General features: G+C 45.8%; 53 protein-coding genes and 4 pseudogenes (1 of these 57 running past the window's edge). 21 read left to right on the top strand and 36 right to left on the bottom strand.

Annotation, left to right across the window (positions count from 1 at the left end):
* Nucleotides 1-142 precede the first annotated feature (142 nt).
* Both C400_RS0101210 and C400_RS0101215 read left to right on the top strand, forming a co-directional pair.
* Nucleotides 143-622: a GAF domain-containing protein gene (locus tag C400_RS0101210; protein ID WP_016819371.1), complete on the top strand. Its 480-nt coding sequence runs from the start codon at nucleotides 143-145 to the stop codon at nucleotides 620-622.
* 90 nt (nucleotides 623-712) lie between these two features.
* Nucleotides 713-1,189, top strand: coding sequence for a hypothetical protein (locus C400_RS0101215; RefSeq protein WP_017425717.1), 477 nt, complete (start codon nucleotides 713-715; stop codon nucleotides 1,187-1,189).
* A 95-nt stretch (nucleotides 1,190-1,284) separates the two neighbouring features.
* Here the strand turns inward: C400_RS0101215 and C400_RS0101220 are convergent, their stop codons facing one another.
* From C400_RS0101220 to C400_RS0101230, 3 genes are all read right to left on the bottom strand, one after another.
* The gene (locus C400_RS0101220) at nucleotides 1,285-2,049 is read right to left on the bottom strand and encodes a MerR family transcriptional regulator (protein ID WP_017425718.1); all 765 of its coding nucleotides are present in this window, start codon (nucleotides 2,047-2,049) and stop codon (nucleotides 1,285-1,287) included.
* Nucleotides 2,050-2,288: 239 nt separating this feature from the next.
* Entirely contained in the window at nucleotides 2,289-2,660 is a 372-nt protein-coding gene (locus C400_RS0101225) for a MerR family transcriptional regulator (protein ID WP_013369358.1), read from the bottom strand.
* A gap of 114 nt (nucleotides 2,661-2,774) precedes the next feature.
* A complete protein-coding gene (locus C400_RS0101230) occupies nucleotides 2,775-3,647 on the bottom strand; it encodes a hypothetical protein (RefSeq protein ID WP_017425719.1) in 873 nt (290 codons plus the stop codon).
* A 249-nt stretch (nucleotides 3,648-3,896) separates the two neighbouring features.
* Between C400_RS0101230 and C400_RS0101235 the strand changes: the two genes are divergently transcribed.
* Nucleotides 3,897-4,361 carry an AbrB/MazE/SpoVT family DNA-binding domain-containing protein gene (locus C400_RS0101235; protein WP_016819375.1) on the top strand — a complete coding sequence of 155 codons (465 nt, stop codon included), beginning with the start codon at nucleotides 3,897-3,899 and terminating at the stop codon, nucleotides 4,359-4,361.
* A 501-nt stretch (nucleotides 4,362-4,862) separates the two neighbouring features.
* Here the strand turns inward: C400_RS0101235 and C400_RS0101240 are convergent.
* Nucleotides 4,863-5,423 carry an NAD(P)H-dependent oxidoreductase gene (locus C400_RS0101240; protein ID WP_017425720.1) on the bottom strand — a complete coding sequence of 187 codons (561 nt, stop codon included), beginning with the start codon at nucleotides 5,421-5,423 and terminating at the stop codon, nucleotides 4,863-4,865.
* 417 nt (nucleotides 5,424-5,840) lie between these two features.
* Between C400_RS0101240 and C400_RS0101245 the strand changes: the two genes are divergently transcribed.
* From C400_RS0101245 to C400_RS0101260, 4 genes are all read left to right on the top strand, one after another.
* On the top strand, nucleotides 5,841-6,752 hold the full coding sequence (locus tag C400_RS0101245; protein WP_017425721.1) for a helix-turn-helix transcriptional regulator: 912 nt from the start codon (nucleotides 5,841-5,843) through the stop codon (nucleotides 6,750-6,752).
* A gap of 88 nt (nucleotides 6,753-6,840) precedes the next feature.
* A complete protein-coding gene (locus C400_RS26080; protein WP_017425722.1) occupies nucleotides 6,841-7,029 on the top strand; it encodes a hypothetical protein in 189 nt (62 codons plus the stop codon).
* A 32-nt stretch (nucleotides 7,030-7,061) separates the two neighbouring features.
* A complete protein-coding gene (locus C400_RS0101255) occupies nucleotides 7,062-7,349 on the top strand; it encodes a DUF1330 domain-containing protein (protein ID WP_017425723.1) in 288 nt (95 codons plus the stop codon).
* Nucleotides 7,350-7,433: 84 nt separating this feature from the next.
* Nucleotides 7,434-8,228: an SDR family oxidoreductase gene (locus tag C400_RS0101260; RefSeq protein ID WP_017425724.1), complete on the top strand. Its 795-nt coding sequence runs from the start codon at nucleotides 7,434-7,436 to the stop codon at nucleotides 8,226-8,228.
* A 159-nt stretch (nucleotides 8,229-8,387) separates the two neighbouring features.
* Here C400_RS0101260 and C400_RS0101265 read toward each other — a convergent pair whose 3' ends face one another.
* The 8 genes from C400_RS0101265 to C400_RS0101305 all read right to left on the bottom strand — a co-directional run bounded on the left by C400_RS0101265 (nucleotide 8,388) and on the right by C400_RS0101305 (nucleotide 14,028).
* Nucleotides 8,388-9,806, bottom strand: a complete 1,419-nt coding sequence (locus tag C400_RS0101265) for an aldehyde dehydrogenase family protein (RefSeq protein ID WP_017425725.1) — start codon at nucleotides 9,804-9,806, stop codon at nucleotides 8,388-8,390.
* A gap of 42 nt (nucleotides 9,807-9,848) precedes the next feature.
* Nucleotides 9,849-10,277: a universal stress protein gene (locus C400_RS0101270; protein WP_016819378.1), complete on the bottom strand. Its 429-nt coding sequence runs from the start codon at nucleotides 10,275-10,277 to the stop codon at nucleotides 9,849-9,851.
* Between the two features lie 27 nt (nucleotides 10,278-10,304).
* Nucleotides 10,305-11,516 (bottom strand): MFS transporter, encoded by a 1,212-nt coding sequence (locus tag C400_RS0101275; RefSeq protein WP_016819379.1) that lies wholly within the window; start codon nucleotides 11,514-11,516, stop codon nucleotides 10,305-10,307.
* 40 nt (nucleotides 11,517-11,556) lie between these two features.
* Nucleotides 11,557-12,012: a MerR family transcriptional regulator gene (locus C400_RS0101280; protein WP_017425726.1), complete on the bottom strand. Its 456-nt coding sequence runs from the start codon at nucleotides 12,010-12,012 to the stop codon at nucleotides 11,557-11,559.
* 168 nt (nucleotides 12,013-12,180) lie between these two features.
* Nucleotides 12,181-12,303: a hypothetical protein gene (locus C400_RS28375; RefSeq protein WP_016819381.1), complete on the bottom strand. Its 123-nt coding sequence runs from the start codon at nucleotides 12,301-12,303 to the stop codon at nucleotides 12,181-12,183.
* Between the two features lie 65 nt (nucleotides 12,304-12,368).
* Entirely contained in the window at nucleotides 12,369-12,470 is a 102-nt protein-coding gene (locus tag C400_RS27265; RefSeq protein ID WP_014599460.1) for a hypothetical protein, read from the bottom strand.
* Between the two features lie 106 nt (nucleotides 12,471-12,576).
* Nucleotides 12,577-13,161, bottom strand: a complete 585-nt coding sequence (locus C400_RS0101295; RefSeq protein ID WP_017425727.1) for a TetR/AcrR family transcriptional regulator — start codon at nucleotides 13,159-13,161, stop codon at nucleotides 12,577-12,579.
* Between the two features lie 255 nt (nucleotides 13,162-13,416).
* On the bottom strand, nucleotides 13,417-14,028 hold the full coding sequence (locus C400_RS0101305) for a pyridoxamine 5'-phosphate oxidase family protein (protein WP_017425729.1): 612 nt from the start codon (nucleotides 14,026-14,028) through the stop codon (nucleotides 13,417-13,419).
* A 115-nt stretch (nucleotides 14,029-14,143) separates the two neighbouring features.
* On the opposite strand from C400_RS0101305, the gene pdxR reads away from it, so the two are divergent.
* Nucleotides 14,144-15,682: a MocR-like pyridoxine biosynthesis transcription factor PdxR gene (gene pdxR / locus C400_RS0101310; RefSeq protein WP_017425730.1), complete on the top strand. Its 1,539-nt coding sequence runs from the start codon at nucleotides 14,144-14,146 to the stop codon at nucleotides 15,680-15,682.
* A gap of 122 nt (nucleotides 15,683-15,804) precedes the next feature.
* Nucleotides 15,805-16,233: a DUF1259 domain-containing protein gene (locus tag C400_RS0101315; RefSeq protein WP_016819386.1), complete on the top strand. Its 429-nt coding sequence runs from the start codon at nucleotides 15,805-15,807 to the stop codon at nucleotides 16,231-16,233.
* Between the two features lie 72 nt (nucleotides 16,234-16,305).
* Here C400_RS0101315 and C400_RS0101320 read toward each other — a convergent pair whose 3' ends face one another.
* Nucleotides 16,306-16,944 carry a pentapeptide repeat-containing protein gene (locus tag C400_RS0101320; RefSeq protein WP_017425731.1) on the bottom strand — a complete coding sequence of 213 codons (639 nt, stop codon included), beginning with the start codon at nucleotides 16,942-16,944 and terminating at the stop codon, nucleotides 16,306-16,308.
* 150 nt (nucleotides 16,945-17,094) lie between these two features.
* Between C400_RS0101320 and C400_RS0101325 the strand changes: the two genes are divergently transcribed.
* Nucleotides 17,095-20,394 carry a DUF5695 domain-containing protein gene (locus C400_RS0101325; protein WP_017425732.1) on the top strand — a complete coding sequence of 1,100 codons (3,300 nt, stop codon included), beginning with the start codon at nucleotides 17,095-17,097 and terminating at the stop codon, nucleotides 20,392-20,394.
* A gap of 299 nt (nucleotides 20,395-20,693) precedes the next feature.
* On the opposite strand, the pseudogene C400_RS0101330 reads toward C400_RS0101325, so the two are convergent.
* Nucleotides 20,694-21,739: pseudogene (locus C400_RS0101330) on the bottom strand (hypothetical protein).
* Nucleotides 21,740-21,956: 217 nt separating this feature from the next.
* On the opposite strand from C400_RS0101330, the gene C400_RS0101335 reads away from it, so the two are divergent.
* Nucleotides 21,957-22,229 carry a hypothetical protein gene (locus tag C400_RS0101335; RefSeq protein WP_017425734.1) on the top strand — a complete coding sequence of 91 codons (273 nt, stop codon included), beginning with the start codon at nucleotides 21,957-21,959 and terminating at the stop codon, nucleotides 22,227-22,229.
* A 717-nt stretch (nucleotides 22,230-22,946) separates the two neighbouring features.
* Nucleotides 22,947-23,897, top strand: a complete 951-nt coding sequence (locus tag C400_RS0101340; protein ID WP_017425735.1) for a glycoside hydrolase family 26 protein — start codon at nucleotides 22,947-22,949, stop codon at nucleotides 23,895-23,897.
* A gap of 271 nt (nucleotides 23,898-24,168) precedes the next feature.
* Here C400_RS0101340 and C400_RS0101345 read toward each other — a convergent pair whose 3' ends face one another.
* The 7 genes and pseudogenes from C400_RS0101345 to C400_RS0101375 form a co-directional block, all read right to left on the bottom strand.
* Nucleotides 24,169-24,996, bottom strand: coding sequence for a carbohydrate ABC transporter permease (locus C400_RS0101345; RefSeq protein ID WP_017425736.1), 828 nt, complete (start codon nucleotides 24,994-24,996; stop codon nucleotides 24,169-24,171).
* Nucleotides 24,993-25,877: a carbohydrate ABC transporter permease gene (locus C400_RS0101350; protein WP_016819393.1), complete on the bottom strand. Its 885-nt coding sequence runs from the start codon at nucleotides 25,875-25,877 to the stop codon at nucleotides 24,993-24,995. The genes C400_RS0101345 and C400_RS0101350 overlap by 4 nt, the downstream gene beginning before the upstream one ends.
* Before the next feature lie 38 nt (nucleotides 25,878-25,915).
* Nucleotides 25,916-27,196, bottom strand: a complete 1,281-nt coding sequence (locus C400_RS0101355) for an ABC transporter substrate-binding protein (RefSeq protein WP_017425737.1) — start codon at nucleotides 27,194-27,196, stop codon at nucleotides 25,916-25,918.
* A 110-nt stretch (nucleotides 27,197-27,306) separates the two neighbouring features.
* Nucleotides 27,307-28,375, bottom strand: a pseudogene (locus tag C400_RS0101360) (response regulator transcription factor).
* Nucleotides 28,372-30,171: a sensor histidine kinase gene (locus C400_RS0101365; protein ID WP_017425738.1), complete on the bottom strand. Its 1,800-nt coding sequence runs from the start codon at nucleotides 30,169-30,171 to the stop codon at nucleotides 28,372-28,374. Before C400_RS0101365 ends, C400_RS0101360 begins: the two are co-directional and overlap by 4 nt.
* A gap of 132 nt (nucleotides 30,172-30,303) precedes the next feature.
* On the bottom strand, nucleotides 30,304-32,310 hold the full coding sequence (locus C400_RS0101370) for a beta-galactosidase (RefSeq protein ID WP_017425739.1): 2,007 nt from the start codon (nucleotides 32,308-32,310) through the stop codon (nucleotides 30,304-30,306).
* 99 nt (nucleotides 32,311-32,409) lie between these two features.
* Nucleotides 32,410-33,804, bottom strand: coding sequence for an MFS transporter (locus tag C400_RS0101375; protein ID WP_017425740.1), 1,395 nt, complete (start codon nucleotides 33,802-33,804; stop codon nucleotides 32,410-32,412).
* 173 nt (nucleotides 33,805-33,977) lie between these two features.
* Between C400_RS0101375 and C400_RS0101380 the strand changes: the two genes are divergently transcribed.
* Entirely contained in the window at nucleotides 33,978-34,892 is a 915-nt protein-coding gene (locus C400_RS0101380) for an AraC family transcriptional regulator (protein WP_017425741.1), read from the top strand.
* A gap of 153 nt (nucleotides 34,893-35,045) precedes the next feature.
* Here C400_RS0101380 and C400_RS0101385 read toward each other — a convergent pair whose 3' ends face one another.
* Nucleotides 35,046-36,134 carry a site-2 protease family protein gene (locus C400_RS0101385; RefSeq protein WP_017425742.1) on the bottom strand — a complete coding sequence of 363 codons (1,089 nt, stop codon included), beginning with the start codon at nucleotides 36,132-36,134 and terminating at the stop codon, nucleotides 35,046-35,048.
* A gap of 333 nt (nucleotides 36,135-36,467) precedes the next feature.
* Here C400_RS0101385 and C400_RS0101390 point away from each other — a divergent pair, with 333 nt between their 5' ends.
* Nucleotides 36,468-37,418, top strand: coding sequence for a macrolide 2'-phosphotransferase (locus tag C400_RS0101390; RefSeq protein WP_017425743.1), 951 nt, complete (start codon nucleotides 36,468-36,470; stop codon nucleotides 37,416-37,418).
* A 165-nt stretch (nucleotides 37,419-37,583) separates the two neighbouring features.
* Nucleotides 37,584-40,949 carry a DEAD/DEAH box helicase gene (locus C400_RS0101395; RefSeq protein ID WP_017425744.1) on the top strand — a complete coding sequence of 1,122 codons (3,366 nt, stop codon included), beginning with the start codon at nucleotides 37,584-37,586 and terminating at the stop codon, nucleotides 40,947-40,949.
* 114 nt (nucleotides 40,950-41,063) lie between these two features.
* Here the strand turns inward: C400_RS0101395 and C400_RS0101400 are convergent, their stop codons facing one another.
* The 3 genes from C400_RS0101400 to C400_RS0101410 form a co-directional block, all read right to left on the bottom strand.
* Complete coding sequence (locus C400_RS0101400; RefSeq protein WP_017425745.1) at nucleotides 41,064-42,023, bottom strand: ring-cleaving dioxygenase; 960 nt, start codon at nucleotides 42,021-42,023, stop codon at nucleotides 41,064-41,066.
* 38 nt (nucleotides 42,024-42,061) lie between these two features.
* Nucleotides 42,062-42,688, bottom strand: coding sequence for a nitroreductase family protein (locus tag C400_RS0101405; RefSeq protein WP_017425746.1), 627 nt, complete (start codon nucleotides 42,686-42,688; stop codon nucleotides 42,062-42,064).
* 119 nt (nucleotides 42,689-42,807) lie between these two features.
* A complete protein-coding gene (locus C400_RS0101410; RefSeq protein WP_016819405.1) occupies nucleotides 42,808-43,179 on the bottom strand; it encodes an MmcQ/YjbR family DNA-binding protein in 372 nt (123 codons plus the stop codon).
* Between the two features lie 477 nt (nucleotides 43,180-43,656).
* Between C400_RS0101410 and C400_RS0101415 the strand changes: the two genes are divergently transcribed.
* A complete protein-coding gene (locus C400_RS0101415) occupies nucleotides 43,657-44,586 on the top strand; it encodes a ketopantoate reductase family protein (protein WP_017425747.1) in 930 nt (309 codons plus the stop codon).
* A 191-nt stretch (nucleotides 44,587-44,777) separates the two neighbouring features.
* On the opposite strand, the pseudogene C400_RS28615 reads toward C400_RS0101415, so the two are convergent.
* A pseudogene (locus tag C400_RS28615) lies at nucleotides 44,778-44,879 on the bottom strand (flavoprotein); the annotation flags it as partial.
* 139 nt (nucleotides 44,880-45,018) lie between these two features.
* Between C400_RS28615 and C400_RS0101425 the strand changes: the two are divergent.
* Nucleotides 45,019-45,555 carry a VOC family protein gene (locus tag C400_RS0101425; RefSeq protein ID WP_017425749.1) on the top strand — a complete coding sequence of 179 codons (537 nt, stop codon included), beginning with the start codon at nucleotides 45,019-45,021 and terminating at the stop codon, nucleotides 45,553-45,555.
* Nucleotides 45,556-45,685: 130 nt separating this feature from the next.
* On the opposite strand, the gene C400_RS0101430 is transcribed toward C400_RS0101425, so the two are convergent.
* From C400_RS0101430 to C400_RS0101455, 6 genes are all read right to left on the bottom strand, one after another.
* On the bottom strand, nucleotides 45,686-46,693 hold the full coding sequence (locus tag C400_RS0101430; protein WP_013369319.1) for an AI-2E family transporter: 1,008 nt from the start codon (nucleotides 46,691-46,693) through the stop codon (nucleotides 45,686-45,688).
* A gap of 55 nt (nucleotides 46,694-46,748) precedes the next feature.
* Nucleotides 46,749-47,165: a phosphate-starvation-inducible protein PsiE gene (gene psiE / locus C400_RS0101435; protein WP_016819410.1), complete on the bottom strand. Its 417-nt coding sequence runs from the start codon at nucleotides 47,163-47,165 to the stop codon at nucleotides 46,749-46,751.
* An 88-nt stretch (nucleotides 47,166-47,253) separates the two neighbouring features.
* Nucleotides 47,254-47,748, bottom strand: a complete 495-nt coding sequence (locus C400_RS0101440) for a DedA family protein (RefSeq protein ID WP_016819411.1) — start codon at nucleotides 47,746-47,748, stop codon at nucleotides 47,254-47,256.
* Nucleotides 47,749-47,770: 22 nt separating this feature from the next.
* Nucleotides 47,771-48,280: a CDP-diacylglycerol--serine O-phosphatidyltransferase gene (pssA, locus tag C400_RS0101445; protein ID WP_025363970.1), complete on the bottom strand. Its 510-nt coding sequence runs from the start codon at nucleotides 48,278-48,280 to the stop codon at nucleotides 47,771-47,773.
* A 24-nt stretch (nucleotides 48,281-48,304) separates the two neighbouring features.
* The gene (locus tag C400_RS0101450) at nucleotides 48,305-50,074 is read right to left on the bottom strand and encodes a sensor histidine kinase (RefSeq protein ID WP_017425751.1); all 1,770 of its coding nucleotides are present in this window, start codon (nucleotides 50,072-50,074) and stop codon (nucleotides 48,305-48,307) included.
* Nucleotides 50,071-50,751 carry a response regulator transcription factor gene (locus tag C400_RS0101455; RefSeq protein ID WP_016819414.1) on the bottom strand — a complete coding sequence of 227 codons (681 nt, stop codon included), beginning with the start codon at nucleotides 50,749-50,751 and terminating at the stop codon, nucleotides 50,071-50,073. Before C400_RS0101455 ends, C400_RS0101450 begins: the two co-directional genes overlap by 4 nt.
* A gap of 213 nt (nucleotides 50,752-50,964) precedes the next feature.
* Here C400_RS0101455 and C400_RS0101460 point away from each other — a divergent pair, with 213 nt between their 5' ends.
* From C400_RS0101460 to C400_RS0101470, 3 genes are all read left to right on the top strand, one after another.
* Entirely contained in the window at nucleotides 50,965-52,308 is a 1,344-nt protein-coding gene (locus C400_RS0101460) for a glycoside hydrolase family 30 protein (protein ID WP_017425752.1), read from the top strand.
* A 163-nt stretch (nucleotides 52,309-52,471) separates the two neighbouring features.
* Nucleotides 52,472-52,867: a winged helix-turn-helix transcriptional regulator gene (locus C400_RS0101465; protein ID WP_016819416.1), complete on the top strand. Its 396-nt coding sequence runs from the start codon at nucleotides 52,472-52,474 to the stop codon at nucleotides 52,865-52,867.
* 270 nt (nucleotides 52,868-53,137) lie between these two features.
* Nucleotides 53,138-53,584, top strand: coding sequence for a hypothetical protein (locus C400_RS0101470; protein WP_017425753.1), 447 nt, complete (start codon nucleotides 53,138-53,140; stop codon nucleotides 53,582-53,584).
* Nucleotides 53,585-53,692: 108 nt separating this feature from the next.
* On the opposite strand, the gene C400_RS0101475 is transcribed toward C400_RS0101470, so the two are convergent.
* Entirely contained in the window at nucleotides 53,693-54,184 is a 492-nt protein-coding gene (locus C400_RS0101475) for a phenolic acid decarboxylase (protein ID WP_016819418.1), read from the bottom strand.
* A 161-nt stretch (nucleotides 54,185-54,345) separates the two neighbouring features.
* Here C400_RS0101475 and C400_RS0101480 point away from each other — a divergent pair, with 161 nt between their 5' ends.
* On the top strand, nucleotides 54,346-54,894 hold the full coding sequence (locus tag C400_RS0101480) for a PadR family transcriptional regulator (RefSeq protein WP_016819419.1): 549 nt from the start codon (nucleotides 54,346-54,348) through the stop codon (nucleotides 54,892-54,894).
* 75 nt (nucleotides 54,895-54,969) lie between these two features.
* On the opposite strand, the gene C400_RS0101485 is transcribed toward C400_RS0101480, so the two are convergent.
* The 3 genes and pseudogenes from C400_RS0101485 to C400_RS0101495 form a co-directional block, all read right to left on the bottom strand.
* Entirely contained in the window at nucleotides 54,970-56,169 is a 1,200-nt protein-coding gene (locus C400_RS0101485) for a Ger(x)C family spore germination protein (RefSeq protein WP_017425754.1), read from the bottom strand.
* Complete coding sequence (locus C400_RS0101490) at nucleotides 56,166-57,260, bottom strand: GerAB/ArcD/ProY family transporter (protein WP_017425755.1); 1,095 nt, start codon at nucleotides 57,258-57,260, stop codon at nucleotides 56,166-56,168. The genes C400_RS0101485 and C400_RS0101490 overlap by 4 nt, the downstream gene beginning before the upstream one ends.
* Before the next feature lie 22 nt (nucleotides 57,261-57,282).
* Nucleotides 57,283-57,671, bottom strand: a pseudogene (locus C400_RS0101495) (spore germination protein) (it continues 1,313 nt past the right edge of the window).

The following is a 57,671-nucleotide window of genomic DNA, read 5'->3' on the forward strand; positions in this document are numbered from 1 at the left end:
ATTTTCTACTTGACTGAATATGTACAATCGTTATATCTTAAATTAATTAACCAATGGTAAAAGTGATTGTCACAATTACCTATTTTTGGTGATATATACAACAGTTAATATGAAAATTTAATGTTAGGAGCGTGGACTCTACATGTTTCAAACTATCCCTTACGAAGGAACACGTCAGGAACAATTCGAATCCGTTCTCGGACAACTCCGGGCACTTGTTCACGATGAATCCAATAGGATTGCCAATTTAGCAAACGCTTCAGCTTTACTGGGTCACTTTCTTCCAGATGTGAACTGGAGTGGCTTCTATCTTTATGATGGGACTGAGCTTGTACTAGGACCTTTCCAGGGTTTACCCGCATGTATACGGATTCCACTGGGACGTGGTGTTTGCGGTACCGCAGCAGCTGAACGGCGAACACTTGTCATAGACGATGTACATGCATTTCCAGGACATATCGCCTGTGACGCTGCTTCCAATAGCGAAATCGTTATCCCTCTAATCAAAAACGATGAGCTGATTGGAGTGCTGGACATTGACAGCCCGCTAAAAAGCCGATTTGATCAGGAAGATCGTGTATTCCTAGAGGAATTTACGGCTATTCTGGTATCCAGCCTGTAACCAAAAATTGTGCATATATATAGTCTTCCTTCGCCACAATATATGAGGGTCCTAAAACCTAAACTATCCGGCGAAGGAGATTGATGATCAATGTTCAACAACATGGCTCCACAACAACAACTTCATCAATGTGAACAAATTATGCAGCAATTGGTACAACAAACACAGCAAGGAACTGCTATGTATCAGCAATTGCTGCAACAAGAGCAACAAAACGCATCTAGCCTTGAAAGCCTAGTGCAACGCGAACGTAGCGCAGCTCAAATGATTCAAACCGCAATTCAGCATCACCAGCAAGCGATGCAGCAATACCAGCAAGTCATTCAACTGTGTAGCCAATTGGAAAACTCCATCCGCTCAAGCAGCCAAATGACTCAACCTGGATTTGGCGATAACTATGCTTCTCGCAGTATGCAACCATCCACCTTTAGTGCAGGAAGCCACATGAACCACAGCTTTCCGCAACACATGGGGACGACCGGGCAGCATTTTGCAAGCAGCGGTAGCATGCAGCAGTACGGAAACAGCAGTCAGCAAAGCATGAGAACAGCACCAAGCAGCATGTAAGCTGCTTTATACAAAAAAGGGTGAACAGCAGGCCGTCGATGGGGTTGTTGTTCACCCTTTTTCATATTACTTATAACCCTTTTCATCAGCTGTTGCTAGGTTAATTCCCGCTTGGCCAGCTCCTTCATTCCGTCTCGCAAATACTCAGCCAGCCCAGGGTGATAGCCTTCATACATTTTACTGAAATCCTCATGTTCTACATACAAGTCTCCCAGCCCGCTATAAATTTCTGCTGTAGGGGTATAAAATCGGCTTACCCATTGAAGATGACGGCGGATCAGCGCCTGTACTTCTGCACTGTTATGCTTCAAGCCCTTATTCATGGCTTCAGCCAACTCCCGATGAATCTGATCTGCCTCTGCCTGCGAATCCAAATAATCCTCTTTGCTCCAGTTCGTCGTCGCAGTCTTACTCTCCTGAACCTTCTCTTCGACCTGTGAACCATAACGTTCCGTCAGATCACGTTCATACATTTCTTGTTTTTCCGGGTTAAACCCTTGGTACATTTGCCCTGGTTCCATCGTTTGTTCTCCTTTCAAATGAGCCACCGTTTCGTCGATGGTCTGAAGGAGAGTATGCAAGCGGAAGACCTTGGCCTCAATATTGGCTCGATGCACCTGCAAAACCTCAGCCTTTTGTTCCTTGGTTTGCTCCAGCACATTGCCAATTTCGGATAAAGGCAAATCCAGTTCCCTGTACACCATGATTTGCTGAAGCCTCAACAGTTGTTCCTGTTCGTAATAGCGATATCCATTATTTCCGGTATGATGTGGTTTCAGCAATCCAATTTCATCATAATAATGCAAAGTTCGAACGCTGATTCCCGACAGATTAGATACTTCCTTAACCGTATAAGCCATTCCGCTTCACCTCCCTTGCTTTCACAGTCTACAGCCTCACGTGGCGTGAGAGTCAATACCCCCACTTCCCCACCTTGGTACTACACTTTTACCCTGTAAGCACATTGTGAACCGCTAATTGCCAACGATTTTTCATACTTGCGACCTACAGCAGGTATCTTTAGATATCTATGCAAAAAAAGCCCTACAGCGTATTTCAAATAGGCTGGGGGCTTCATATATTCAATTCGATCTGGCGACTAAGAGAAGCTTTTTCCCATGACCACATGATCGTAGTAAGCTATCTTTTGAATAATTTTCTCCAAATTGTGTTGCGTTTGTGCCATATGTTCTTCCACTTTCTTTTTGTGGGCAACCAGGAAATCTCTTCGCTCTTGGATCGTGGCTTCTCCTTTTACATTTAGCTCAAGGTATGCCTTAATTTCTTCAATGGTCATTCCTGTATCTTTCATAGCCATAAGGAACCTGATCCAATCCATTTGTTTCTCGGTATATACCCTTCTCCCACCCTCATCTCGACCAACATCAGGTAGAATGCCCTCTTTTTCATAATAACGAAGGGTAGATGCGGGCAATCCACTCCTGATTTCAACTTCTTTAATGGAGTACATGGTTGATCCCCTCCTGATTCTTTTATTTTCGCTTCAAGCCAGCTGTAACGATAAGTATAAGTTTTCATAGAAAAGAGTGCAAAATTAACATTTCTCTATTCACCAACTGAACAGTTAGCTCTCTCCCTGTCCTTCCCCTCGTAATCTCCCAATATAACTCCTTACATTCTCCTCTGGATGGCTCACTTCCCATTGATCTAACCGCCGATTGACCTCCTCATCCTGAGAATTCAACTGGTAATAGAATATGGCCGCTCGTAATTGGTGCTGCTCTTCGACAGGTTCATCACCAGGCCAGTGGTACTCTTGCTTGCCGTTCTCATCGGTAGTCCCTATCGCTCCATCCAGTAACGGGGAGCGGCCTTCTAGGCCTTCACCGCGGGCAATGGCTTTGAGAAAATCGGCATGTCTCCTAGCAACATCAGGCGAACAACGGTATAAATTCTCAAAAATATCAAAGGCATCAATCGGATCGTATTCCAAATTCTCAAGGAAATGCCTTTGCAGCAGCGCGGCAACCTTCTTATTGCCCGTCAGTCCCGACAGAAAATAAAATGTAGGCATTTGTGCCTCATAACGAAAATCGTCGACATGGCTGATAATATCGTCCACAATCTGCTCGGTCTGAACACCTTCACGGGCTAACCGAGTTAGTATCCTCACTGCCTTATACTGCGTCCAATCGTACACCCCGAACGCCACCTCATACAGCATGGGAATCGCTTTTTCCCTGTAATTGTAGATAATCTCAAAAATCGCGTCCTGTTGAATATGCAGCCAGTCGCCCAACCCTTCGTACTTTCCTGCCAAACTCTCAGGCTTCTGCAACTCAGTTCCAAAAAAATAACGCGGGAATAGAGGCAATGCCTCTTCTCCCAGCATAGCAGCAGCCTTCTTCGCCTCGGCGGTGAATTGCTCGGGCTGATCTACTAATCCGCCGACCTTTATAATGACTGCAGGAATAGCAGTGTCCAAATCGATTGCCATATGTAATTCACAGCTCCTTATCGTATATTACTAAAAATTCCTTCACCAACTAGAATATTCATTCTGAATATATATCGGTAATCCCCTATAATTTCTCAACACGTTTTCCACGATTAAAAAAACATATTTTGGGAATTACTTGTATACTTTTCAACAGTTTACTTAATATATGCGATTGCTTCTCTAAGCCTATTCTTTTTTACTATAATTATTTAGTATTATAAGGATATAAAAAAAGGAGGTTATCATTTGAAAAGTACAGGTATGACACGTCCCCTAGATGCGTTAGGCCGTATCGTCATTCCCAAAGAAATGCGAATTTCTATGGATTTTAATGTGGGTGACCCCGTTGAGATTTTCGCAGATGAGGAAACCGGTATTCTCGCCTTTCGAAAATATACCGGGGTGACGTGTAAAATGTGTGGTTCAGCAGAACAATTGACTTATTTTAGAGATAGTTTTATTTGTAAAGAATGTATTGAAAGTTTAAAGAAGGGGTTAAATTTTAGCCCTGTCCTAAGACCAGCCAAATCGGCTTTAGCCAACGGACAACGGTCGATTAAAGAGTCCAAACGTCTACGGAGATCGACACAGCAGATGATTGAAAGCCTCAAAGAATTAATGCAAAAGCAACCCAATGCAGCACAGCACGAATATGCCAAAATGCTTGAGGTTTCCCAAGCCCGTATATCCCAGCTCAAAAAAATGCTATAACTACAGCTTGCTATCCTACATAGGTATACACCAGAGATTTCATCATGTACAGCTAATTTTGAACCGTGATACGCAGCATCATAGCTAACCGACAAAAAGCAGGAAACACATTTGCGAAATCCTCGAACTAGGTACAAAGAACTACTAGATGACTTGCAAGCGACAACGCCTTATTAATAAGACTATGCCAATTAATAGTAACGCCTAAATTAAACGAAATGACCTTCTCTACGTAAAGAAGGTCATTTCGTTTATTTATTCATTTTAATGTTGTTTCAACTCATCCAAAATACTTTTACCTGTAAAGATGTGCATTTTTGGGGACAGTGAGTTTCAAAAAATATCTTATAGGAACTTGCCCATTCCAACAAGTACGTTTTCTAATCGTTCGATGGGATCGCCACAACCACACTTCGCAACCACTAATGAAGTAAGTAATTTGGTTTATTACGGTACACAGTCTTATATTGATGTTACTCAAATCAGCCAGGCTCAAGGCCCTTATCCAAGTATGCCTGCAATCTGGCGAAGCCATTCTTTACGTGTATCTTCATCGGATTGGGGTACCGACTCGAAAAATATATGATACATAACGTCAAGTCCGCAATATTCAAATACGCCTTTGTCGGACGTCAAGTGAAGTGCTTGATCCATGCCATTGCTGGCATATTCCGCATGTGATTTCCCTTGGGTGTTGAGGATGATGACTTTCTTCCCCTTGAGCAGCCCCATCTGCACCCCGTTTACATATTTGTAAGCAAACCCGTAAGAGAATACGCGGTCAATATACCCTTTCATTATGGCTGGCATCCCCGTCCACCATATCGGATAAATAAAGGTGACCACCTCTGCCCATTGCAAAAACTTCTGTTCCCGCACAATATCTTCTCCGATTCCTCCAATAATCTCGCTACTGCTGACTACAGGTTGAAAGCCGATATCATATAGATCACGAACCACCACATCATGCCCTTTTTGCTTTAGCCCCTTCAATGCTGTGGTCAAAATTGCATGGTTAAAGCTTTCTTGTGATGGATGCGCGTAAATAATAAGATGTTTCATTTTCTTCTCCTCCATTTACTAATAAAATGAGTGATTGATCAATTACTTAGCTTCATACATCTTCATCTAACTGAATCTGCATCAATTCATAGTTCCAATAAAGATACGTTCAGTCAACTTGAAGCGTATGCTGCTCATAAATGTCACCTACGTTGATTGTTAATCAATTAGTAATTGATCAATCACTAATTGATTGGTCTCAGTATAGTTTATTCCTTTTTATTTCGCAAGTGCTTGTGGTTCAACTTTATATAAAGAATTGTAAAAAGATCTGATCCAAGGCAGTGTTATTATCGCTGTCCAAAGAAAATAAAGTCCCCCAGTTGATGCCCATTAGAGTGTGATGTAGAGCAATCACTTAATATGACTTTATAATGTCATGTTATAAGATGTATGCTACCGAGTGAGGTGAAGCTTATGCCGTTAAGCAGACATTTTGAAATCGTTTATATGTTACTCCATAAGAAAAAAGTGACTGCTGATGAATTGGCAGCGCATTTTGAGGTTTCCACACGAACGATTTATCGGGACATAGATGCCTTAAGCGCAGCTGGGATTCCCATCTACAGCAGTAGAGGCAAGGGTGGCGGAATATCATTGATGGAGGGTTATGTCTTTAACACCTCTTTACTGTCCGAGCAGGAACAAGATGATATCTTAATGGCCCTTCAGAGTGTGGCTACAGCTACCATTCCACAGGTAGAAGAAGTGCTAAGCAAGTTGAGTAGGCTTTTTAAAAAAGAAATGGGAAACTGGATCGAAGTAGATTTTTCGCCATGGGGAAGCCAAAACAGCCAGAGACAGCTATTCACTCTTATACGCAACGCGATAATCACAAACCGTGTTATAAAGTTCCGCTATTATAACGTCGCCGGGGAACAGAGTTATCGTAGCATCGAACCTGCCAAGCTCTTGTTTAAAGATAAATCCTGGTATGTGGAGGGTTACTGTTTAAATACCGAAAGTTATCGTGTATTTAAGATTAGCCGAATGAAAGAGATTGTAGTTACGGAAATTAGTTATGAGCCAAGAACAGTCGTAGCAGCTACAGATACAAAGGTGAACGACTTGCTTCATACCATTGAAGTAACTCTTCACATTTCTGCTCAAGGAGCTTACCGCGTATACGATGAATTTGCCGAGAAAACAATTACTCAGAGGGAAGACGGCTCTTATACCGTCACGGCACAATTTCCTGTAGGCAATTGGTTGGACAGTTATCTGCTGTCCTTTGGTCCCCTCCTTATAGAGGTTAGCCCCGAACAAGTACGTACAAGAATATTGTCTCATTTAGAAACGATGAAAAGAAATTTAAATGTTCCTCTATAATATGACATTATGTAGTCATATTATTACTGCTATGATGAGTTTGAAGTTATCGCTCACAACATACTCACCATAGGAGGTTGAAGAATCAATGAATCCACATAGATCCCTGCCACCAGTAGTAGAAACTTACTTTACATCAGCGAACAAATCCCGGCTTGAAGCATTTACTTCTGCTTTCGATAAAGATGCGTTGATCTTGGATAACCATCGCGAAATCAAAGGTATGGAAGCCATTAAAATCAATAAAATTAAAGAACTGATTATTACACTTCCATAAAGAAATTAAAAAATAAGAAAGGGAAAACGTATATGCCCGCTTATGTTGTTTTTATACGTGAACAGAGTACCGATCAAACTGAACTCCAACTCTATTCTCAATTGGCACCGGCAGGTTTGGCGGGACATTCCGTCAACCCCCTAGCAATGTATGGCGCATACCAGGTCCTGGAAGGACCCAATATTGAAGGGCTGGCCATCTTGGAATTCCCCACTTTTGAGGAAGCACAAGCTTGGTACTTTAGTCCAGCCTATCAAAAAGCCCTAAAGCATCGACTGCGGGGAGGGCGTTACCGGGGTATCATTGTCGATAGTGTGTAAGGTTCGCAAAACAAGTGAACTCGGAGTGAAGATACCTAGAGGTAGTTCTCAACCACATTGTCAAAATTAGGAGGAATTATTCACATGAGTTTTCAATTAGAAAGCATTTTAAGTGAGTTTAAAGGCAAAAGGGCCTTGGTCACAGGCGGTACCAAAGGAATGGGAGAGGCTATTGCTAAGAGACTTACAGCTGCAGGTGCTACTGTAATAACTACGGCTCGAACTACTCCAGTTAATTTAGAAAATCCGGATCTATTTATTCCAGCCGATATTAGTACGCCTGAAGGTGTAGATAAAGTGGTAACCAGCGTTCTTGAGCGCCTAGGCGGTGTAGATATTCTTGTCAACAATGTTGGAGGCTCGTCAGCTCCATCCGGGGGAGCTCTTGTCTTGACGGACGAGCATTGGCAGCAAACTTTTAACGCTAATCTGTTTACTGCCGTCCGTTTAGACCGTGGACTGCTGCCGGCTATGGTGGAAAAGGGTTCAGGTGTTATTATTCATATTTCATCCATTCAACGTCGCTTGCCTTTATATGATGCAACATTGGCTTATGCTGCGGCCAAAGCAGCTTTAACTACTTACAGCAAAGGATTATCCAAGCAGTTTTCGCCTCAAGGCATTCGTATTAATACAGTTGCGCCAGGCTTTATCGAAACGAAGGCAGCACAAAGTTTGATTGATCGGATTGCTGAGACGACAGGCGACCGAAAAAGTGCATTAAAGCAACTAATGGACTCGTTGGGAGGAATTCCAATTGGTCGTCCAGGACTACCAGAAGAAGTCGCTGAGCTTGTTGCTTTTCTGGTATCCGACCGGGCCGCTTCTATTACAGGAAGTGAATATAATATTGACGGTGGAACAGTTCCAACGGTCTAAAACTCAAGCTAAATACGCTTTATCCAAATATTTTTCAGTCTAACACTTTATTTTCATCTGACATTCGCGCAAATAATGAGAAAAAAAAAGCCCATCTAATGAGCAGATATACGTAAAACGTATTATCCATGTCCATCAGACAGGCTTTTATACAGCTATTTACCGTTTAATAACGATCAGCTTGGTTTCCAACATTTCTTCCATAGCGTACTTTACACCTTCGCGTCCAGTGCCACTTTGCTTCACACCGCCATACGGCATATGGTCAACACGGAAGCTTGGTATGTCATTGATCATCACGCTCCCTACCTCAAGCTTGTCCGCTGCATCCAGCGCGGTCGTGATATTACGTGTGTAAATTCCTGCCTGTAAGCCATAAATTGAATCATTCACATGGCTCACAGCCTCATCTACAGAGCTAACGGAATGAATCAGCACAAGTGGGGCAAACACTTCGCGACAAGACACCTTGGAAGTCGGGTCCACATTGAGCAATACGGTCGGCTCCAGAATCCCACCTTCGGCATGACCACCCAGAGCGATTCTCGCACCTGCTTGGACCGCTTCCTCCAGCCACTCACGAACACGCTCGACATCCTTGGCTGAGATGAGCGCCGATACGTCCGTGTCCGGGTCTAGCGGATCTCCGATTTTTAAACGTTGAGTCGCTTCTATAAATCGGGATACGAACGTATCATACAGCTCACCGACAACGTAAATACGTTGAACCGAGATACATACCTGCCCCTGATTGGCAAAGGCTCCACTCACACAACGGTCGATGATCGCGTCCACATCTGTATCACGGTCAATAATAACAGCCGCATTGGAACCCAGCTCCAGCGTGACTCGCTTCAAGCCAGCCTTGGAGCGAATTTCTGTACCGACTGCCGGGCTACCGGTGAAGGTGATATAGCTGACACGTGGATCAGTGACAAGTACGTCGCCAATGGTTTTGCCATCGCCGCTGATCACGTTAAGAGCGCCCGCAGGCAACCCGGCCTGCTCCAACAGCTCCGCGATCAAGTAAGCCGACAGTGGTGTCTGCTCCGCAGGCTTCAATACGACCGTATTGCCTGCTGCCAGCGCAGGGCCCACTTTATGAGCGACCAAGTTCATTGGGAAGTTAAATGGTGTAATAGCTCCTACTACCCCGACGGGTTCTTTGAGCGTGTAGGCCATACGGCCCTCGCCGCCTGGTGCAGCATCCAGCGGAATGGTCTCTCCGTGAATGCGCTTGGCTTCTTCGGCTGCAAACTTGTAGGTTTGTACCGTCCGATCAACTTCCGCAAGCGCAGCCTTCCATGGCTTGGACGCTTCGCGTGCAATGATACGCGCTGCATCCTCACGCCGCTCTTCCAGCAGGTCAGCCAGCTTCTCCAAAATAGCTGACCGCTGGTGGGCTGGCATGACCCGCATCTCTGCACGTGCATCAGAAGCCGCCTGAATAGCGGTCTTGGCATCCTCAGCAGTGGCCTCTGCTACCTCGGCAATGACTTCCCCGGAATACGGTGATTTCAGCGTCGTATATGATGAAGCTGCTTTCCATTCACCGCCAATAAATAAGTGCTGCTGCATGCTTTTTTCCTCCTTTGCTCTATATCAATGTCTCATTTAATACTATTTCACTGTCAGCACTGGACAAGGTGCATGCTGAATCACATGATGGCTCACGCTACCCAGTATCAGCTCCGAAACAAGTCCCTGTCCCCGTGTTCCCATAATGATCAAATCTACCTTTTCCTGATCTGCAATTTTACAAATGAAACTCGCCGGATCACCATGACCTGCCAGCATACGGTACGAAATGCCCTCGTCCTTCAAATAGTCGGCTGCAGGCTCCAGAATATGGCGACCTTCCTCTTCGATCCGCTCATCCACATCAATCCCAACCGGGGGCTCATTCATGGATAAAGTCGGATTTACATGCAATACGGTCAGATGCAGGTTTCCCTGAAGCTGCTTGGATAACGTTTTGGCTGTCTCCAATGCCTTCATAGCGTGTTCCGAACCATCAATCGCGACCAGAATCTGTTTGAATTCGCTCATACTCTTTTCCTCCCCAGAAGTTCAATGTTAGTGTGCATCTACCTGAATATCCTGCATATGTCGGCGACGTACGATCAGCACAGCTACGCCAATCAGTACCATCAATGCTCCAAAATAAAACGGAGTTTCTGCTGCATACCACTCTGACAGCTTCCCTGCAAGCCATGGTGAGATGGCCCCGCCCAAAAAACGCATAAAGCTGTAAGCCGCAGATGCTGTGGAGCGCTCCACTGGAGCAGCCTGCATAACAGCGGTTGTAATCAATGTATTGTTAATCCCCAGAAAAATACCAGCCACAATGACCGCTACAATGACAGTCGTTGGCGAACCAGCTAAAGTCCCAATCGCCATAACACCTAAATCAATGGCAAACAACGTCAGCATGATACTAATGGAAGATACCACGCTCAAGCGTGCTTGAATCTTTGGAGCTACAAACACCGAGGTAAAGGCCAGCATAATTCCCCAACCAAAAAACACGTAACCCAAACCATGCTCGTCTAAATGCATGACATATGGAGAATACGCCATCAACGTAAAGAATCCAAAGTTATATAACAATGCTACAATGCCGAGCGTGAACAAGGCAGGATAACTTAACGCTTTGAATGGGTCCGCAATGGAACCGCGTTTTTTCGGCTTTGGAATTGAAGGCAGCATAAACGTAATGAACAAAAAGCCAATAACCATCAATCCAGCTACACCGAAAAATGGACCGCGCCAGGAAATGGAACCTAACTCACCGCCTAGCAGCGGGCCGACTGAAATCCCAAGCCCCAAGGCCGCTTCATACAAAATAATCGCTTTAGCTGTTCCAGAAGTGGACAGACCTACAATCGCAGACAACGCTGTTGCGATAAACAAAGCGTTTCCCAGGCCCCAGCCTGCCCGGTAGCCCACAATTCCGCCAACTGTACTAGCCGTGCCGCCCAGTCCGGCAAACACAATAATAAATAATATGCCGGTTAATAACGTCCATTTGACACCCAATCGACTAGATACAACGCCCGTAATCAGCATCGCAACGCCCGTCACCAGATTATAGCTGGTGAACAGCAGCGACACTTGGCTTTTCGTAGCATGAAGCTGATCGGCAATGGCCGGCAGGATCGGATCGACCAATCCCAGGCCCATAAATGAAATAACACAGGCAAAGGCGACCGCCCATACCGCTTTAGGTTGAGACAGCAAGCCTGAGCGTTCTTTTAACTCTTCAGGTAATGCATGTTGTGAACTCATAATAGGATGTTACCTCCACATCTGAATGTAAATGTTCTTGTTATGATGGGTCGCGCTCAAGTTCCTCATCCAGAAGAACCTTACGTTCACGCACCCTAACCCGCAGCTCCTCCAGCTCTGTCTGGAGCATACGGATACTGTTGATCTTTCCCTCCATTAAGTCCAACTGTTCGTTCAGCGTACGTTCCATATCCTCCAACATGGTCCGTCGCTCGATTGGCTGCAAATGCTCTGTGCGCTCGCGATATTCCTCCCGCTGCCCCTTGAGCATTTCTGCTGCGGACATGTACCGCTGAAGTTCTTGCAAAGAAAAGCCAAGCACTTCCTTGGCACTCACTATTTTTTTTAGTAAATCCACATCCTCCTGCGTATACAGCCGCATATTTCCTTCACTGCGCTGCGGGGAGGGCAATAAGCCGATTTCCTCATAATAACGAATGGTTCGCTTGGTTAAACCGCTTTGTTTGGCGACCTCATCAATTTTATACGTAACCATGACACCCACCTTATGAAAAAGATTATATATAAATACTACGCCTATATAACGTTAACGTCAACGTAAACTTTCAAACACAAAGAAACCGCCTCTGTTAGAGACGGTTCCTATTTGGGATTGCATAGTCATAGACCCGAAGCATCGGCGCTCAAGCCCATGAATATCACTTTAGATGAAGAAAGTACGTGTGATGATAACCAGCAAAATAAAGAGTACCAAAATGACACCAGTGGAAGTCCACATGCCGTAGCCGCCACCGCCACAGCCACAGCTTCTATCTACTTCACCCATCTCAAATTCCTCCTCCCTCTGTCGATTACAACAAATCGCCCGAAATCAAATTCTTCAACTGAGAATTAGATAACGAATGCTTTGGAAATAATAACGAGCAGAATGAAAAGTACCAGAATCGCTCCTGTAGATGTAAAAGCTCCATAACCAGCGCCTACTCCAGACATGGTGATTCCTCCCTTCATGGTTTACAAAAGCATCTTATGCTTATGCCACCGTCCATGATAGGGACAAATGCCGCGCCTGCTGCCCAAATATGGGTTTGGGGTCCAGTTATTCTTCGGATGCGAGCATTCCGTGATACAGGAGATTTCTTGCCTGCTTGGCAAGTACAGACGGGCTTTCACGTCCAGGCAGCAATTTCGTTAACGTCAGCCGTTCTATCAAACCGATCACACATTCTGCTGTCAGTTCAGGGTCAAGTTCCTCACGGCAGGAACCCCATCGTTGTGCCGCCAGCAGATGCTTCTTGATGTGCTCCGCCATTTCCGCCTTGATGTGTACCGAGTCTGCCGCCTGGTAAAAACCGACACGAGTGATCGCCGGATTATTAGACAACATGCGAAAAATAGCTTCCAGAAAAGCTTGTCCCCGTCTCAAAACTTCAGCTTCGCTTAGGTCCGGGCCAATCTTCATACTTTGTACCGTCTCATTCACCAAAGTACGGAAGCTCTCCACAAGCTCCTCATACATTTGTTCTTTGCTTTCAAAATGAATATAAAAATCCGGCTGCGTCAATCCTGCACGTGCCGCAATCGAACTTACCTTAGTTTGGTAAAACCCCGTCTGAGCGAACTCTTCAGCCCCCGCTTCCAGTAACAACCGCCGACTTTCCCGACTTCTGACTCCTGCTCTCATCACGGTTTTGCCCCCTTACACCACAAATCTATCGTATTATAAAGTTCCTTTGCAGTAAGAACAACGGGCTTGAGGATGATATATACCTTTCCTTCAAAAGTCCTAATATAGAAGGACTGAATGTTATGGAAAATCAAGGGTATCCCCCTTCAAGGTATAATTAACCAGTTAGATGGATGAGCGAGCAGGAATTATTACGCCGAATTTAAATATTTATACTTAAGAATTTTGTGAAATCCTGACTTTCGATATATATCAGCGATGAAGACCATATTTGCGCATCATTTCAATCGTTATCAGATCATCATCCAGTCCCCGTTGTTGCAAGCCGTCGATAATTTGCTGACGCTCCTGATCTTTAACATTTTGTCCGAATTTAAACTTGGCGGTCCATTCCTCGGGTACAATTTTGATCAGAGCGACCCCTTTCAAACGTGAGGCATACCGAGAATCGCTGGCATCAATCGTGTCATATCCGCCTTCCGGTTGCAGCTTACTCATAAAAATGGAAAATGCTGATGCTTTTTCTTCCAAATCCACTACAGGCTCCGCATGACCACGCACGGTAATACTTTTAAAAAATGAGGTCGCAGGACATGCCATATGTTCATCCGTGAAATAAGATGGAATGAGCGCATATTCTTTGGCGGCTGAAAAAGTAACCCGATTATCCTCTTTCATCCGTTCCATCTTTTCTCCAGCACGACTGCCATGAATATAAAAAACGCCATTTCCATAAGCGAAATTCAAGGGAACCACACGCGGAAAACCATCCTCGCTGTTCATGCCTAAAAATCCGAAACTGACCTCGCTTAGAAACTGCTCTATTTCCTCTAGTTCTTCTACCGTAAATTCCTTTCTTCTCATAGGGGACTCTCCTTCCATCTATTGACCAATGATACATTTCAGATTATGTTGAAAATGGATTATTAAAAAGATCCAATATGAACGGAAATGACTGGTCCAATATAAGGAGAAAAGTATGGACATTACGATTGCTTATCAGCGCGCAATTCAAAAATATCATTTGAAATACTTGGCATTGTATCACGCTCTTCGAGAGGGAATTCTCACTGGCTCCCTTGCCAGCGGTACGCGCCTGCCTTCCAGTCGTGATCTGGCTGTGATGTATGGCATTTCGCGCGGAAGTGTTAAAGAAGCATACGATATGCTGTTGGCAGAAGGATATGTGAATTCGGTAGTAGGCAGAGGAACCTTTGTTATGGAACAGACTGCAATGTTGCCAGACGAATCTCTAATCGATCAGCAGAACCAAACCCCGCCTATTGCAAAACAAAAAGCCCCTGCTCTGTCAGCATGGGGACAACGAATAATGCAGCTCGAAAGAGAACGAGCCTTATACTCGGCTCCTGTGTCTGCTACGGGTAGAGACGGTGCACAGCAGCCTTTGATTTCTTTTCAAGCAGAAGAAGATGTATTGGAGGGCAGCTCACAGATCGCATGGAAAAGTGCATTGGCTGCCGCTGGCAAGGACCTGCAAAAGCCTTCGGATGACTCGACGCCTGCACCAGTGAACGGTGATAAAGGGCTGCGTGAAGCGATTTGCCATCATGTTGGCAGAACACGCGGAATTACGGCTACCCCGGATCAAGTCGTATTATGCAGTGGTTCCATGGAAGTGATCACGTTATTAAGTCAGCTGCTTATTCATGAACAAGATAACATTGTACTGGAGAATCCCTGTTATTCCGGCATCTACCGTGCAGTTACTGCCTCAGGCGGACAGATACACGCTGCTGAGCTGGATCAGCATGGAATTATTCCACAGGATTGGGATGCCAAGCTCCTGTTTGTTACGCCTGGACGACAGTTTCCAACCGGTGCTGTATTGCCATTAACGCGCCGTCAACATATTTTGCAATGGGCAGCATCCAAGGGGGCGTGGATCATTGAAGATGATTATGACAGTGAATTCCGCTGGGCAGGACGCCCCATTGAACCATTAAAAGCACTGGACCGCGCGGAATGTGTCATCTATGTCGGTTCCTTTTCCAAAAGCATGTTCAGCAGCCTTCGACTCGGGTTTGCCATCCTGCCTGTGGCATTGGCTCAAGCGCTGACTGCTGCCAAACGACTATACGATCCCCTGCCGCCTGCCCGCTTGGAACAGCGTGCACTGGCACGTTTTATGATGCGCGGAGACTACATTCGTCATTTGCGGCGGATGACTCGAATATACAGATCACGCTACGACGTATTCCAGCATGAAATACAGCCGTTGAGTGAGCTGTTTCACTGGCAGCAGAACGATTGCGGTCTACACGCCTATGCCATCTGGAAGCATGGACCTGCCCCGTATCATCATTTGATGCAGACAGCACGATTTTATGGAGTCACATGGCGTGATGCTGCTGATTACCAACTGACACCGGGACCTCCTTCAGCCTGCTTTAACTTTGCTCACTTAACGGAGCAGCAGATTATCGAAGGTATTACGCGTCTGCGCCAAGCCTGGGACAGTATCAAACATCAGTATCACGGAGCAACGCTAAGGCATTAAAAGGGTACTCCATTCGTACTTTGTATATAGCAAATTAGACTAACGATAAAGAAGACTTGCCCTTTCCATTCCCTCACTCTTTCATATGATGCTAGTAACTTAAAAGAATTGGAGTGAGAGAAATGGCAGTTAGTCCACTTTGTAAACGGTTTGCCGATATATTAAAAGCAACACCTCAAATCATTAACGGAGTTTGTACTGCATCTACAGTCAGAAATAACATCAAGCCGATCATTTTGGGGAAAAGGGCCAGATCCTTTCTTGCCATCCCCCAAGCTTTTTCTTTCGAAAGCATTGGCCGTAACGGAAAAGGTTTATGTCTTGGCGAAACTGTGATTCTGACCGCAGAAATTAATCCGTTTATTTCTCGACTTCGTAACCATGATATCAAAGTGACGGCACTCCACAATCACTGGCTATTCGATAACCCTAACCTTTGGTACATCCACTTTGAAAAAGTAGAAAAGCCGCTTGTTTTCGCCACAGAAGTACGTGACGCGCTTAATGTCTTGACAACGAAGCCTGTACGTCCGGTGATTAAAAAGAAATAAGCTATCAATAAATGCAAGAGATCCGCTTAGGCGGATCTTTTCTTTGTTATGGCTACCTTTGCCCTGAACCCCTTATTTAATCACTAGCCCCAAAAGGCCAACAAAGGATGAAGCCTGATGCGGTGAGATGATGCAACCATTCAAGTCTTCTATCTCCACTTGTAATCCGTCAAATTCGCAATCACTGAGATCAATTCCCTTGAGCTTGGCCCCCGACAGGATGGCTTGATCCAGATTGCAACGGGCAAAAGAGGTTTTTTGTAGTGTTGCATGATAAAGATCTGCACTTATCAAAGAACAATCCTCAAAACCAACTTGCTTGAAATTAGCAAAACGGAACATCGAATAATCCCCTAGGCAATCCAGAAAACGAACGTTTTGGAGCCTACTTCTCGAAAAATCCGTTCCGAGCAATTTACAATTTCTGAACTCTACCCGATGGATAAAGGAGCCGGAAAAATTAATATTAGACAGATCGCATTTATCAAAAATGATGTCTGTCCATTCACTTTCCGGCAATGATGATTCCATGATGGTGACACTTTTGAAGACCATCTTCTCTAATGAAACCTTAACTGCTTCCATATTGTCTAAAATAATATCCTCTACAGACCCTGTACTAAGTTCGTCTTTGGATCGTATGGAGCGTATTTCTTCATTTAATACGGGTAAGTCCGCAGGAATCTTCGGTGACTCCATTTTATTTTTCATTATAGCTCTACCTCCACTATGAATAGATTTCTAGGATATCTATATGAATCTATTTTCTATCAATTCTCACGCATAGGGTAGCAAAAGTATTTTTGACACATATATTAACATGTGAGCACACTCACGAACCTTTGTTAGGAGGTTGATAGCATGGCAGTACAGCTATCTAATCAAATATTCTCCATCTCAATCGGGGATTATGGGGATATCTCTTCCTTACGTCTGACAGGAGACACCTTCAATACGAATTATGTCATGAACGGCTCTAACGCACCTAAACAAAATACGTCAGATCATCAGTGGCTGGGTGAACTCATGTTCACCTATCGTCTCGGTAACGGGGCGTGGACTCGGGCATGGACAAGCAATTCTGCTGATGTGCGCCAGATCATCTCTTCTGGTAACAGCGTCCAGGTATCCTATCAAAATTCCTCCAACCATCAGGGAATAAGCAACTTCACTTTACAAGAAACCTATTCGTTGGTTAACGACTATTTACATTGGCAAATGAAAGTAACGAATACTTCTAATCAAGCACTGGAAATCGGAGATTGGGGGCTGCCGCTTCCTTTTAACGAATACTGGTCCGGTGGCAATAATGAACAAATCTATGAAACCAGGGTACTCTCTCACTCCTTTGTAGGTCATCACAGTTCCTTTATTACAGCTGGACGACCTAGCGGCATCGGACCGTATATCCTGCTGCTACCTGATGCCGCAACGGGTGCTGGTCTCGAATATCAGGACCACTGGAGAGTCGAGGAGCATCCTGGCAGTACATGGGCTATGGAGCAAGGCGGCTGGTCTGAGGGACTTAATGTGTTCTATATCCACTCCAATGTCATCAAAAGCACCAACCGTGGTTATATCGGAAGCACCAGTCTGTCGCTGGCCCCTGGTGAAAGCAAAACGTATGCCTTTAAATTCTACAAGGTAACGGACGAGCAGGCTGTAAAGGACAGGCTATACAGCGAGGGGCATGTAGATGTGACCGTGGTTCCGGGTATGATTGTCCCGACCAATCTCAAAGCTAAATTCGATCTGCATACCCGTAAATCCATTACCTCTGTCACAGCGCAGTATCCCTCCGAAACGACCATCAGCTATTTGGAAAATGCCCCTACAAACCACAAAATATATGAGCTTACACTGGGACGATTGGGTCACAACAATATTACAGTAAATTACGGTAACGGCGAAAAAACCGTTCTCCAGTTCTATGCCATTGAGCCGATTGACACTGCACTTCAGCGTCACTCCACCTTCATGGTCAACAGCACCCAATGGAACGTACCGGGAGACCTGCGGGACAAGGTGTTTGACGACTGGATGATGCAATATAAGGCCAAACGCAACAGCTTTGCTGGCTACTGGGGCTGGGGTGATGATTGGGGATTAACTCACGGCCAGTTTCTAGCGGAGAAAAATGTCCAGAAGCCCGTGGCCTCTGAGATCAAAGCTGTCGATGATTATCTGGAGGTGGCTATCTGGACGAATCTGATGGAAGGCCATCATACCGATTATTTGGTCCCTGATTTCCTGATGCCACAACCTAATACGACACCAACATACCGGGGCTATGCCTATCCGCACATTTATAATACGTTTTTCAGCATGTATAAACTTGCCAAGCTGTATCCCAACCTGGTCAGCTATCGCAATAGCAAAAACACATATTTGCTACGTGCTTATCGTATTTTTAAAGCGTTGTATGAAGGTCCTGTTGCTTATAACTGGAACACAGGGCTTATGGGTGAGCTGACTACACCTGATATGATTAAGGCGCTTCAGGAAGAAGGATTGACTACTGAGGCTAACGACATGATTGCCAAAATGGCTACCAAGTACAACAATTTCAAAAACACCACCTATCCCTATGGCTCTGAGTACAACTATGACAATACAGGCGAAGAGGCGGTATATACACTTGCCAAAATGAACGGCAATACGACAATGATGAGCAAAATCAATGCCAAAACACGTGCCGCACGCGGACATATGCCTGTCTGGTACTATTACGCCGATCCGGTCACAATCACCGGAGAGAATTGGTGGAACTTCCAGTACACCACTTCGCTGGCGGGCTATGCGATGGATGACTGGACACGTCGTTATTCGTCCAAGCCAGAAGTGGACCAGCGCCTATCCTATGCCGCCAAACTGGCGAACATCGGGGCGATTAATTCAGGACAGATCAGCCCGGACCCTGCCAATATCGGGGCAGTATCGTGGACATATCAGGCAGGTAAGGGCAATTACGGCGCCCTTGGTCTGGACGGCGGCCCTCTCTTTAACGGATGGCGTGGCATGTCCGGGGAAGCCGATCTGGGGCTGTTTGGAGCCATTAAAATCCTAAGTTCGGATGTTGCTGTCGATCCCATATTCGGATTGTTCGGTTATGGCTGTGACGTTACAGAAAGCAATAACAGCTATACGGTTACTCCAAAAGATGGCGTATTCCAGCGTCTGCATCTGATCACCCAGAAGCTGAGTCTGGAGTTGAACCGGGACCAATATACCTTAGCCGTCGTGTCCAAATCCAAGAACAACATCCGTCTGATGTTGAAAAATACGACACCAGGCACAGCTCATACGACTGTTGTAACGATAACCGGACTCACGGCAGGTACGTATGATGTACTGGTAGACGGCACAAAAACCGGCTCAGTCACAGCTGTTAACAGTGCTGCGACTACAGTCAGCCTGAATATCGGTACGGCAGCCAACTACGATATCCGCATTCAGTCCAGTACAGGCAATCCAGCTCCCGCTGGGGACATTATAGCCCATTATGAATTTAACGAAACGGCCGGATCAACCGCAGCCGATTCGTCAGGTTATGGGCAGCAGGCCAGTGTAATTGGCGGCTCGTGGAGCACGGGGCGGAATGGCAATGCCCTGCGCCTTAACGGTATTGGCGCCTATGCCAGCCTGCCCGGCGGAATAGTTAGCAGTTTAAATGACTTTACGATTGCAGCATGGGTACGAGTGAACACGCATAATGGCTGGGCTCGTCTGTTTGATTTTGGAGCAGGAACAGATCGGTATATGTTTTTGACCCCGAAGGCCGAAGGGACAGGTATGCGTTTTGCCATCACTGTCTTGGGGAACGGAGAGGAACAGCAGCTGAACGCCCCGGAACTGGCGACAGGGGTGTGGAAGCATGTCGCAGTAACTCTGTCAGGCACTACGGGAATTATGTATGTGGACGGTATAGAGGCGACACGTAACACGGGTATGACGCTGAGACCTTCCAGCCTTGGACTGACAGATTGGAACTACATTGGGAAATCCCAGTTTGATGATCCTTATCTTAACGGTGCAGTAGATGAGCTGATCATTTACAACAGAGCTCTGACTGCTCAGGAAATCAGGGGCTTGGCCTCGGCAAGCAGCACCATTACAGCCCATGATTTGAGAGTCCAAGCATATGCTGAAGGGGCCGATTAGAATGTAATTATAAATTTAATTTAATGCATTCCTTTCATGCCATTAACGTTTTAGATTGTGAATGATTTGTATTATGAATGATTCGTACCGTGAATCATTGGCGTCGTAAATGATTGGTATCGTGAATTATTTTTGTGGGTGCTTCCCATCGCCTCCGCCCCGGATTTCTTATCTCAATTCTGCAATCAGGGGAGAAATCCGGGGAGATGATGCTTCCGAAGCGAGCCTTCCTATGGAAAGCTGGTAAATCGACCACTTTACCGAGGGGTCTAGCCGTAGCTCTTCCATCTGCAGAGCAATTAGCTTCGTCTAATACGTGTCGTTCTTGGTCTTAAGCGAACGAGCTCCTCACTGGTGAGTTGTCTAGTATAGGAACGAGGGGAAGATCCTGTATCTACCTGAGTACCCTGCCTGCCCCGCTGGGGCGGGCTACTCGTGTGTTGAATACCTGCATGACCCACTGCACTGGAAAGGCTATGGATAAGCGACCATCTGCCGTGCCTGCATAGTTGACCGCGGCTGCATAATTATCGGACTGTCTGAGCCATACAGAGCCGGAATCCCCGGGTAGTGATACAGGAGTCGTACCTCTAATAACCGTCTGATCTTCGAAGGTCAGCAGGCCCAACTCACCACCATAATTGATTTGCAAGTCCGTATAGACGGACTCTACCGTGCCATTAACCCGCCCGCTCGTACGCCCTACCTTCTTCAATCTTTCTCCTATGCGATAGGCGGTAACATGACCCGGAATCGCTCCCACTGTAGCATAACGGGGATTGAGCAGGTTGTTGCGGGTCGGAAGCGAAAGCGCTGCATCAATCAGGTTCGTTCCAGTGGGATTTAAGCGTACGTAACGATACAGTCGTCCTATACGATCCTGGGCAACCGTCCCCCCATCGGCTCCGCCTGGCTGAATTGTAGCCTCCCGATTGTCTGTATTGGAGGGATTGAGCACATGGTTATTGCTTAAAAGATAACGTGTAGCCGGCGCTCCAGTTGGGGCAACGATAAGTCCGGTTGTACCGGAGCCTTCAATCGTCCCGACACTGTAGCCGGCGATGACCGGGCGGATGCGCACTTTGTAGTCCGTAGCATTAGCCCTGATTTTTCCAGTCTTTACAATTCGGACAGGAACGTTCGATTTCTTCCCTAAGGCAGTGGCCGACAAGAGTCCAGTAGAGGCCGACGCTAGACGGTCCGTGTACACAATGACAGCGGCTCCCCTTTTGGGATGGGCAGGGTCCCTGTAGCCTACGCCAATGCCGTGAACACCGGACATTTTTAAGACTCGCTTGGCCATCCGCTTTTTCACCTGAAGCGCGGCCGAGAAGGTAGCCAACATAATCATCTCCTTTTACATTCAGATGAAATATTGTATGGCTAAGGCCGCTCTGCGTTCCATTTGATCTTACGATCGCTGTTGCTTCTCTAGAGCCAAACGGACCGCTGCGCTACCGAACTCCGTATCGAACTATATATGAAGATATTACAAAATATGGTATAATCACTCGCGAAATTGGCATTCGATCATTTGATTCTAATGTTCGAGGAGGTATTTCATGTTTTCAATGATATTGACATACAGCATACAGGCAATTGTGATTTTACTGATTATCTTCACAGTGTTGAGAAACAACAGAAAGAAAATAGGCCGGGGATCACTTTCACTGCTGCTATCTCTTCTTGGCATGGCTGTTTCTTTTGAATTTGGCGATTACATATTCGGAGACCAGTTGCTTTCCTTTTTAGGAATGTCAGCATGGTCCAATCCTGTTAATAATACTGGGTTCCACTACACTATTTTTGTATCGAGTATTTTTTTTTATTCCTAGCTTAATCATTGGATATAAAAATCCTGAAGATTTTGGAGCTCTTATTGGAAGACGAGTTTCTAGTATTTATCTATTTATAATCATCATTTCGCTTTTATTTTTCATAATAAGCTGTTTGTCGAAGTGAAAGTTGGATGTGTGGTCATTCCAAAATAAGAGGCCTTTCTATAATTGAACTGATCTCTGTTAAGTAGACCGTAATAAAAAAGCAGCCTTAAACAGCCTAAGTCCGATATTCATACGGTCTTAGGCTGTTTAATTTCTGTTAAAAACAATGAAGGTGTTAGAAATAGATGTAACGTCAAGTGTGCGAGTATGAATTCTCTATATAGTACAAGAATAACAATAATTTCAATCAAAATTCATAAGAGTGAATTAAAAGTTCATAAAAATGAACCGGAAATATTTTCTTTTTCACACACTTAGCCTCTACCACTGTTTGCAGAAATTGATAGTTTATTGTTATATGAAATAATTTTTACTTCAATAGAACTATTTTAGTTTTTTTCCTTGCAGTCGATATAATTGAGGGTTCGCTAAAAAGCCCTTTCCTATAGGAAGATGGGATCAACTCGCTAAAAACAATGTTCGTTGTGATTGATAGTAAATGTCAACCAGCCGATCCAAGGAGGTAGTGTACTAGAACATTTTTCACTTAACACATCTTATCTTGCGTTAACCGATAGCAAGATATAAAACATTAGGAGGATAACCAATATGAATTCATTCAAGAAAACGAAGAGCTTGATCACCGCCCTGACCGGGGCTGCGTTATTATTCGCGCTACCCATGACGGCAGGCGCGGAGAGTAATATCAATTATACTGGCATGTTCCTGGGCTATGACGGAAGTGTAGACACCAGTCCTGTCCAGACCTACAACCCTGACATCGTCTCTTATGATCTGCTGAACTGGAACTACGGGGGAAGCGATGCAGCCTCCATTACCTCCCATAGCGCCTCAGCCATCCAAGGCTTAGGTAAAATCGTTACCATTTCTACCCACATGCCCAATCCCCAGGATGGAAATGTAAACGCCCCGATGTCTGATTCCGATTTTAAGATCTTGGCCAATACAGACATTTCATCCATCAATTCATCCAGCCCCGTATGGCTGCAAAATTATAAGGCTCAGATTGACAATGTTGTGACTAGCCTGCAAAAGTTTGACTCATCCCCCGTCTACTACAGACCCTTCCATGAAATGAACGGAGGCTGGTTCTGGTGGGGAAACAAGAACACGACAGACTATAAGAACCTGTACATCAATCTGTACGATTACATCGTGACGACCCATGGCATGTCCAACGTCAATTTTGTCTATGCTCCAAATAAAGGAGCCAACGCGGCCGCTTATTACCCCGGCTCCAGCTATGTCACTTGGATTGGCATCGACGCCTACAGCGACGATCCATCCAATGACAATGAAATCAAGATGGCTTACAATGACATCAAAGGACTTGGCAAAACTTATGGCTTCTGCGAGATTGGACCAGCCGTGGGCGGCGACCATGTGGATCGCAACAATAATCAGCTCAAGGAATTCGATTATTCGCTTTGGAGCAATGCCCTGAATGAGATCTATACTGGGGCAAGCTTCTTTATCACCTGGGACGGTGCCTATGCTCCGCAGAACAATACGAATAGCAGCACGCTGTTTGCGAAGTAAAGCTCACAGTAAGCGTCCGTCTCCCGGTTCGGCAGCAAGGCATCGTACGTGTTATCCCAAGAAGACAGCAAGTTCCTGGAAGATTAGGACGTCATCAAGCACGACAAAAAAGCATGCCCTTATGAACTGAAGTTCCCTATCAAGCAGCCAGTTATTAATAAGCCCTATTTAAACAGCCTGAGTCCCATATTCGTAGGGACTCAGGCTGCTTAGTCTCTTTTGAAAACGTTCGTGGTTAAGAAAGGATTTTTTGGGCAATGAGAAGCACAGCTTATCCCTTAACTGCTCCCTCCGCAATGCCTTCCATAATGAATTTTTGAAAAAAGGCATAGATCAGAATAACCGGGATGGAGGTCAGCACGAGCGCGGCCAGAATGAGCGACCAATCCTTGTTGTATTCTCCAAACAACATATTGGTCGAGAGAATCAGGGTGTAATGGTTCACATCCGTCAACATCAAAAGTGGAAGTAAAAAGTCATTCCAAATCCACAGGAAATCCAAAATGGCAATTGTGACGGTGATCGGCAGCAGCAAGGGAAATATAATGCGAAAGAACGTTTGGAACTCATTGCAGCCGTCCATTTGCGCGGATTCTTCCAGCTCACGCGGGATGGATTTGACGAATCCATGATACAAAAAGATGGCCATGTTCACGCCCAAACCGATATAGATCAAAGCCAAGCCGTACGTACTGCCTTGAACAGACAAATCTTTTGCCATTCGTGTAAGCGGTATCATTATAGAGTGAAAAGGCACCAGCATGGACGCAACAAACAGAAAGAAAATCGCACTGCTCAGTTTTCCACTTGTACGAGACAGCTTGTAGCCTGCCAGTGCCGAACAGACCACGATCCCGCCAATGCCGATAAAAGAAATAATCGTAGAATTCAGAGCGCTGTTCAGCAAATGGGTCTGATGAAAGGCCTGGCTGTAATTTTCAAAGTGAAGCTTCGTCGGCAGCGCCGTAAAGGATGCAAACATCTCACCCTGTGTTTTAAACGAATTAATGACCGCCATGTAAATCGGGAAGAAGGACACGACTGCGCCCACGCACAGCATCAGCGTGATCAGCAAGGAATTAGCCTTTTTCAGCCTCATGCCTCCACCTCCCTCTTCTTCATGACACGCAGCTGGATCAGAGTAAAGATGAGCACAATGGCGAACAAAATAACGGATTTAGCACTCGCATAGCCATAACGGAAATTATTCGAGAAGGCCTCCTCATAAATGTTCATCGTAATTACCTGTGTGCTGCGTCCTGGTCCTCCGCCAGTCAGTCCATACACAACCTCATACACCTTGAAAGCACCGTTAAGTGTCAGGAAGAAACAGATCGTAATCGCGTGGGTAATCATCGGCAGCGTCACACTTCGCAATGTCTGAAATGCGTTCGCTCCATCAATAATAGCAGCCTCCTTCAAGCTTTGTGGTACACCCTGAAGTGCAGCCAGATAGATGATCATCATATATCCCACACCATTCCAGAGCGAGACAATAATGATGGAAAAGAACGATACTTTCGGATCACCCAGCCATGATTGACCTAAAAAGGCGATAGCCGTCTTTTCAGCAATCTGCGGCAGCACGGAGGAAAAAACGAATGTCCACATAAATGCGCTAATAATGGTACTGATCATATTGGGCATAAAAAATATCGTCCGAAAAAATCCTTTGCTGCGTGTGCGTGATTCAATCAACACTGCCAGTACTAGCGCAAGTACATTTTGTAGTACGATCATGACCAACACGTATTTAAGTGTAAACCAAAGGGAATTGAGAAAATCGGGGTCTTCCTTCAAGGATTCCACAAAGTTCCCCAAGCCGATAAAGTTGTAATTGGGATTCAATCCATTCCAGTCTGTAAAGCTGTAGTACATGCCGCTGATCGTTGGAATAAGCAGGAAGATGGCGTAAAAGATCAGTGCCGGGGCAGTAAACGCCAGCAGCATGACGTATTTTTTGTAGATTTTAAAAGGCATGGAGTCTCTCCCTCCCGATGTCATTCTGTAGGTTCCCGCTACTTGTTCACTTTGTTATACGATTTCCATGCCTTATCCAGCGCCTTAATGACGTCATCCTGCGAGAGCTGACCAGCATAATAGGATTGTAGCGACTTGCCTGCCTCGTCCTTGACCGCCTGCGGGATGGATGGATCTTGATACGACTTGCCTGCTTTCACATATTCGGTAGCATCATTAACCCAAGGATAGCTTTTGAACGTATGGACTTTGGAGATAGGGTTAAATTTCAATGCTTCATAGAACGCGCTGGAATCCTTGTCGTCCAACACATAGTTAACAAAATCGAGTGCAACCTCCTTATTCTTGCTTGTAGAGGATACAGCCAGCGAAGTCGAAGTGGATAGATTGATCAAGGTCGCATTCGGATCGTCATTAATCGGTAGCGGGGCTACTCCAAAGTCCATCTTCGGATCCGATTTTAAAATCGTTTCCGCAAACCACGGCCCCTGAATCCACATCGCCGCTTTACCTGAGGCAAAGGCCGCCGACCCATCATCCCCACCAATTTCCAGCGCCTTATCTGTACCATTACTGTTCACCAGATCAATAATATCGAACATGCTCTTCATTTCGGAGAAAGAGCCTTTGTCCTGATTCATCCGTTCGATAAAATCCTTATTCTGTGTGTTCATCATTGCACCTGCAGTGAGCGGCACGAACAACTGTGGAATCCAGGATTCCTTGTAGGACAACAGGAACGGTTTCACATGATTCGCTTTCAGCTTCTCGACGACAGCCTTCATTTCGGTCAACGTTCCCGGCGGCTTCAAATCCAAATCCTTAAATATCTTTTTATTGTACAGATAGCCCCAGGAGATCGTTTCCAAAGGAACCGCTACAACCTTGCCGTCTTGAGTTGTCACCGAGGGCTTCACACTGTCCATCAATTTGCTGACAAATGGCTGACCGGACAAATCCTCCAAGTATCCCGCTTTGTAAAACGGTGGAATTTCATTCACCGCATGCAGTGCGAATACGTCCGGTGCATCGTTGGAAGCGAGTCTTGTCTTCAAAATTTGTGCGGCATTGTCAGCAGGCGGCATCTCCAGTTGAACGGTAACGTCGATATTTTTATCTTTCTTCTCTTTGGCTATAAACGCATTAATGTATTTATCGTAGTGTTCTTTCAAACGGGGCTGGGCAATAAACATTTTGAGATTTACGGTTTTGCCGTCTCCACCGGAACCGCTGCTGTCACTGCCTGAAGAATTCGCTCCACATCCGGCCAACAACGTGCCAACCAGCATCGTACTCAATACACCTTTCCACATCTTCATGCAAAATGACCTCCCCTAAGTTGAAAATAACGATTTTGTATACGCTTTCATTATAGGATGGGAAGCCACTTCTGCCATTGGACACCGTTAGCATATTGAATTGGATTTTTTTAAACTTCCTTTCTCATTTCACCGGGGGCCATGCCAAAATGCTTTTTAAATACCCGATAAAAATAAGACACATCCTCGTACCCAGCCATCTCTGCAACGGCTTTAATTGAAATCTGTTTATTGGCCAGCCATTCCCGCGCCTTTTCCATTCTCCGTTCTACAATGTAGTCCGTTACATTCTGACCGTACTCCTGCTTAAATACCTTGCTCATATACTCTTTGCTCACAAAAAAAGTTTTTCGCCAACTGCTCCAGTGTGATCGGCCCAGCATAGTAACTATCGATATACCGCCGTACCTCCTCCAAATTCAGCTTGTTTTTGTATTTCCGCTGCCGAATCAGCTGATCCAGTTCCTGAACATAGCATGACGATACGAATTCCAGCGCATGTTCTACAGAGGATAGAACAGCCTGCGAAAGCGGAAATCCACCCTTTGCCGTAGAAGTATTCAGCCCGTTATCCGCTGACAGCTCTTTCAGCAGAGAAAGCAGCTCCTGCACCAGCCTGCCCAGCATATGTGGAGTTGGTGCTCCATAACTCTCCAACTCCTGCACAACCTGTCTGCATGTTAAGTTCACCCCGTCACGATTCAGCTCATTAAAATAAAGACGCAGCAGTTGCTTATACCGGGTTAACTTGTGAAAAAACTCATAATCCAGTTCTGTTGCTTCTGGTTGCTGTTCGGCCAACTTGACCTCCAGATCGTTTTTGCATTTGAGCAGCACCGCATTCAGCTCGACAGGATTGACAGGCTTTAGCAAATAATCAACAGCCTTATAACGGATCGCATGTTTGGCATACGCGAAGTCATCATATCCGCTCACGACAATGATTTTCACATCAGGACATTGGTTATTTAGCGCTTGCAGCAGCTCCACTCCGTCCGCACCTGGCATGTGCATGTCCGTAATCACAATGTGGGGAGCTAACTCCCCGACCAGCCTGAATGCTTCATCTCCGTCCTCTGCCTCACCCACCACCACCATTCCAAGCTTTTCCCATGTGCCAAATGTCTTCAAAATATCGCGGTTCCACGGCTCATCGTCAACGATTAATACCTTGATCATACTTTGCCCTCCTCTGCTGAGGTGAATGGAATACGAATAGTGACACATGTACCGACTCCCTGCTCACTATCTATCGTCACTCCGTAATGCACTCCAAAATTCATCCGTATACGTGAAGACACATTGCTTAATCCAATATGACTGCCCTGCGCCCAAATTGGTTCCTCCGATGCGTTTTCCAGCCTAGCTCGAACTTTTTCCAGCTTGTCGGGGGGCATACCGTTACCATTATCGCTGACCGTAATGCACACATCTTCTTTCATAATCTCCACGCGGATTGCCATTTTCCACGCCCCTGCCTTGCGATCAAGACCATGCTGAAATGCGTTTTCCAACAATGGTTGAAGCGATAGCTTCGGCAAACGAATATCCATTGCCTGCTCTTCTGTCTCCACCTGAAATACCAATCTTTGCGGAAAACGACGCTGCTGGATGCGCATATAATGTCCCACATGATCGAGCTCTGCGCGCAGAGAGGCCATATCCTGAGGCTCCCGTACCACGTAACGGAACATCTCACTCAGCGAACGAATGACTTCATAGGTATCCTCCGGCTTTTGGGAAAACACCATACTTCCAATCATTTGCAACGTATTTTGCAGAAAATGAGGATGAATCTGCGCCTGGAGCGCTTTCAATTCAGCCGTCTTTTTTTGCAAATTGATACTGTATTCTGTCTGGATATGTTCGCGTATTCGGCCTGCCATCCCATGCAAACTTCTTTCCAGCAACCCAATCTCATCCGGTCGTATACTTGGTTCTCCAACCGGTCCCTTGATCATATCCAGTTCCTGCACCGAACGCGCCAAACGGACAATCGGGCGTGCGGTCCGCCATGCGATGAAAATAGCGATGCAGATGGAAACCAGGATTGAAATTACACCTACGACAATACCATACAGCATGGTTGAAAAGGCACTGTGGTTAATGGAGGAAGTCGGTATGATTTTGACCAGTTTCAGTCCAACCACATCCAGATCATTGTAGAACACATAATGCTCGGCAGTTTGAAGCATCCCGGGACCCGGTTTAACGTCACGAAGAGCAGCCAGCACTCCTGCAGGAGGAGGCGATTGCCGAGCCTGCACTGGATACATAACTCTGCCATCCCTATCTGTAATCAACACTTGATGCTGATCCCCTCGTCCCAGCAGACCCAGCGTCTGATCGAATTGTGACCACAGCACCTCCAATGAAATAGCCCCCGTCTGCTTCTGGTCTTCAAAACGCCGAATACTGCGTGTCAGTGTAAAGCGTTCCGGGTCAGCGGAGCTTGGTCGAATCGAATAATCCTTATTCGCTTGCCACATCTCAGCATACTGCGGGGGAATACCGCCCACTGTCGTAATTTCATTTTGCATACTATTGAAGGTAAACAGGGTTTGCGATTGCTTCAAATACAACTGAATACCGATGACATGACTCCCGGCTGAATAATACACATTCGCCAGCGTATTCAGCATTTTTCGCTGGGCATTAAATTGGCTTGAAAGATTGTCGGGTTCTCGTTCATTCAAATAATCGCTTAGATCAGGGCTGATCTGAATGCTGTAAATCAGATGATTCAGACGATCTAACTGGTCGCTGGTATAAATGCCCGTCCATTTCATATTGGACATGTTCGTCTCGACCACTTCGGTTTCCATAGACGATCTGCTTTTCTCCGCAGCCAGCACCGTGACAGCAATGACCGGCAGCACAGATAGAACAATCATCGTCAAGACTAGCTTGAGCTGAATGCTACGTCGATACGGGGCCATCAGCGCCTGGAACCAGCGGATTGCTCGGGTTGGCATAGCGATGCACTCCTCTATTCAGCCATATGCGAAAACGCCCCGCAATTCGCAGGGGCGCTTCACTTGCCGGATACTCCCGGCCGATACTATATAAAATGATTCGTACGTCGGTTTCAGCTCACTATTCATCATTTACGCTTCTTCGATAATTATAACACCCCAAGGCTCCAACTGGAGCATTTGTCCTTGGATAACCCTCTGCTCTCCGATCAGCTCCTTGCCGTCTCCGTGCGGATATATCACCGAGCCTGCTTGTTCGGAATAGTTAAAATAGTACCGGATCGTTCGCCCCAAATCATTCGTACCGGATTTGACAATGATCGGATAAGAAGCTTCCTGATCTAGTCCCCATACGCCTGCCTTTTTGGCTACAGAGCTTAATAATTCGCGGATGACCGCCGAACTGACAATACAGCCGATATAGGTCGCCGTTCCCTGACCATAGCGATTTTGCGTAATCGCGGCATATTTGCCCCAATGCGGGTGATCATAATAAGCCAATACTTCCGCTGTCGTCGGCGTAATCAGCTCCATCCACGTATCTACCTGATTGTCCTCTGCTGCCACTTTAAAAGGATTATCCTTAAGCGTCACGTTCTTTGGCTCCACAAACAAGCTGTAATGAATGCCGCAGGCTTCGCTAATCACACCCGGCTGACGGGATGTTCTCACCTGTACATGCTCGTCGGTAAATCCACTGCGGGATGTGTAAACTACATGACCGCCTTGTTCGACATAGCGGTTCAGCTTCTCCAGCAGTGTATCTGGCGCAGAATAGAGGCTCGGGACGATCAAGAGATCGTAGTCATCAAACGATTCCGTACCCGGATGGATGATATCCGTCCCGATATTCAGCTTGTACAGCTCGTCATACAAACGGCGTACGATATCGTTGTAATTCAATGGACTGTTCATATTAAACTTGAACCAGCTAATGGATGTCAACGCTTCGTTGCTGATCAGGATGGCTGTTTTATTTTTCTTTTTCAAATTGACCAGATGTGGGGATAATCTCGCAAAATCCTTCCCTATCGTCTGTGCTTCCTCATACACAGGATTCGGTTCAAAATCATGGCTGAGCAGACCTTTCCAGTAGGTTTCGAAGGAATTATGAATGGAATGCCAGTGCCAGTAAGCTACCATATTGGCCCCGGAAGCCAGATGGCTGAACGCTTGCAGTCGCAATTGTCCCGGATAAGGAACCCAGTGTGTAAACGCCTGCGCCTCCGTTTCCAGCACCAGGTAATTATTCTGTTTTGTTGAACGCGCCACATCACCACCAAAGGAAATCTCAATTCCAGTCAGATCATCTTGGGATGGATGATAAATATCTACACCTGTCACATCAAACGCTTGAGATGCAGCAAAGTGATCCACATCCGGCTGAATCCCAAAGGAATGACCTCTCCACTCAAAATCAAAATTTTGCGTAACAAATTGGTCTGCCCGCTTATATTCATTGACAAGCGCAACCTGCCAGGCTAGGAAATCCGTTACCAGCTTGCGCTGGAATTGGGAAAAGGCTGCACCCAAGCTTCCATTAATCGTTCCGACCACCGAAGGGAAGTCCTCCCAGCTATTGATGCGATTGCTCCAGTAATCCAAGCCAAATTTGCGGTTTAGCTCATCCAGTGATTCAAACCGCTCCCGCAAATACTTCACAAATTGTAATTGCACATTGGGACCGCTCGTATGGTAATGCTTCGTCTCATTGTCTGTCTGAAAGCCGATGACCGCCGGATGCTGACTCACCCGTCCAATCAGCTTGCGTATGATTCGCTCAGCATGGAACAGGTACACCGGGTTCGTAATGTCCATAATCTGGCGAGCTCCGTATTTGCCCGGCCCCTGAGGCGTTGTCGCCAATACATCGGGATGCTCCTTCACCAGCCAGGTGGGCACAGCATAGGTCGGCGTGCCCACTATGACCTCAATACCGGCTTTATGCATAGCGTCCAGCACCCGATCCACGGAGGTAAAATCAAACACGCCATTTTGCGGTTCATGTGTACTCCAAGTAGATTCGGCTATCCGCACCACGTTAATTCCCGCATCCTTCATCATTTGGATATCCTGGTCCAAACGGTCATAAGGCATATATTCATCATAATAGGCAACACCGTACAGCAGCTTTTTCATCGAGTCGTCCTCCTATAAGTTCATAGTAATTGTCATATCCCACTTCGCCTACTCCGTTTTCCATGGGATTTTTTTCGTGTCAACTTATATAGCTTTGTTTCAAATACCGTGGCTGTTATGCGGCTTTTTCAGGGATGGAACAGATATCGTATTACCAGCAACATCCTGCTTCGTGAGATCGGCCTGCTGTTGATTTTTTTTCGCACTTGCCAGCCAGCCCTCTACGTCTTTTTCCTTAATCTTGTACAGCCATGCGAACAGCCCTGCCGTAATTAAGGCCCCCACACCAGGCACTACCGCATAAAGCGCAAATATCCACGTAAGCACCTGTCCGGTCTGCGGTACATTCGGAATGTAGCCGGCAAAGGCAAGCGCATAGGCCACAATTCCACTGGCTGCTGCTCCCCCCAGTTTTCCTGCAAACGTTTGGGTAGCAAAGGCGGTTCCGCTGGCACGCACCCCTTTTTTGAATGCGCCATATTCCACGCAATCGGCGGTAAACATCGGTACCATAAGCTGCGGCGCGGAACTGAACAGGCCAAAAAGAACTGCAAATACGCATACTACAATGGGGTTGCTGTAACCGATTGCAAATAAGGACAGGCCTGTAGTAAACAATCCAAGCAAGCTGATGACATTCACTTTCCACTTGCCAAATCTTTTAATAATCGGCGGTAAAATTAATGCGGTGAGCAGCTGCACACCCAAGGAAATGAACATGAGAATTGAAATATAGATAGGATTTTTCAAGTTATATAAGGCAAAGTAGCTGACGACAATCCCTTGCAGATTGGTCATGGACAGTGTCATAAACGACATCAGGTAAAATAAAAGCTGCTTGTTTTGCATGGGATACGTCATAATCTGCTTGAGCGTAACCTTCTCTGCCTTGTTGGAATAACGCTCTTTGACATTAAAGCGAGTAAAGTTCATTAAAATCAAACCTGCTACAGCAACGATTAGCGCCAAAATTGGCCAGGAGATCTGATTGGCTACGGCTACCGAAGACGAGGAGATGACCATAAAGGCCAAGAAGACCATCGTCCGACCTCTGGACATTAATAGATCACGTTCATGCGTATTTTTCGTCATCAGTGTAGCCAAACCAAAGCCAGGCGCATCGCTGATCGTGTAACACATTTCCCATACCAGATACGTGACGGCAATATAAATCACCTTGACGGTGAGTGACGCGTCACTCGGAACGAGAAAAATAAGTACGGTAAGTATTGGCAAAATAATAGAAGCCAGATTTGTCCAGGGTTTGAACAAGCCACCCCTTAGGTTGGCCCGGTCTATGATCACACCGAAGATCGGAGCACTAAGCGCATCCCATATACGGGCTAGTACGAATAAAGTACCAATAATAGAAACAGATATGCCAACATAATCCGTATAAAATAGCATTGCAAAAGAGGCAACCAGACAGAGAATTGCGTTACTCCCCAAAAAGTAAACGTAATATGACACACGTTCTTTCGATGTTGTTTCCATAGCTCCTCCTAATTACAATATGGCATCGCTTTCAAAATCACTACATATAAGCGATTTTTTTATGTAAAGGCTTATACTAGAACACTTGTAAGCGCTCTTTTATTATAGATAAATGTTAGGTACAATGAGATTGTCTAAGCGGTGTAAAATTTGCCCTAATCGAAGGTGATCTGATGATATTAAATCCAGATGTTGATCCAGCTCTATTCCATGGTTGCCAATGGTTGCCCATTATTGATTGGAATGTGAAGTTTTTTGGTGCCCATATTCACCGGGTCAAAGCGGATTGGTGCATGCCTGAGGAGTCCCATATCGGTTTTGAAATTGCACTCATTCTAGAAGGTCGTCAGGAAACGATGATGGAGAATAACGTATACTCGGTGGGGGAAGGCGATATTTTAATTATTCCGCCGGGGTTCAAGCATGTGAGCCAGTGTGTATCCCCTGATGGAATGTATTATTTTAGTACCCATTTTAATGTCGATGATCCATTGTTCCGTCAAGAGATGATTAAAAGCAATCAGCTCTTTTTCCCGGCAGGCACTGAAACCAATACCAAGCTGCAGAAAGTTGTCCATAGCTGGATCAGCATGGTGCGGGAGAACGGAGAATATACGACAGCGGACCGCTTTCGCATGCAGATTGCTTTGTTCGAGCTATTCGGAATATTCTCGCAAATGATTTCTACGGGATTGGAGCCGAGAATTGCACCTTCATCCGTTCAATATGCCAAGGCCATTATGGAAGCTATTCAATCGAGGTTCAAACCTTATCGAGAGGATGAATCTGGCGAGCAGACGTTCCGGCTTGAAGATGTGGCGGCTTCCCTTGGAATCAGTCCGGGCTATGCCCAGGAAGTGTTCCGCAAGGTTTACGGCTATTCACCACGTCACTATCTATCGGAAACCAAGCTACATGAGGCTAAGGTGCTGATCCAGCAGCCCAATCTACCGCTAAACAAGGTAGCTTCCCTACTGGGATACTCCAGTCTGGCTCATTTCAGCAGACAGTTCAAGCGCTGGACAGGCACCAGCCCACTTAAGTACCGCCAGACGTTAAAACCGATTACTGATGAGCAGAGGAGCTAGAATAAGGAAGGATAGCAATGGCTCCACTGCGTTAATCATATGAAAAAGAGCGCGACACCCTATATTCGGCTGTCGCGCTCTTTCTATTTTATTTTCTAATGAGTTTCATTGCCTTAATAATCTAAATTGATGGTGAAGTTCCTATCCTGCGAATCATAGCCTGATATCTCCTATGTGCTGGTGTACAACATACATCATCCCTATCAGGAATAAGGCCAAGCCCATATAACCGATACCGAATTTCCAGCGTGATGATGCGGGTACTTCGTAATATTTATCATTTTCAAATGGAATGTAGTCAATCCCACACAGCAATCTGAGCTGATACGCATCCGGGGTAGGTAGATGTTCTACACCGTTCAGCCATACATGCTGGACAAGACATTGCTGTGGCAGCAGAAGCGTATGCTCCACATCCAAACTCTCCATATATACCGTTACATATTGCTGCCCTTCCAGATCCGAGTAGGTATTAAAGGATAATCTGCGCGTATGCTCCGGTCCAGGCAGCGGATATCCTTGCTCATATAAATGCTGTACGTTAACCAGCGGCTTCTGTAATAACGACTGAACTTTGACGCCTTCTTTATTGCGTTTGACATATTTTTTGTATAAATCATAGGCAAATAGTGCCCAAATAAAGAAAAATAGAATGGATTTCAAATACACGATCACTACAATCCCACCCAGTAGACCCACCAGCCATAACCAGCGTGTCACTGCTGTAGAAATCCGTCCTCCATCAAGCGGATGAATCGGCAGCAAATTGATCAGGTTCAGGAAAAAACCGATATATGCTAGTGCATACAAAAGTGGACTGTCTGTTGCATACGCTCCTGCGTATACGGCCATAGCCCCAACTGTCCCCAATAACGGGCCGCCCATGGCCACGTAAGCCTCTGTCTGGGCATCCAAAGGCTGTCGTTTCATGGTGATTAACGCACCGAGAAATGGAATAAATAACGGTGTCGACACCGGAAGCCCCTTGCGTTTGGCAGCCAATACATGCCCCAGCTCATGCACGAATAACAACAACACGAACCCAACCGCAAATCCCCACGGGTATATAATCGCATACGTGCCAATCGTAAACGCCATAGATATCAGCGCACCGCCAAATTTACTGAATTTTAAAAGGGCAAGTAACGATTTGCCTTTCAGCAGGAGCAATGCTGCTGCACTACCAAGATACCATTTGGATGAGCCGGATTTGGAATCGGTCTTATTGTCTTCTTTTTGCAAACGTATCCGTCTCCTTTCTCTAATACTTCCATTGTATCCTGCAATGTGCAGCTTGTAAAAACTTCTCTAGTCCACAGATAAGCGAACTGGGGAAGCCATGTACATTATTCCGCATATTGTAGACATCCTCCAATGTCGGATGGTATATTAGGGCTGGGTTAGATACCCTATTTTGTAAAAGGAGGTTTGCTCATTCATGTGTACTCACTACATGCGTCTCAGATAAAAGGCTAGACTTCTCAATGAAGCTAAACCCGTTTTTTACATGAAGGGTTGAAGCTTGTTTAAGTTACCTTTTTTAAGACCAAATCTGAACAATGAGGTGTGTTTCATATGACTGAAAAGCGTCCCTTGACTAACCCGAATGACGTTAGCGATATATTGGCCCTTGCCCAAAACAATGGGCTTCACATACAACATGAAGGATTGGAACTCAATGAATCCGGGCTGGATTTCCGAGCCGTATTCGCCAAAGACATCCACGATACCCCTTGGGTTCTACGTACACCGCGACGAGCAGATGTGATTCAATCTGCCGCTTACGAGCACAAGGTGCTTCGGATGATTCGTGATACTCTTCCTATAGCGGTACCTGATTGGCAAATATATAGTCCAAAGCTCATCGCCTATCCTCAGTTGGGGGGAACTCCCGCTGCTACTATTGATATGGAAACAAAAAGCTATGTATGGTTCATCAACCCTGACGCTCTGACGGATAGATTCGTTGCTTCACTCGCTAAAGCCTTAGCCGCGTTGCACCGGATAGATTACCAACGGGCAGCTGATTTCGGTGTTCGCGTAAAGCAGCACGACGAAGTTCGGCAATTAATGGCTCAGCGAATGGAAGAAACACGGCGCGTCTTTGGTGTATCTGAGGAGCTGTGGCAACGATGGCAGGCGTGGCTAGCTGACGATAGCTACTGGCCGGCATATTCCGCATTTGTGCACGGCGATCTGCACCCAGGTCATATTCTAGTCTCTTCGAATACAGAGGTTACTGGAATACTAGACTGGACCGAGGCCGAAGTAGCTGATCCGGCAATTGATTTTACGAGTTACTATACTTTATTCGGAGAAGTAGAGCTTGCTCGTTTATTGAAGCTTTATGAGACAGTAGGCGGACGTGTATGGCCGCGTATGAGCGATCATATCGTCGAATTAACTTCAGCTTACCCTGTGCTTATCGCCGAATTCGCCCTTAAGTCTGGTCTGGAAGAGTATATGGATATGGCACGTAATGCGCTGGGAGTTCATGAGCAAGGAGAAGGGTTGCCCGACATATAATATAGCTGTAGCCACCTGGCAGACTTTGGTTCAATGACGGACCAAGACCTGCTTTTTTTCTTCTCTTCTTTTTCCTAAAGTTACGTTCCGCACTCCAGTGTCCTTCACCCGGTCTGTTCTGTTATCATGTAGAAAACGGAATAACTCAGGAAAGGATTACGAACCATGAGTTTTGAACTTACCCGGCGAGCGATCAGACAACTATGCAGTCAATCTGCTTATGACGACGGGGATGCCTATTATCGGGCCAAAAAGGTGGCCTTTACACAAATAGATCATAATGAAGGTGTGTATGAAGCTACAGTCAAAGGAAACGGCTTTTATGCCGTTGCTGCGATGATCCGGCCCAACGGCAGTATTCGCGCGGAATGTACCTGTAGCTCATTTCAGACCACCGGACGTTATTGCAAACATATTGCTGCTGTTCTCCTTAACGCCTATGATATGCGACGTGGAAAAAGTCTATCCGTACGCTCCTATGTCTCCAGACTTCATCCCGGCACTGCCCCAGATCCAGCGGGGAGCATGGGTTCAGACGGGATGTACACATCTACAGATACCCCCAATGAACACACTGCTAGAATTTCACGATCCTCTGGCATCACACAAGGGGATCTCCAGTTGACCGACAGTATGTTAAAACTATTCGGCCGCAAGAGACCGCTTCGCAGCACTCCTACGCTGCTGGATACTCGTGCGATCTTGGATTTTCAATTCGTCATCCGGCCTTTTGCCTACGGTTACCAAAAATATATGTTTGGATTGGAAATGAAGGCTGGACCCAAACGATTATACATCGTTCAGAAAATCCGTCCGTTTCTGGACAGTATCGACCGTGGGAATAGCTACATGTTCACGAAGAGCTTCTCTTACGAGCCTGAGCTGTACCGCTTCCGAGCTGAACATGATGCGATCCTACAGCAATTATCCCAGGTATGCCATCAGGAGCGCATGATTCGGGAAACCTCAGGCACGTATTCAGCCTCCGGCAGTCATATGAGTGGCGAGCGAATGCTTCTCATCCCGCCTGCCGCTTGGGATAGGCTGTTCCCCTTGCTGACAGCAGCACAGGGCGTCTATTTTGAAATTCACGGTAACATGAGCGAAGGTATTCCTCAGTCCGACCTGATGCTTCCGCTGCAATTTGAATTTGATGAGGCCGAATCCACAAGCGAAGGCTACCAGTTAAGCATTCAAGGATTAGATGACTTGACCATCATGGAGGACTACGGTGTCGTCATTGCCGATGGCAAGCTTGTCAAGCAGAAGGATGATTCCTTACGGCGTTTGTCCGAGCTAAAACGAATGGTCGAGGTACATCACAGACGAGCAGTCCAGATCGCACCAGAACAGATGGAAGCTTTTATGGATAAGGTCGTGCCCGGGTTAATGAAGCTCGGACGTGTCCATATGACCCGTTCTGTCTCAGAGCGGGTCGCCCAGCATCCGTTGAAGGCCAAGCTGTATCTGGACAGGGTAAGAGACAAACTACTGGCAGGATTGGAATTCCAATATGGAGACATCATCATCAACCCGTTGGAAACAGATGCACGAACGCCAGGTAACGACCGGATTCTGATACGTGATGGGGAACAGGAGCAACGGATTTTGGAACTGATGGAGCATAGCTCCTTTGCCAGAACAGACAGCGGATATTTTATGGAAGATGAAGATGCAGAGTATGACTTTTTGTACCATACGGTTCCACAACTGGAAAAGTTGCTGAACGTCTATGCCACGGGTGCAGTCAAATCGAAAATCAATAATACCCTGCCTGTCCCAAGAATACGGGCGGAGTGGGATGAACGTACGGATTGGCTTGAATTTAAATTTGATATTGAGGGTATACCGGAATCGGAAATTCGCAAGCTGCTCCAATCATTGGAAGAAAAACAGAAATATCACCGTCTGCCGAATGGTGCCCTGCTGCCACTGGAAACAGAGGAGTACAAGGAATTAATTCGGTTCATGAACGAAACAGGTATCCGCAAAAGCGATCTGGATGCAGCGCAGATTCGAATCCCGGTCACGCAGGGTCTGTATTTAATTGATCCTCACGATCATGTAAAAAGCCTGACCTTGGGTAAAACCTTTCGCCAGCTGCTAGAAAATATACGCAATCCTGACCATCTCGACTTTCCAGTACCCGTCACGCTTGCTCCAATCTTGAGAGATTATCAGGTCTATGGTTTTCAATGGCTTAAGACCTTAGCACATTACCGTTTTGGAGGTATTTTGGCAGATGATATGGGGCTGGGCAAAACACTGCAAAGCATTGCCTTCCTCGTCTCTGTATTGCCGGAAATTCGCAGTCAGCAGCTTCCAGCCATGATCGTGTCCCCTGCATCACTGGTGTACAATTGGCGGAATGAACTGGAGAAATTCGCCCCGCATATCCGCGTCATTATTGCTGATGGCAGCCCGGAGGAACGGAGCCGAATTATACGGGATGCCACCAGCTATGACGTTATTATTACTTCCTATCCGCTGCTGCGACGCGATGCGGATGTGTACAGCAAGCCATCGTTTCATACGCTCATTTTGGACGAAGCGCAGGCGTTCAAGAATCATGCTACCCAGACGGCACAGGCCGTTAAGGATGTACAAGCCCGTTACCGTTTTGCCCTGACAGGAACGCCAATCGAGAATACATTGGAAGAACTTTGGTCCATCTTCGACGTTGTATTTCCTGAGCTATTTCCCGGCGGAAAAAGAGCGTTTCACAACCTGCCTCGAAATGTGATTGCCAAGCGAGTTCGTCCGTTCCTGCTGCGTCGTCTGAAGGGTGATGTACTTAAGGAACTGCCAGAGAAAATCGAATCCGTGCAGGTATCTCGGCTCCTGCCGGAGCAAAAAAAGCTGTACACAGCTTATCTGGCCAAGCTCCAGCATGAAACGTTGAAGCATCTTAACGAAGAAGGATTTCAGAAAAATCGGATCAAAATTCTCGCAGGTCTGACCCGACTTCGGCAGCTCTGCTGTCATCCGGGATTATTCATCGAAGGATATACGGGAAGCTCGGCCAAATTTGAACAACTGCTGGAGATTATTACGGAATGTCTCAGCTCCGGGAAGCGGATGCTCATTTTTTCACAGTTCACCACGATGCTTCAAATGGTCGGACGTGAGCTTTCTCGTGAGGGGGTCCCCTACTTTTACCTGGATGGACAGACTCCCGCCCCCGAACGAGTCGAGCTGTGCAGTCGCTTCAACGAAGGAGAACGCGAGCTGTTCCTGATTTCCCTCAAGGCAGGAGGTACGGGTCTGAACCTCACCGGCGCAGATACCGTCATTCTATATGACCTGTGGTGGAATCCCGCTGTAGAAGAGCAGGCTACCAACCGTGCACACCGAATGGGCCAGAAAAAAGTGGTGCAGGTTATTCGGCTCGTCGCCCAAGGTACAGTAGAGGACAAAATGTATGAGCTACAGCAAAAAAAGAAAAATCTGATCGACCAGGTCATTCAGCCGGGGCAAGAAAGCCTTTCAGCACTGACCGAACTGGAAATTCGTGAGCTGCTCATGATCTAAACAGCTCTTCCACGCTTATTTTTACACTAATGACATTCAGATACCAAAAGGTCCAATGAGGGTGGAAATCTTCCTGCATTGGACCTTTTGGTGTTCCGTATGTGATTGTCCAGCTTAAACCGATTCATCCTGTTGGAGTACTCTAGGTTCGATGGGAACCAGATTAGACTCAATCTCGGCGCGCTGAGGCTCATACCATTCAGGCAGCATCAGCTTGTGCCCCAACTCATTCAATTCCTCATCCACCGTAAATCCGGGCGGATCGGTTGCGATCTCGAATAGAATACCGCCTTGCTCGCGGAAGTATACGGCATTGAAGTATTGTCGATCTACAATGCCACTGGTCCCAAAACCATGCTGACGAACCCACTCGTCCCACGCCTGATGCTCAGTATCGTCCTGCGCGCGCCACGCAATATGGTGAACCGTACCGGCGCCGCCGTTCCCCCATGGTACATCTTTGACCGGAATGTCGATCAGGTTGCCTAGATCCCCAGTCGTCTGATAACGGATATAGCCTGCATCTGCGTCTTCTCCGATGGGAGTCATGCCCAGAACATTCTCCAGCACGCCTTGGGTGTGCTTGGAATCCGCACTGTAGAGCACTGCTCCTCCAAAGCCCTTGATCGCTTTATTTGTAGGCACGCCTCCGGCTGTCCACGTATTCACCGGGCCTTCCTCGCGCTCCACCAGTTCCAGATGCAAGCCCTCATTGTCTCGGAACTGGATGAATGACTCGCCAAAACGAGTAGCCTTCGTGAAAGACACCTTCAAGCTATGCAGACGGTTTTCCCAGTAATCCAGCGAGCCCGGCGGCACGACATACGTCGTAATCCCGACCTGTCCGCCTCCAATTTTACCCTTGCGTGTACCCGGAGCCGGAAAAAAGGTAATGATCGTGCCCGGGCTGCCTTTTTCATTCCCAAAATACAAGTGATATACTTCTGGAGCGTCAAAGTTAATTGTCTTTTTGATCAATCTCAAACCAAGCACACCTGCGTAAAAGTCAACATTGCCCTGCGGATCGCCTGCAAAGGACGTAATATGGTGAATTCCAGCGGTTTTCAAAGACATCTCAATCACTCCTTAATGAACATGATGATTTACAAATTTCAAAATCCATTGTAGCTAACAAACTGTCCAACCGGCTTGCGATATCCTCTTGCCCGTTGCCCCGATTCGTCCTCTTTCCCCAAGGTGATCATCATCACAGGCACAAATTGCTCGGGGATATTCAATACTTCCTGCACCATCGCCGGGTCAAAACCGATCATCGGGCAAGTATCCCAGCCTTTATCCTTGGCAATCAACATAAATTGCATAGCCGACAGGCTGGCATTACGAATCGCTTCTTCCCTCTGGAAGACAGGTCCCCGCTCGCGATAAAACTGAGTTACCGATTCTACGGTGCTATCATATTCCTGCTTGCTCAGAACGCCCAAATTCAGGAACCCTTCGTTGAGATCAGCTACCTTGGTATAAGCCTCTGTATCACCCAGCACTACAATAGTGGCCGAAGCGGTTAATATTTTATACTGCTTACTTGCCTCATCATGCAGCCTTTGTTTGATCTCTGCATCCTGCACTACGATATAACGCGCATGCTGTAAATTAAAAGCCGATGGAGCAAACTTCACCAGCTGAAATATCTCTTCCAGTTCTTTTGCATCTATAGTAACATCAGGAATAAATTTAGAAGCCGATCTTCTCTCTTGAATAACATTCACCAGTTCGCTCATATTCAGGTCCACTCCTTGATATTATTTTCAAATAAATTATCTTTAAATTAAGAATATATCTTTAGTGGTTTTCTGTCAAGTAAAACTATAAAAGTGTTACTAAGGGCTTCACCAGCCCTTTACAGATCCGTAGCCCGTATCCTCATCGTAATCGCTTCGCGTTGCGCTTTGGTTAAGCTTTTGAAGACCAGCTCATACGAATGGTCGATCATGCTGTACAAATCCTCCAACGGAAAGCTATTATCAACCTCTACCGTATTCCAATGCTTTTTATTCAAATGATAGCCTGGCTTAATTGCCTTGTTCTGCTGACGCAGGTTTTCTGCAATGACCGGATCACATTTCAGGGATACGTGGCTAATGCCATCTTTTTCAGTCAGGAGAGCAAACATCTTGCCCCCTACCTTTAGTACCAGGGGATCAGCTCCAAATGGATAATCCTTAACGGCCTCTTTTTGGCTCAGACCATACGCTACAATTTGCTCAAACACCAGCCTTCTCTCCTCTGCTCCAAGTTATCGGTCTATAAACTTATTTGCGCCCTATTATATCACCTTCATGCGCTTCATATATACTAGGTTCGTGCTTTATGGATACCATCGTATACACACTGTTCGGATTGGCTTTATATGGGACAGGAACCTGATATTCTGGTATACTTCCCTGAGAGGCTGTATCGATATATTCGAACGGTACTCTGGTAAGGTGTAATTTAATAAGTATAAGCGTGAGCCTATGGAGGTGAACTCGTTGGATTTTGCTCTGATCCGAAAGGACCGAGACAAAAGAACGGTCGCAAATTGACTCTTTTTTTGCCTTTCGGACCTTTTCAGCAATGTGCTGGAAGGTTTTTTGTTTTTCCAAAACCAAGGTAGGAAAGGATTTGAATGTATCATGACAAACTCGAAGGCGCTTAATGTTTTGCAACTAAAGGAAATGAAACAAAAAGTAAAGGCAGGTACCCTAGGATGCGGTTTCTAGTTGTGGGTGCAGGAGCTATTGGAGGCTATTTTGGGGGACGCCTGGTTCAAAAGGGGGAAGATGTAACCTTTCTCGTGCGCCCTTCCAAAAAGCTTCATTTGGCAGAAAACGGTCTGACGATTCAAAGTGTGCACGGAGATTTTCAGACACCGATCCAGGCTATTACCTACGGTGAAGCTGCTGAGCCATTTGACTGTATTATTCTCGCGGTCAAAGCGTACCATCTGCCTCTATTGCAGCCAGACCTTGCGCCTTATATCGGCAAAGATACCATGATTCTTCCTTTACTTAACGGTTATGAACATTTTAAATCTTTGCGCGAATATTTCGGAGCTGAAAAAGTGCTGGGTGGGCTTTGTTATATCGAAACGACGTTAAATCACAAAGGCTCTATCGTTCAGACAAGCCCGTTCCACCGCATTGTTTTTGGGGAATGGGATGGAGCAAATTCAGAGCGTGCGCAACTACTATGTAGCCATCTTGATCATGCAGGCTTCACCGTCACACACAGTCATGACATTCAGCGTGAAATTTGGCAGAAGTATATATTTATTGCCAGCATGAGCGGAATCACAACCCTCATGGGTAGCTCCGTCGGAGCTATACTCGCCACGCCCGAATCGCGTGCAATCTATGAAAGGCTACTGCATGAGATCGTCACACTTGCACGCAACGCCGATATGCCTATTCATTCAGAAATGGAAGTTCATACGCTAAAAACGATGGATTCCTTAAAGCCTGAGATGATGTCATCCATGCAACGTGATATGCAGAAAAATCTACCGGTTGAAGCAAGTCATCTGCACGGTGCACTTCTGGCATTGGCTTCTGGCAGTAATGTCTCATATCCGATACTTGAAACGGTGTATGCCCGTTTAAAGGTCTATGAGAGCTTATTGAACACTTCTAACATTTAGATAACTGATGAATACCTGCCGTTGAATACGTAGTAGGTGGCCATCCGAAAAAGCAGATCCTTCTATGATGAAGGATCTGCTTTGAATTTTTCTATGCCTGTCCTCTGCATGCTTGCTCAAGCCCTTGAAGTAATGCTTCCAGCTCCTGTCTAGTTTCAGCATTTGTTATGGTGCCCTCTTGATTCAGCTTTATTTTCAGAAGCCAGTCCAATAACAGCCTTCATAAGCGCGGTATTGGAAGACTTTTGACGAAGACTCCCCGATATAGCCAATACCTTAATCTTTTGTCCCATCTATATCATCTCGTTTCCTTTAACAATATCTTATCTTGGATACTCAGTGTACTACAGTTAACTAGAGAATTAAAAAGTTGGTGGGTAAACATTAGATTATGGGTAAAAACAATAGATACGAGAAGGAGGAGACGTATACATGACCCCAAAACAACATCCCGTACGCGGAATAGATCATATTGGAATTACGGTACCTGACGTGGAACAGGCAACGACCTTTTTACAGAACGCCTTTGGGGCTGACATCTGCTATGATGCCCTCAACAAGCAGCAGCCTCCACAAGAAGGAGAACAAACAGAACAGCAATTAGGACTCAAACGAGGCGCACGTATCATTCATATTCGTCTGCTTCGCATCCATGAAGGACCTGGAATTGAGCTATTTCAGTTGGAAAACACCCCGCAAAACTTCGCTATCCAATTAGCAGACTATGGCCTACAGCATTTTGCTGTCTATGTGGATGACATGAACGCGGCGACGGCACGTTTTCAACAAGCAGGAGGAACACTCTTGTCCCCTCCGCATACGCTATCCGGTATTGAAACAGGGACAGGCAACCAGTTTGTATATGGAAGATCACCCTGGGGAACGATTATCGAGCTGATAAGCTACCCTGACGGTATCCGATATCCCCAAGGAAGTAAAACGTACCGTTGGACTCCTCCTGAACGATGATGAGCGTCAGCCATCTTTCCCATGAATAAAATGAAGAATACCAGAGAAAACAAAAAATGCCTGCGGCTTCGCAGGCATTCGTTATGAAAAATCAATGGTCACTACTATGTTCGTATCTGTCGTAAATAGATTAGGTATCCTTCTCTTGCTTGCGTTGTACCCCGATCAGGTCAAGGAAGAAAACAAACAACGGAATACCTACAATCAAGCCCCACACCCCAATCAGATGCTCAGAGAAGATCAATACAACAAAGGTAAAGAAGATCGGTAAATTGGTTTTGGATGACATCAGCTTCGGGTTCAGGAAATAGGCTTCAATCGCATGAATAACTACGATCAGAATAACCAAGTAAATCACATAATTGATTCCCCCGACGCTAAAAGCAATCAGACCGAGCGGGATCAGGGAAATGAATACACCCGCCACTGGCACCAACCCCAACAAGAATATAATGAGCGCGAGGCCGAGCAGATTGGGAAAACCCATAATCCAAAGAGCCGTCGTCGTCAATATACAGTTGATGAGTGAAATCAATAGCTGAGCTTCCAGCACCTTCCCGAATGTACCCAGAAACATGCGTCCAAAATGGCCCACTTCCTTGAAGAACCAACCCAGCTTACTATCCACAAACGTAGCTGTAAAGCGTGTAATATAGGATTTTTCCATCAGGAAGAACAAGCTCAAAATAATTGATACCAGCAGTTGTGTTCCCAGCTGGCTAATTTTCATTACCGCATTCCAGCCAGGCTCAAATAACCGCTGAACATTGAGCGTGTCCATAAATTCAATAATCGTTTCGTTCCATTGGTTACGATCAGGATACATATACGCTTGCTGAATCATGAGATACACCTGCTTGACCTGCACGCTGATTAGCGGCACCATTCGATAAACTCCCCACACGATAATCAGGATCAGCAACCCGTATACCAGTAGCAGCACGATCATAGGCGGTACATTGGCGAACCGCTTGATCAGCTTATTCACACCGTTATATATGCTGCCAATCAAAATCGTAAGCAGCAGTGTTAACAAAATAATATTCATCATGCTTCTTAACATGAAGAGCAGTAAAACGATTATCGCAAGGACGGCTGCCCGCCTGACGCCCGCATGATTCATCCAGTTTCTTACCATTCGTCTTTATTCCCTCTCTCCCACTTGACTGTCACCCTTGCAATCTTCCTCGGCATCAACTTTCTCTCTTTAACAACTTACTGTTAGCAATCAATAGAGAACCTACCATGACTAGGATAGCAATGGACCACCAGAATGTATTTTTAGCATCATCATGGTCCACAATAATGAGCCTGATGACGGCCGTAATCCCAATATAGATGAAATAACGTAATGGAAAATGAAAATTGGTTTTAAAGTACTTAACGATTAATGCAATGAATTCAAAATACAAAAAGAATACAAGCAGTTCTTCCGTGAATTCATAGTAATTTTTGTCGTCTTCTGTAGACAAGAACACATATGAAAATATGGCCCATGTTTCTTTTAGAAGTAAGAAGCTTAAAATCAGCCCGACCAGAAACAGCGAGATATTCAAGATCATTTGCAGAAAACCAGGTAACTTTTCAATATACTTCATTAATGCATTCAATACAGATCCCCTCACTGGTTGTACAGGTTCTTTTATTTATATTATCGGTGCAATACGTGAAAAATGCTACATTACTTTTGCGGTTACCTTAATGAAAGTTTATATTGGCCCCGGCAATGTAACCAATGGAGATAAAGATCAGTGTCCATACCAGAGAACCGGCGCTGGCCACCAGCATATATTTTCGTACAGGCATCGCGCTAATCCCCGACAAATAGCTTGTCGCATGTCTGACTCCTGGAATAAAATAACCGAACAAAATGGTCCACAATCCAAAGCGCGCAAACCACCCTTTTACCTTTGCAAACCGCTTTGGTGTCAGTCCTACCCACTTGCCGTGCTTATCTACCAGCGGCTGACCCAGCTTTTTGCCTAGCGTGTAGCTGATCATCATCCCTGTCATCGCCCCAATGAAACTGACTAATATAGACACGGAATAATTCAGTACCATGATAGAGGATAGGTAGCCGACAAACACCATAATAATTTCATCAGGAACGGGTAGCCCTATAATTCCAAGGGCAAGCAGTGCAAAAATAGCAATATATCCGTATTGTGTAATCATGCTGATGGCCCATTCCATAGAGGCGCCACCTCCTGACCGATTATTTTTTGAAGGACGGGAAGGGAATACGGCTAACCATCAGGAACGACAGCACCACCATGAGTGCCAGCAACAACCCCGGCTTCAAATGCTCACTCCATAAAAACATAAAGGACAAAACCACACCCGCAGCTGTAATGGGCATGCCCACAAAGCCTTTGCTAAAAGCCATCAGGTTGAATCTCGCCAACCTTACCGCACCGCATATCACAAACAACACGGCTACAAGCGGTCCTATCCAGTGGGTATCCCCCAGCTTGTACTGCAAGATTAGAAAAGCAGGAGCAACACCAAATGAGACCACATCCGCCAGTGAATCAAGTTGCTTGCCAAAATCACTGGAGCAATGCAGCAGCCTTGCCAGCAAACCGTCCAGTACATCCCATAAAGCAGCCACTACCACGAGGGTAAAGGCGGTCATATATTGCTCATGAATCGTGAAGTACAGGGATAACACCCCTGCCCCCAGGTTTGCAAGCGTGCAAAGTGAGGGCAACCAATTCCATTTCATACTTTTTAACTCCTTTGCCATAGCCTAGCCTCCGAATATAACGACAAAACGGACGCCGTCCTTGGTATTCTCCGCCATATAGCGGAATTCGTGTAAATCCAGAATTCGTTTAACGATCGATAGCCCGAGTCCTGTCCCACCTGTCTGGCGGCTGCGGGAGAGCTCGGCCCGGTAAAAACGATTCCATATCAGCTCCAACTGATCGTCTGGGATGGTCTCCCCCTTATTTTCAATGGAAAACGTATTGACTTCCCCAGAGCCTTCGATACGAATCGTGATCGAGCTTCCTTCCTCGGCATGCCGTATGGCGTTGACAACAAAGTTGATAATCACCTGTTCCATCCATCCTATATCGGCATGAATCGGCAGCTCATTGGCAGGAATAATGACCACTTCCAGCTGCTTCTCCTTCAACAGATGGAATAGCTTATCCACAACCTCCTCCACCAGCTCGCTCAAAATAAAGGTCGTTTTGCGAAGCTTGAGGGTTCCAGATTCCAATTTGGCAAGGTCCAGCATATCCTTGACCAATCGCTCCATTTTGTCCGCTTCCTCTACAATGACTTTCATATAATGATCCTGCTTCCCGGCGCTGACTCCATCTTGCAATCCTTCTGCAAACCCTTTGATAATACTTAGCGGGGTTTTCAGCTCATGAGAAGCATTGGCAAAAAAGTCTTGTTGCACAGCCTCCATTCTCTGCTTCTGTTCCATGTCCTCAACCAATTGCTGATTGGCCTCCTGAAGCTCGCGCAAAGCTGTGTCCAGGTTCTGGGACAGGGTATACATGCTGTAGGACAGGCTACCCAGCTCATCATTCTGCCGGATTGGCGTATGGGCTGTAAAATCGAGCTTGGCCATCCGCTTGGCGGTATTATTCAAAGTAATGAGCGGACGGGTTACCATTCGGGAATAGAACAGGGACAAAATCAGAATGAGTGCAAATCCGCCGATCCCCAGATACAGATAAAACCAGCGTAGAGCCTCATTCGTCTCACTGATTTCCTGCAACGATGTCACAGTGAACAAGAGGTCGATCTCGCCTGTGCTCTGACGAACAGGATGGACGATAACGGCATTTCGTACCCCTGTCCAAGGTTCCGTCCACTCTTCCTCCAACACCTCGAAATTTTTAAGTTTCTCCAGATGATCCTGGGATAAAGGAAACCATTCCTCCAGCGCACTATACAGCAGACCTTGGCGCTGACTCCATGTTTTCAGATCCGGCAGCACAATCTCTGTTACCGTACCGGACAGTCTTACACTGTCATCTGTGCTTGTCTCATCTGAAATTGATCCTATATTTTTGAAACCAAGCTTCTGTATGCCTGATGGATAAATTAAATAGGCAGAGGAGATGCCGTCAGTTCCCAACACCTCACCTTCAACGGTCACCGTGTCACCAGGCTGAATCCGGGCAGCTCTCAGTTCATCTCCGTATTCGCTCATAAACAGAGACAACGATATTTTAACGATTTTACCATCTGCTTTTCTGAGATTGATATGAAACGCATCATCCAGCTTTACTTTGCCGTCCAGCGTTACAATCGCCAGCTGGTTTTTATTCTGGAGCATAAAACGAGCTGCCTCACGCGAAACCCTGCCTGATCCCCAAGCTTCCTGGACATAACTTTGACCGAAGCTTTGCAAACGACTTTCCACACGCCCAATCTTCTGTTTCTGATAAAAATTTTCAAAAAACAGCAATTGACTTAAAATCACCATTCCGTAAAAACACAGGAAAAACACAACCGTCATAATGAACAACTTAAAGGTAACTCCCCGTTTGTTCATTCTTCCTCCTCGAACCTGTAGCCTGTACCAAAAACCGTGCGGATATGGCGTGATTCACGGCCCAGCTTACTTCTCAGCTTTTTGATATGCGTATCGACAACTCGTGTGTCCCCTTCAAAGTCGATACCCCACACCCGGTTCAGTATCGCCTCTCGTGAAACAACTATGCCTTTGTTATGTATAAGCAGCCGCAGCAGCTCATACTCCTTGGGCGTCAGCTCAACTTCCGCCTGATCCACTTCAAGCCGATGAGCCATCGTGTTGAGCATAGCACTGCCGAACCGCAAAATATGCGACTCCGGCTGCACATGTCCCTCTACCCGTTTCATCAGCGCGTTCGCGCGGGCAATCAGCACCTTGGGGCTGAAAGGCTTGGTCACGTAGTCATCTGCCCCCAGCTCAAAGCCCAATATTTTATCATCATCACCGGATTTGGCCGTCAGCAAAATAATCGGTACACCTGAATGGCTGCGTACCTGACGGCATACTTCCCAACCATCCAGTTCAGGCATCATAATATCGAGTATAATGAGTTCCGGCTGCACCGAATCAAACCAGAGGAGTGCATCTTTTCCATTGCCTGCTTCATAGACTTCCCAATTATTTTGTTTAAAATAATCCGCAATCACTTCACGAATACGTATTTCATCCTCCACGAGAAGAACTCTTTTATTCAAATCGACTTCCCTCTTTCGGTCATTCTAGGACAACAGCATATCAAAGAGATGTGTACTTTATGTGTTCTCGCCACTTCTTATTTACGGAAACTTCTCATCCGCAAATTTCACCTTGGATAAGGGCAAATTTGTCTTCGCTCAGACCATCTCTTCCCCTACGATCCTACCCTATAATAAGTAGAGATACAAAAAGATTGAACAGGAGGGGTACACATGAGCAATCAAACCATTCAGTGGTTTTCCACTTCCAAAGCTAATGCTTGGCAATCCCAAGCTCATCATTTGACCCAAACCCAAGAGAGTGCCAACCTAACCTTTACAGGAGAAACATATCAGCTTGTAGAAGGCTTTGGCGGCTGTTTTAATGAATTGGGTTATGTGGCCCTGAATCATTTGGACAGCGAAGAGCGGGATCAGGTGCTTCATGCTCTCTTTCACCCGGAGGGCGAGCACAAATTCACGATATGCCGACTTCCTATTGGAGCGAGTGACTACGCGCTGGAATGGTACAGCCATAATGAAACGGACGGCGACATAGAGATGAAGCACTTTTCCATTGAGCGCGATCAGCAATATCTCATTCCTTTTATTCGGGAAGCGTTACAACTCAATCCAGACTTGAAACTGTTCGCCTCACCCTGGAGTCCGCCGACATGGATGAAATCACCGAAAGCCTACAATTACGGAACGTTGCGCTGGGAAAAAGATATCTTGAAAGCGTATGCATTGTACTTTGTCAAATTTGTTCAGGCATACCGCGAGGCAGGCATTACGATTCATCAGGTTCATGTTCAAAATGAAGTCATTGCTGATCAGAAATTCCCTTCCTGCGTATGGACCGGAGAACAACTACGTGAATTTATTCGCGACTATTTGGGGCCTGCTTTTGAAGAACACGGACTGGATACGGAAATTTGGCTGGGTACTATTAACGCTCCCGATCCGTGGGAGGAATTAATGAAGAAAACTTCAACTGGCTTCGATGAGTATGCCCATACCGTATTGAGTGACCCCGAGGCCTATAAATATATAAAAGGTGTAGGCTATCAGTGGGCAGGTAAAAATGCCATTCAGCGTACCGTAGCCAGCTATCCTGAGCTTCGTTATATGCAGACCGAAAATGAATGCGGAAACGGAGAAAACTCATGGGACTACGCCAAATATGTATATAACCTGTACCAACACTACTTCACTAATGGCGTGAATGCTTATATTTACTGGAATATGGTTTTGGAACCGCGAGGCAAGAGCACATGGGGCTGGGAGCAAAATTCGATGATCACCGTTGATCCAGCAGATCGAAAACCTATGCTGAACCCGGAATATTACGTTATGAAGCACTTTTCTCATTTTGTATTGCCAGGGGCCAGACGCATTGGAATTCAAGGTTCATGGGCTGGAAATGCGGTTGCTTTTCAAAATACAGACGGACAAAGGGCTTTGGTCATCGCCAACCCGTTCAAGGAATCTCGCGTGCTGAATCTGTCTGTCGGAGAAATAACACACCGTTTGGGGCTGGAGCCGGAGTCCTTTAACACCATCGTTATTCCTTCTTAAACGTCGTAGATTTCTGGAAGCTTCCAGCCTGGCGCACATCATCAGATTGTGATTTCAGTCGATTCGTATCCCATCGTATGCATAGTTTCCAAAATGGATGTATCTCCTTTTGCGTACTGTAGTTATGCATAGTATACTTGGAATAACTACGGACAGGAGGTCGATGAACATCACAACTGTAAAAGACCGGATTGATTTGAAGCTGATTAATTGTGATAAAGAATTGACTCTCGCGGTCATCGGTGGCAAATGGAAGCTGATTATTTTGTGGCATCTGGGTATGGAAGGCACCAAGCGGTTCGGTGAATTGAAGAAGCTGATCCCCCACATTACGCAAAAAATGCTGACCAACCAATTGCGCGAGCTGGAAGAAGATCAACTCATTCTGCGTAAAGTCTATCCTGTCGTCCCTCCACATGTGGAATATTCACTGACGGAGCATGGCGAAAGCCTGATTCCGGTACTGCGAGCGATGTACGATTGGGGATCTAACTATCGCGAGAACGTGATCTGGAAAGAGGAAAAAGAAGAAGCAATTCAGGATGTAACACCCGTGTGATTCAGCTAAACAAGCATTTTGCATAATGCAGATATATATTTCTCGTAAAGACGACCCTGGGGTGACCTGGGGTTGTTTTTTGTAATATACAGACCATCGTCAAGATAATGAAAGAGACGGATACAAGTATCCGTTTCCATTGCCATTAAAATCCGTTTTCCGCTACATATTCTTGTTTTACGCTTATATTCATGATTTACATTACATCCGCTGTGACGTATGATTCTTCCATCCCTATTACAATGATCCCGAGAAGGAGGCCGTTCCAGTATGAGCCTGACGCTTGCCCAGCCCTCAACGCTGCAAACGACGCAATTATGCATTGGTTCCATAGCTATTATCCAATACGACCATCGTCAATTTCCTGATTCTGAACAGTATCAACACCATTGCTGCGGCTTGCTTACTATATCGTGTAACGGCGCTCAAGGCCTGGCGGAATATAAGCTGCCTGAAATTAAAGGCACCTTTGATCTCGTCCGCTGGGCTTCCGTATTTACTTTGCTCAAAGGTCTCTCCTTGACCGAGGCTGAACAATATATTAAGCACCACGCTGATCACTGGGGACCTGTTAAAACAGAGCTGGCACTATCTGCCCTATCCGATCTGACTGCCCATGCGAATTCGTACATTCTCTCCCCAACAGCGACCATCCTCCCCCCTCGGATTAGTCGTTCATATCTTATCGAGCATGGACTGGTCTACTATTCATTCTAGATATCGTCCACCACTCCCATTAAGCAATCCACTCTCCAGTTTACGTAAAAAAGCCTGAGACTGCTTACCACAGGCTCAGGCTGCACAACTTCTATTAACCATGTTGGATTATGCTTGCAGCTTCCCTGCGCGAATGTCGTCTGTCATTCCAGCGTAAGGCGCTTGGGAGATTAATTGTTCGTTGTTCACACCTGCATTTTCGATGAACGTAATATCCGCAAATTCAGGAACCACATACTTCGGATAGGTTTCATACTTTTCACGCGATTCTTCCATCAGCGGAATAAAATCGTTTTGGTAGCGTACCGTGATTTCTGGATGCTCATGAACCCATTTAGGGAAGAAAATAATGCCATGCATCCGTTTTTCCTCAGGCATAAAGTTCAGGGAAACGTCTGTCCCTGTCGGTTCGGTCCACGATACTTTATACACATTCTCTACCAGCTTCACCAGATTGACCTTCTGATCACGTACCCAGCGTCCGCCTACCATACCACTATGAATGCGATAATCAATCGTATCCTCATTTTTAATATATATTTCGTACTCCCAACCATTCTCATAGGTGTAAATCATGTGACTGCCGATAAACTTGTCCATCTTGCATCCTTCTTTCCTTATTATGAGTTTATGAATTGAACAAGACACCAAAATAATAAACAATCATTCAAACATGTAAATATAAACATGTTTTAAGATACATATAAATTGTAGCGCTGTGATATACTATTGTCAAATACCCCATTGCGAGGAGAGCTACGTTGAAACGCACATTAAAATATGCCATTTTGGGTCTGGTTCACAAAGAGGAAATGAGCGGCTACGATATTACGAGCCAATTCAAGCAGGAAATTGGACAATTTTGGAGTGCTAAGCACAGTCAGATTTATCCCGAGCTCAAAAGACTGACCGAAGAGGGACTCATTGAATATCGCACCTCCATTACAGGAGCCAAGCTGGAAAAGAAGCTGTACTGTATTACCCCCAAAGGGACCCAAGAGCTGACCGAATGGCTGCTAAGCGCCAAAGAGTTACCGGAAACAGAAAAGGATGAGTTTATGCTCATGCTGTATTTCTCAGCAGCCATCCCCAAGGAAGAAAGTAAGCGCTTGTTCGAGGATCAGATTGCCAAACGTGAAGAAAAGCTGGAATACCTGTACGAAAGTAAAAATTCTCTCCAGCGGCTGGACGAGAACTTTCAAGTACCCGGCTCTAGTCAATTCGGTCATTATTTGGTGCTGAGCCGTGCCATTAATCGGGAAGAAAGCTATATTACGTGGCTGAAAGAAACACTGTCTCTGTTTAAATAGACTAAAAAACCTTCAATTCCACTTAGGTTCGTGGTATTGAAGGTTTTTCTATAACAGATACAAACGAAATTCCTTTTAGTCTGCCGTCGTAATCGAAGAGCCGTAATCTTCAATATGAATATCTGTGCTGAACCGTACAGGAATGGTGCTAAAAGTGGTATCCCAATCCTTTTTGACCTTATGCCAAACTTTAGGATGTTGAATCCTCAAGGCTTCTCCGAAACCTCCGACATCAACCTTCAGCTTTTGCATCTTAGCTACGGTTTGTTCAGCTAATGAATTCACTTTCTCCTGAAAGAGACTCTCTTCCTGTCCAAGCACATTGTTGTTGCGCAAATCTTCATTCTTTATATGCACCTCCGAAACACGTCCCTCTGAGGTCATTTTTACCTGAAAGAAAATGTCGTCCCCCTGGACGATGGCCTTGATCTTGCTTTTACCCGCTTTGATCTCATATGCTATGTTTTTACCGCTTTTCGGATCGCGGCTTTTCAGCACGCCTCCCTTCAGCTCGCCTTTGATCCACATAAGACCCTCAACCTCTGACTCATTCAGATAACCACCGTATGTTTGCGTCTTTCCCTTGATGATTCCCGCACCTGCGAGCTTGATTTCATTCTCCGCCGTAATGACATTAGGTAATATAAAGCTTCTTCCCCCCTTCATGGGTCCGATCACTTTAACCAAGGCCATAGGCTTTATCAACCGTGCGTTCCGTTTCCGGTTTTGGAAAATATCCTTTAAAATATAGGCAGGAATCTGACCAGGGATTTTCTCCTGGAGTGTATTTCCCGCCTTTTCTGTACTAATCAGCAGCAGTACACTCGGCCGAATGTCATTATCCCCCAAGAAAAAGTCCAGCAGCTCATACAACGGAATCTTGCGAAGCAGACTGGAGCTGATAATAACCGTTTTCAAATGTTGCCCAATGGGAGGTCGATTGGTCCGCAATGAAATTTCTCTTATCATTTCAAAAACGGAATCGCCTGTTTCCGTAACATTAAAAAATTTCTTTGCTTGTGGAGAGGAGGTGTTGGAGCCGCCGCTTTCCTCTGGAATGACAAATTGAAAGGTTCCTGTAATTAACTCCTTTTTTGGATAATCTCCCCCTTCCTGATTAATTTCCTTTTCTTGCGAGGATTCTTCCGCTACATCTAAAGCAATGCCTGTCTCCAGATTTAGATCCTCTACTGGGGAGCTGCTCCAGCAACCTGAAAGTGTGCTGCATATCAGGAAAACCATCAATCCGAGTAATCCTGACTGGACTCTTTTCATGACCCCACCCCTCTCCAGCGAGAAATAAGCAGCAGGGGCAGTGGAAGTAGCACGAATAAAGCGAACGCTACATTTCCGATAACCGTTCCAAAAGAAAATAGCTCATTCAGGTTTTTCGGTATTTGGGATAAGAGGTAGATAAACGGAAGCAAAATGAACAACATCTTGGAATAAGAGCTATTCAAAATTTGAGATACTCCGAGCGAAGCACAATAAAAAGCAATACTGAATGTGGCAAAAATCTGCATGATCCAAATGGTCAGCAATAAGGACTCGAACCGTTCCAACAACAGATACTCCACTTCAAAGCTGCGGGCCAAATCTAAAAATGGCCAGGTTCTGCTCAACACCCCTTCCATTGAAAAGGCGCCAATGCACAGGATCAACGTAGCTGTATAAAAAACGACCGCGATCCCAATCGCCAATCCGATTGCCTTGGTTGCTTTCTCCGGTTTTTCCATCCGACAAAGAATAAACAGCAAGGACTCTGTCCCCGTTAATGTCAGGATTGTAGTCTTGAGCGTTCTAAGCACTGGCATTCCCCCCTCCGACAAGACAGGACGCAAGTTATTCAATTCAAAAATATTTAAACTCAGCAAGCAAATCAGCAAAAAGATAGCCGCCGAAACCGGAAATATCAGTTGACATATCTTTCCTAATGAACCCACTCCCCCCATGCATAGGTACAGAGAGAGCCACATAAAAGGTGCTGAAATCGCCCACGCCGGAGTGCCTTCAAGCAGAAAGAACGACGTGACTTCCTCCACAGATCGAATTTCAAATGCGGCTATACAAACAAAATAAATAACAATCAGCATACCAATCCCTTTGCCAATGAATTTGCCTGTTATTTGCTGAACATACTGGTAAAAGGTATTTTCTGGAAATCGTGAGCTTAGTTTGACTATAACCCATCCGAACAGAAAAGTGCCCACCCCTGCTAAAATGACAGATATCCACGCATCCGGTGTTTTTGCAGCTTCAGTTGCTACTCTTGGAAGGGTAAGCAACCCGGCAGCCAGCATAAAGCAAACCACAATTGCCGTTGTCTGTAACGTTGTAATCTTATCCGCTTTTTTCCCACGGGCCATCTTGCTCCCTCCTGTGTTGAGCTCATCCTTGTCGCTTAGGGTCTTTATGCTTCAAAAGAATGGGTCTGTTTTTCATAAATTGCAACGGTGCTCGTACGAAGTAATCTTTCCAGTCTTTGAACGAACGGGGAGTCGTTAGACTAAGAAACGGAACACCAAAGCTGTGTAATTTAACCATATGAATACTCAGCATCAGAAAAAACATGATCACGCCATACAAGCCGAAGATGGACGCCGTGAACATGGCACCGAAACGAAGAACACGCATGGATATGCCAGCGCTGTATACAGGGGCGGAAAAGGAAGAAATCGCTGTGACTGCCACCACAATGACGAGGATCGGGCTTACAATCCCGGCGTCAACAGCCGCCTGTCCAATAATCAAACCGCCGACGATACCCATCGCTGGAC

Origin of the sequence: Paenibacillus sp. ICGEB2008 (assembly GCF_000307675.1) — a bacterium.
GTDB lineage: Bacteria > Bacillota > Bacilli > Paenibacillales > Paenibacillaceae > Paenibacillus > Paenibacillus polymyxa.

Bases quoted from the DNA above. Each gene is read 5' to 3' on its own strand.
- C400_RS0101210 (WP_016819371.1), top strand. From the start codon at position 143: ATGTTTCAAACTATCCCTTACGAAGGAACACGTCAGGAACAATTCGAA.
- C400_RS0101215 (WP_017425717.1), top strand. From the start codon at position 713: ATGTTCAACAACATGGCTCCACAACAACAACTTCATCAATGTGAACAA.
- C400_RS0101220 (WP_017425718.1), bottom strand. From the start codon at position 2,049: ATGGCTTATACGGTTAAGGAAGTATCTAATCTGTCGGGAATCAGCGTT.
- C400_RS0101225 (WP_013369358.1), bottom strand. From the start codon at position 2,660: ATGTACTCCATTAAAGAAGTTGAAATCAGGAGTGGATTGCCCGCATCT.
- C400_RS0101230 (WP_017425719.1), bottom strand. From the start codon at position 3,647: ATGGCAATCGATTTGGACACTGCTATTCCTGCAGTCATTATAAAGGTC.
- C400_RS0101240 (WP_017425720.1), bottom strand. From the start codon at position 5,423: ATGAAACATCTTATTATTTACGCGCATCCATCACAAGAAAGCTTTAAC.
- C400_RS0101245 (WP_017425721.1), top strand. From the start codon at position 5,841: ATGCCGTTAAGCAGACATTTTGAAATCGTTTATATGTTACTCCATAAG.
- C400_RS26080 (WP_017425722.1), top strand. From the start codon at position 6,841: ATGAATCCACATAGATCCCTGCCACCAGTAGTAGAAACTTACTTTACA.
- C400_RS0101255 (WP_017425723.1), top strand. From the start codon at position 7,062: ATGCCCGCTTATGTTGTTTTTATACGTGAACAGAGTACCGATCAAACT.
- C400_RS0101260 (WP_017425724.1), top strand. From the start codon at position 7,434: ATGAGTTTTCAATTAGAAAGCATTTTAAGTGAGTTTAAAGGCAAAAGG.
- C400_RS0101265 (WP_017425725.1), bottom strand. From the start codon at position 9,806: ATGCAGCAGCACTTATTTATTGGCGGTGAATGGAAAGCAGCTTCATCA.
- C400_RS0101270 (WP_016819378.1), bottom strand. From the start codon at position 10,277: ATGAGCGAATTCAAACAGATTCTGGTCGCGATTGATGGTTCGGAACAC.
- C400_RS0101275 (WP_016819379.1), bottom strand. From the start codon at position 11,516: ATGAGTTCACAACATGCATTACCTGAAGAGTTAAAAGAACGCTCAGGC.
- C400_RS0101280 (WP_017425726.1), bottom strand. From the start codon at position 12,012: ATGGTTACGTATAAAATTGATGAGGTCGCCAAACAAAGCGGTTTAACC.
- C400_RS28375 (WP_016819381.1), bottom strand. From the start codon at position 12,303: ATGGGTGAAGTAGATAGAAGCTGTGGCTGTGGCGGTGGCGGCTACGGC.
- C400_RS27265 (WP_014599460.1), bottom strand. From the start codon at position 12,470: ATGTCTGGAGTAGGCGCTGGTTATGGAGCTTTTACATCTACAGGAGCG.
- C400_RS0101295 (WP_017425727.1), bottom strand. From the start codon at position 13,161: ATGAGAGCAGGAGTCAGAAGTCGGGAAAGTCGGCGGTTGTTACTGGAA.
- C400_RS0101305 (WP_017425729.1), bottom strand. From the start codon at position 14,028: ATGAGAAGAAAGGAATTTACGGTAGAAGAACTAGAGGAAATAGAGCAG.
- pdxR (WP_017425730.1), top strand. From the start codon at position 14,144: ATGGACATTACGATTGCTTATCAGCGCGCAATTCAAAAATATCATTTG.
- C400_RS0101315 (WP_016819386.1), top strand. From the start codon at position 15,805: ATGGCAGTTAGTCCACTTTGTAAACGGTTTGCCGATATATTAAAAGCA.
- C400_RS0101320 (WP_017425731.1), bottom strand. From the start codon at position 16,944: ATGAAAAATAAAATGGAGTCACCGAAGATTCCTGCGGACTTACCCGTA.
- C400_RS0101325 (WP_017425732.1), top strand. From the start codon at position 17,095: ATGGCAGTACAGCTATCTAATCAAATATTCTCCATCTCAATCGGGGAT.
- C400_RS0101335 (WP_017425734.1), top strand. From the start codon at position 21,957: ATGTTTTCAATGATATTGACATACAGCATACAGGCAATTGTGATTTTA.
- C400_RS0101340 (WP_017425735.1), top strand. From the start codon at position 22,947: ATGAATTCATTCAAGAAAACGAAGAGCTTGATCACCGCCCTGACCGGG.
- C400_RS0101345 (WP_017425736.1), bottom strand. From the start codon at position 24,996: ATGAGGCTGAAAAAGGCTAATTCCTTGCTGATCACGCTGATGCTGTGC.
- C400_RS0101350 (WP_016819393.1), bottom strand. From the start codon at position 25,877: ATGCCTTTTAAAATCTACAAAAAATACGTCATGCTGCTGGCGTTTACT.
- C400_RS0101355 (WP_017425737.1), bottom strand. From the start codon at position 27,196: ATGAAGATGTGGAAAGGTGTATTGAGTACGATGCTGGTTGGCACGTTG.
- C400_RS0101365 (WP_017425738.1), bottom strand. From the start codon at position 30,171: ATGCCAACCCGAGCAATCCGCTGGTTCCAGGCGCTGATGGCCCCGTAT.
- C400_RS0101370 (WP_017425739.1), bottom strand. From the start codon at position 32,310: ATGAAAAAGCTGCTGTACGGTGTTGCCTATTATGATGAATATATGCCT.
- C400_RS0101375 (WP_017425740.1), bottom strand. From the start codon at position 33,804: ATGGAAACAACATCGAAAGAACGTGTGTCATATTACGTTTACTTTTTG.
- C400_RS0101380 (WP_017425741.1), top strand. From the start codon at position 33,978: ATGATATTAAATCCAGATGTTGATCCAGCTCTATTCCATGGTTGCCAA.
- C400_RS0101390 (WP_017425743.1), top strand. From the start codon at position 36,468: ATGACTGAAAAGCGTCCCTTGACTAACCCGAATGACGTTAGCGATATA.
- C400_RS0101395 (WP_017425744.1), top strand. From the start codon at position 37,584: ATGAGTTTTGAACTTACCCGGCGAGCGATCAGACAACTATGCAGTCAA.
- C400_RS0101400 (WP_017425745.1), bottom strand. From the start codon at position 42,023: ATGTCTTTGAAAACCGCTGGAATTCACCATATTACGTCCTTTGCAGGC.
- C400_RS0101405 (WP_017425746.1), bottom strand. From the start codon at position 42,688: ATGAGCGAACTGGTGAATGTTATTCAAGAGAGAAGATCGGCTTCTAAA.
- C400_RS0101415 (WP_017425747.1), top strand. From the start codon at position 43,657: ATGCGGTTTCTAGTTGTGGGTGCAGGAGCTATTGGAGGCTATTTTGGG.
- C400_RS0101425 (WP_017425749.1), top strand. From the start codon at position 45,019: ATGACCCCAAAACAACATCCCGTACGCGGAATAGATCATATTGGAATT.
- C400_RS0101430 (WP_013369319.1), bottom strand. From the start codon at position 46,693: ATGGTAAGAAACTGGATGAATCATGCGGGCGTCAGGCGGGCAGCCGTC.
- C400_RS0101440 (WP_016819411.1), bottom strand. From the start codon at position 47,748: ATGGAATGGGCCATCAGCATGATTACACAATACGGATATATTGCTATT.
- pssA (WP_025363970.1), bottom strand. From the start codon at position 48,280: ATGAAATGGAATTGGTTGCCCTCACTTTGCACGCTTGCAAACCTGGGG.
- C400_RS0101450 (WP_017425751.1), bottom strand. From the start codon at position 50,074: ATGAACAAACGGGGAGTTACCTTTAAGTTGTTCATTATGACGGTTGTG.
- C400_RS0101460 (WP_017425752.1), top strand. From the start codon at position 50,965: ATGAGCAATCAAACCATTCAGTGGTTTTCCACTTCCAAAGCTAATGCT.
- C400_RS0101465 (WP_016819416.1), top strand. From the start codon at position 52,472: ATGAACATCACAACTGTAAAAGACCGGATTGATTTGAAGCTGATTAAT.
- C400_RS0101470 (WP_017425753.1), top strand. From the start codon at position 53,138: ATGAGCCTGACGCTTGCCCAGCCCTCAACGCTGCAAACGACGCAATTA.
- C400_RS0101475 (WP_016819418.1), bottom strand. From the start codon at position 54,184: ATGGACAAGTTTATCGGCAGTCACATGATTTACACCTATGAGAATGGT.
- C400_RS0101485 (WP_017425754.1), bottom strand. From the start codon at position 56,169: ATGAAAAGAGTCCAGTCAGGATTACTCGGATTGATGGTTTTCCTGATA.
- C400_RS0101490 (WP_017425755.1), bottom strand. From the start codon at position 57,260: ATGGCCCGTGGGAAAAAAGCGGATAAGATTACAACGTTACAGACAACG.